Here is a 43,291-nt window from a genome sequence, read left to right on the forward strand (position 1 = left end):
AGCCCACTGTTCGTCAGAAAGATCCCCTCGCCCCACACCCAGATCATCGCGATGCGGGACGAGGCGCCGAGCCGATTTTCAAAACACGGCCTAGCGCGGCCAGACGGGGGTGGAGATCAGCCGCTCCCATTCCCGGTCCGGCATTCCCGGCACCGCCCGGCCCGCCTGCACCCACTGGGCCACCAGGGCCGAATAGACGGGGAATTGCCGGGTCGACCGGATCGGGTCGGCGGTCGGCGGCTCGCTCACGTACCGGCTCTTCGGAATGAAGGCCATCCGTTCCCATTTCCCGGGATTACCGGGATCCGGCGGCGCCATCCTCGCTCCTTCCGCTGCTATTCCCGCATCATTACACAAGCCTCGCAACGGAGTGATTCAGGCACTCGATGTCGCGTCGCGGAAGTCTGTGCGAGCGGCGTCGAAATACCGTGCGGACATGAGATTCCCGCGTCCGCGGTGGCTCCTGCTCGCACCGGCTGCGCTGCTCGCGCTCGCCCCCGGAGCCCTCGCCTCCGCCTTCGGCGGTCCCGTCGAACTCCCCGCCCCCGCCGAGGGGTTCAATCTGCTCGTCGTCGGCACGGACTCGCGGTCCGGGGTCACCGCCGCCGAGAAGGAACGTTTCCGGCTGGGCGGCCAGGGCTGCGACTGCTCCGACGTGATGATGCTCGTGCACGTCTCCGCCCGGCACGACCGGGTCAGCGTCGTGTCGCTGCCGCGCGACTCGCTCGCCGAACTCCCCGGACCCCACACCGTCCTGCGGACCGGCGCCGTCCACGACTCCCACCCGGCGAAGATCAACGCGGCCCACGCCGAGGGCGGGGCGCAGCTGACCGTCGAGACCGTCGAGGCGGCCACCGGGATCGACGTGCACCGCTTCCTGAAGGTCGACTTCCGGCGGTTCATGGACACCGTCGACCGGATCGACGGCGGGGTGGCCATCTGCACGGCGAAGCCGCTGAAGGACCCGTCGACCGGGCTCGACCTCGCGGTCGGCACCCGGCGGGTGGGCGGCGGCGAGGGACTGCAGTACGTGCGCTCGCGGAAGGCCGACGGGGAGATGGACTTCGGCCGCATCCGCAAGCAGCACCGGTTCGTCGCCAACGCGCTGGACCGGATCCGGTCCGACCGGATCTTCGGGGATCCCCGGAAGCTGGCGGCGCTCACCGCGACCCTGCGCGGGACGGAGTCCGCCGAGCGCGGCATCTCGCCGGCCGAACTGCTGCGGCTCGCCGCCCGGCTGAAGCGGATCGACCCCTCCCGCTTCGAGTTCGCGACCGTGCCCGTCCGCGGCTACAACCCGGTCGTCGAGGGCGCCGGGTCCACGGTGGGCTGGGACGAGGAGGGGGCCGCCGAGGTCTTCGCACGGCTCCGCGCCGACCGTCCGCTGCCGCCCGCCGACGCGGTCGCCCCGAGCGCGATCTCCGTCGCCCGCTACGACCCCGCCAGGGGATCTTCGCTCATCTGCCCGTAGGCCGTCCGGTGGACATGCCGGAACCTCCGCCTCCCCGACCAGTTGATCAGCACGGCCCGACAGTCAGCTCGGGCCAGCAATCCGAAAGGCCAGAACCATGAAGAAGCTCCTCGCGACCGCTGCGGTGGCTGCCTCGGTCGTCGGCGTGACGGCCGGCCCGGCTCTCGCGATCGCCGATGACGGCGGCACCACCTCGCTCTCCGGCAACGGCGCGCACCAGGAGTTCGGCAACTCCGCCACGTACGGCAACATGAGCCCGCAGTTCGCGCTCGTCCAGGGTTCCCTGAACAAGCCGTGCATCGGTCTCCCGGCCAAGGTCAACGCCGGTTCGCTGGTCGGTGCCATCCCGATCGCGGTCCAGGACATCAACGTCCTGTCCTCCCCGCAGAACCAGCAGTGCGTCGAGAACTCGACCCAGGCCAAGGGCGACGAGCCGCTGTCGCACATCCTCAGCGACATCCCCGTGCTGTCCGGCAACGGCGCCGGCAACCACTGAGCATCGCCGCTCGGCCACGGCGCGGCCCCGTCGTCCCTCTCCGGAGGGGCGGCGGGGCCGTGTCCGTTCGGGGCCTCAGCGCAGCAGGCGGGCCAGGGCGTCCGGGTCGGTGACGGGTGCGTCGCAGGTGAAGTGACGGCAGACGTACGCGGCGGGTGACCCGGCGACCAGGGGGCGGTCCGCGAGGAGCGGGAACTCGCCGTCGGGGGCTCCGGCGGCGAGGACCGCCCCGGGAGTGGTGGCCCGCAGGGCCGTACGGCGCAGCTCCTGGAACGCGGGGTCGGCGGCGGCGCCGACGAGGGCGATCTCGCGGGGCCCGTCGAGCAGCGCCTCGGCGACGGCCAGGCCCCAGCCGATGAAGCGCGGGGCGCGCGGGCCGAGGGCCTTGACCACGCCGAGGGCTCCCTCGGCGGCGGTCCTGTGGGCCTCGGAGCCGGTGTGGGCCGCGTACGAGAGCAGTGCTCCGGCGGCGGCGGTCCAGCCGGACGGGGTGGCGTTGTCGGTGGGGTCCTGGGGGCGCCGGATGAGGGCCTCGGCGTCGTGGGCCGTGTCGAACAGCGTGCCCCCCTCGCCCGTGAAGCGGTCGAGGACGTGGTCCAGGAGGAGGCCGGCGAAGTCGAGCCAGGCGCCCTCGCCGGTGACGGCGGCGAGGGCGAGGAAGCCCTCGGCGACGTCGGCGTAGTCCTCCAGGACGCCCGCGTTGGCGCCCGCCCGCCCGTCCTTCGAGGTGCGGGTGAGCCGGCCGCCGTCGTCGAGGTGGAGGCGGACCAGCAGGTCGGCGGCCTCGGTGGCGCGCTCGACGAGGTCGGGGCGGTCGAGGAGGACTCCGGTCTCGGCGAGGGCGGCGATCGCGAGACCGTTCCAGGCGGCGACGATCTTGTCGTCGCGGCCGGGGCGCGCGCGCCGCTCGCGGGCCGCGTGCAGCCGGGTGCGGATGGAGGCGATCCGGCCGGCGTCGGCCGGGCCCGCCTCCTGGGGGAGCTGGAGGACCGAGGCGCCGTGCTCGAAGGTGCCGTCCTCGGTGACGCCGTAGTGGGTCGCGGCGAGGGCGGCGTCGTCCGCGCCGAGGGTCTCGGCGAGCTGGGCCGGGGTCCACGCGTAGTAGGCCCCCTCGACGTGCCGGCCCGTGCCGTCGTCGGAGTCGGCGTCGAGGGCGGAGGCGAAACCGCCCTCGGGGGTGCGGAGCTCGCGGACCATGAAGTCGGCGGTCTCCAGGGCGACCCGGCGGGCGAGGTCGCTGCCGGTCGCCTTCCACAGGTGGGTGTAGACGCGGCACAGCAGCGCGTTGTCGTACAGCATCTTCTCGAAGTGGGGGACGACCCAGGCGCGGTCGACGGAGTACCGGGCGAAGCCGCCGCCGAGCTGGTCGTAGATGCCGCCGCGGGCCATCGCCTCGCAGGTGTCCGAGGCCATCTGGAGGGCGCCCTCGGAGCCCGTACGGGCGTGGTGGCGGAGCAGGAACTCCAGGACCATCGACGGCGGGAACTTGGGGGCGCCGCCGAAGCCGCCGTGGGTGGCGTCGTACTCGCGGACGAGGCCGAGGAGGGCGGCGGCCGACTCCTCCTCGCCGGGCAGACCGCCGCCGCCGTGGGCGAGCGAGCGGCCGGCGAGGTCCTTCACGATCCGGTCGGCGACCTCGGCGACCTCGCCGCGGCGGTCGGACCAGGCGGCGCGGACGCCGTCGAGGACCTCGGGGAAGGACGGCATGCCGTGGCGGGGCTCCGGCGGGAAGTAGGTGCCGAAGTAGAAGGGGGCCGCGTCGGGGGTGAGGAAGACGGTCATGGGCCAGCCGCCCTGGCCGGTGGCGGCCTGGACGGCCTCCATGTAGACGGCGTCGACGTCGGGGCGCTCCTCGCGGTCGACCTTGACGGCGACGAAGTGCTCGTTGACCAGCGCGGCGGTGGCCTCGTCCTCGAAGGACTCGTGGGCCATCACGTGGCACCAGTGGCAGGAGCTGTAGCCGACGCTGAGGAGCACGGGGACGTCGCGGCGGCGGGCCTCCTCGAACGCCTCGGCGGACCAGGGCCACCAGTCGACCGGGTTGTCGGCGTGCTGGAGCAGGTAGGGGGAGGTCTCATGGGCCAGTCGGTTCGCCATGGGCCCATCCTCGCGCACCCGCATCCGCGCCGCCCACACGCCACCCGCGTGGGGTGGTGGGAGGGGCGGTGCGGGCGCGGGGGGCGGGGTCAGGTGGGGGGTGGGGTGGTTTCTAGGGCGCGGCGGACGAGGTTGCGGTCGACCTTGCCCGTGGAGGTCTTGGGCAGCGGGTCGGTGGTCAGGTCGAAGGCGGTCGGCACGGCGGCGCGGACGGTGTGGCGCGCGCAGTGGCTGCGCAGGGCGAGGGTGGAGACGGCTCCGGGGGCGGTGACGCGCAGGACGGCGTGCAGGCGCTTGCCGGCCACCGGGTCGGGCAGGGCGATCACCGCGGCCTCGACGACCTCGGGGTGGTCGAGGAGGACCTGCTCGACGGCCTGGGTGCTGATCTGGAAGCCGCGCACCTTCACCATGAAGTCGGTGCGGCCGAGGACGCTGACGGTGCCGTCCTCGTGGCGGGTGACCACGTCGCCGGTGCGGTAGTAGACGCGGCCGGGTACGCCGTCGGGGTGCGGGGCGAAGCGCTCCGCGTTGGGGGCGTTGAGGTAGCCGGCCGTCTGGAAGGGCGTGCTGACGAACAGTTCGCCGCGGCCCTGGCCGGTGACCGGTTTGCCGTCCTCGTCGGTGATCAGCCAGTCCACGCCGGGCAGCGGGCGGCCGATCGGCAGCGGGGCGCGGACCGGTGAGCCGCGGTCGATGAGGTGCAGGAAGCTGTTGTTCGTCTCCGTGCAGCCGTAGTTGTTGTACCAGCGGGCGTCGGGGAAGACCTCGGCGAGGCCTTCGAGGACGCGGCCGGGGGTGCTCTCGCCGGCGAAGACGATGTGCTCGGGCGTGGTCAGGGGGCCGCTGTCGGCGGTGGCCTCGATCAGCAGCTGGAAGAGGAGCGGGACGCCCTGGACCAGGGTGACGGCGTGGTCGGCGACGAGGTCGCGGAGGTACGAGGGGGAGGCGCCGCGGTCCGGATCGGCCAGGACCACGGTGCCGCCGTGGGCGAGGGTGCTCCAGATGTCCAGCAGGCAGAGGTCGAAGTTGAGCGGGGCGTAGTTGAGGACCCGGGCGCCGGGGCCGAGGGGGAAGGACTCGCCGGCCCAGGCGGTGAAGCGGGTGACGGCGCCGGTGGGGACCGGCACGATCTTCGGCAGTCCGGTCGAGCCGGACGTGGTCAGCATGAAGCCGACGGTGTCCTCGGCCACCGGGGCGGGCGGCTCCGCGGGGCCGGCGGGCGCCGCCGGGTCGCCGGTGAGGTCCACGAGGTGGTCGACGAGCGGATGGGGCTCGGTGCCCAGGACCGCGCGGCAGCCGGCCTGCTCGTACAGGGAGCGCAGGGGTTCCTCGGGCAGTTCGCGGGAGGGCAGCAGGAAGGCGCGGCCGGCCATGAGGCAGCCGAGGACCAGGGCGACGGCCCGGGGCGACTTGCGGACGAGGAGCCCCACCGGGTGGGCGGGGTCGGGGACGGCGGTCTCGACGCGGGCGCGGGCGCGGACCGCCATGGCGTACAGCTCGCCGTAGGAGACGGGGCGGTCCTCCCAGACGAGGGCGGGTGCCCCGGGTCGTTCGGCGGCGTGCGCGGCGAACGCCTCGGCCAGGGTGCGGCTCATGACCGGCCGCCCGCCGCGGCGGCCCGGTCCGCGGTCTCGCGGATGGCGCGCACGCTGCGGAAGCGCGGGCCGGTGAGCTCGCGGTCGGGCACGACGACGCCGTGCGTCCGCTCCAGCCAGGAGGCGACCTGGAGGAGGCCGAGGCTGTCGATGACGGCGGTGGCCAGGAGGTCGTACTCGGGGTCGAGTTCGGCGATGTCGACGGAGGGGAGGAAGCGCTCGACGACGAAGCGGGCTATCTCCTCCTCCGTGACGGTGCCGGCCGGGGCCGGGGGCGTCCGGGACTCGGTGGTCATGGTGTCTCCTCTCGCGGGTCCCCGCCGGCCGGGCCCTGGGCCCGGCCGGGTGGGCGGCCTCACACCTCGATGAGTGTGCAGAACCAGTGCATTCCGGGTGCCGAGATACCGGCCAGGGCGACGAGGTCGCCCTTGGCCAGCTCGCCGGCCTCGACGTGGCGCCACAGGCAGACGAGCTGGTCGGCGGCGCCCATGTGGGCCAGCTCGCGGGCGAGCGCGGCGTTGGTGCGCTCGACGGGCAGGCCGACGGCCTCGCCGGCCTCCTGGACGGCCCGCTGGTTGTCGTTGATGAAGACCATCCGGGCGATCTCGTGGCGCTCGCGTCCGGCGCGGACCAGGGCCGTGTCGACGACGCCGGCCAGGCGGGCGCGGATCTCCCGCTCGAACTCCTCGAAGCGGTCCGGGTCGCGGTCGAAGTGGCGGAAGACCGCGATCTTCGGGTCCACGTCCAGGTTGCCCTCGCCCTCGGGCGCGACGGGCGCGGCGGCGCCGCCGTACTCGATGCGGAAGAGGTCGGCGTAGTCCGAGTTGGTGAGGTGGGCCGAGGAGAGCCGGCGCAGCCGGGGGTGGTCGCGCTTCAGGACGGCGGCGACGGCGCCGTCGCTGGCGATGGTGGCGTTGAAGTCCATCCGGTTGGCGTGCGCCTCGCTGAGCACGTTGACCAGGACCAGCAGGACGGTGTCCGTGTCGGGCGACAGGGCCATGGCGCCCGCGGCGTGGTCCAGGGCGGGCGACCAGGCGGCGCAGGACTGGGTGAACTGGACGGTGGGGACGGTGCGGGCGCCCAGTTCGCGGGCGACGGCGGCGGAGGTGTCCCAGCCCAGGTACTCGGGGATGTCGGAGACGCCGACGATCAGGAGGTCCAGGTCGTCCACGTCGAGGTCCGCGTCCTCCAGCGCCTCGCGTGCCGCGCGCGCGGCCAGCGCGGTGGGCGTGTCGCCCTCGCTCAGCCGGTAGTACGTGTCGTAGCCCATCTTCTCGGCGACGCCGGGGTCGGCCAGGTACGCGGCCGCGGTCTCCCGGACGTCGCACTGTTCCCCGAACGCCGTCCCGACGGCGACGATGCCCATCTCCACTGCCGGTCCCTCGATTCTCCGTCTGTCACTGCCGGAACCGCCGGCCCGGTGTCATGCCGTCAGCGCGCCGTGCACGTCCTGCGCCCAGCGGAGCAGCCGTTCGTCCTCGCCGGCGGCGCCGACGCACTGGAGGCCCAGCGGGAGGCCCGCCCCGGAGCGTCCGGCCGGGACCGTGACGACCGGCAGGCCGGCGCCGCTCCAGGGGAGGGACATGACCGAGTCGCCGGGGTTGTCGAGTCCGCGGGGGGCGGGGCCGGTGGCCGCGGGGGTGATCCACAGGTCGACGCCGTGGCGGCGGGTCGTGTCGTCGAGGCGGTCGCGAAAGTCGGCGCGGGCCTTCTGGGCGTCGGCGTAGTCGGAGTCCTGGGCGGTGCGGCCCTGGAGGATCGCCTCGGCGGTCCGGGGGTCGTACCGGTCGGCGTGGCGGTCGAACAGGTCGGCGTGGGCGCGGGCCAGTTCGTAGAGGTTGATGACGAAGAGGGAGAAGGCGTCCTGCTCGAAGTCGTCGAGGACGGGGACCTCGCGGATCTCGTATCCGGCGGCGCGCAGGACGGTCACCTGCCGGTCGAAGGCGGTGCGCGCCTCGGGTTCGGCGAAGCCGAGGTACGGGCCCACCGGGACGGCGAGCACCGGCCGTTCCGCGCCGGCGCGCTCGGGGCGCCAGTCGTCGCAGAGGACGGAGGCGGCGAGGGCGGCGTCGGCCGCGGTGGCGGTGAAGGTGCCCACGGTGTCGTACGACGGGGAGGTCGCGAGGACGCCGTCGGTCGGGATGCGGCCGTGGGTGGGCTTGTATCCGACGACGCCGCAGTAGGCGGCGGGGCGGATCAGCGAGGCGATGGTCTGGGTGCCGAGGGCCAGCGGGACGAGTCCGGCGGCGACGGCGGCGGCCGAGCCGCTGCTGGAGCCGCCCGGGGTGTGGTCGAGGTCGTGCGGGTTGCGGGTGGGGCCGGGGGCGGTGACGGCGAACTCGGCGGTCACCGTCTTGCCGGCGATCAGCGCGCCCGCGGCGAGGAGCCGCGCGACGGCGGTGCCCTGGGGGCCGGCCAGTTCCTCGACGGGCAGGGTGGAGCCGGCCCGGGTGGGCAGCCCGTCGACGTGCAGGATGTCCTTCACGCCGACGGGCACGCCGTACAGCGCCGGAGTGTCCGGTGCCGGGTGGCGGTCCGTGACGTCCCGTGCGGCCGCTCGTAAGCGCTCCGTCCGCTCCGGCTCGTCCACGAAGGCGCGCACCGCCCGGTCCACGTCGGCGATGCGCCGGAGGGTGGCGTCCGTGTGCTCCCGCACGCCGGTGGCACCGGTGCGCAGGCTCTCGGCCACGTGGAGCAGGGACGTGGTCCGCACTGGATCTTCCATGGCTTCCTTCGTGTCTCGCCCCGAGGGGGAGGGGCGGGGGCCGGTACGGCGGGACGGGCGGTCCGTGCGGTCACGGGCCGGCCGGGGCTACTTCTCGACGGAGCGGTTCATCTCCCTGGTCTTGGTGACGACGCCGCCGAACATCGCGAGGCCCTTGATGAGCACCCGGGGGGTGCCGGGCTTGTTGTGCTTCCGGGCGCCGCGCTTGCCGAACACGCCGAAGAGTCCGAAGCCCCTGACCTCGACCTCGATGTCGTCGGGGAGGACGATCTCGGTGCCGCCGAAGAGCGCGACGGCCCGGATGACCGTCTCCTGCTCGGCGTACCGCGCCTCGCTGAGGTCGAGCCGGCCGCCGCCCCACATGGACCAGGCGGTGAAGCGCGGCGGGACCACCCACTCGCCCTGGCGCTCGAACCCGCCGAACATGCCGAGGGCGAAGCGCGAGGTGGGCGCGCGGTCCACCACGAGGGCGTCGCGGGGGCCGATGTCCGGCAGTCCGCGGCCCGCCACGTCGAGCTCTCCGTGGGTCCTGGCCTCGTAGACCTGGGCCAGCCGGGCGTCGAGGTCGGCGATCTCCAGGCGGCCGGCGGCGACGGCCGCCCGCACCTTCTCGGCGACGCGGTTGCGGTCGTCGTCGGAGGCCAGGAGCTCGCTGCCCCGGGCCTTCTCCATCTGCTTGTTCTGGTCGTGATGTCCGGAGTGTTCTGTCATGTCGTCAACCCTTCCACACCCTGCTTCCGCACGGCGCTCGTCCTCTTTCGAACTGTCCTCTTTCGAGCGGTCGTTGGTGTCGGTGTCCACCACCGGTCCGCGGACCGGCACGCCGGGAGGATCGATCTCCCGGACCTCGGCCAGAGGAATGTCGAGGATGCTCAGCCTGCCGCGGGCGACGTGCAGGGCGAGGGCGAGCGCGGCCATGCAGACGGCCAGGAGCAGGACGGCGGTGCGGACGCCGAAGGCGTCGGCGAGGAAGCCGGCGGCCAGCGGGCCCGTCCACTGCACGGCCTGGACGCTGAACCTGACGACGGCGGCCAGCCGGCCCAGATAGGCGTCGGGGACCAGCCGCACCTGATAGGACTCGATGACCACGTTCAGCGGGACCATGCTGGTCATCGCGACGAGCAGGACCAGACCGATCTGCCAGGGGCGGGGCACCCAGACCACGGCGGCGAAGCAGGCCACGAAGAGCCAGGCGGCCACCAGCATCACCCGCCGGGCGCCCATCGTCCGCATCAGGGCGGGTCCGACGGTGGCGCCGAGCAGGCCGCCGACGAGCGCGAGCGAGGTGGCGGTGCCGACGTCGGTGGGGCTGCCGCCGCGGTGCTGCACGAGGACCACGAAGAGCAGGGTGAAGCCCTCGGCGACGACGTTGAGCAGGGCGCCCCAGACGATGGTGAACACGAGGTACCGGCTGCCGCGGACGATCCGCAGGCCGTCGGCCATCTCGGTGAACAGGCCCGGTCGCGGGCCCTGGCCCGTGTACGGGTCGGGGCCCAGCGGGCGGCGGATCAGCGCCGAGGCGAGCGTGACGAAGAGGAAGGAGAGCGCGTCGAAGAGGAACGGCATCCAGCGGGACATCGAGTAGAGCAGGCCGCCGAGCGGGGCGCCCAGCAGATGCGCGACCATGTCGCGGCCCATGCCCTGCGCGGTGGCCGTGGGCACCTGCTCCTTGGGGACGATCCGGCGCAGGGCGGACATGGACACGCCGCTGCGCAGTCCGGCGGCGAGGCCGCCGGCCAGGGCGAGCGCGTCCAGGACGAGGACCACCGGGTCGCCGCGGTACACGAGGAGGGCGACCGCGCCCATGGCGAGGGCCTGGCCGAACGACGCCGAGATCATCAGCGCGCGGCGCGAGACACGGTCGGCGAGGACGCCGCCGACGGGCAGCATGACCAGGGTGCCGATCATGTGGCAGGCGGTGATGAAGCCGGCCTGGGCCACCGAGCCGGTGGCGGAGAGCATCAGGAGGGGGAAGGCGAGCGTGGTGACGCTGGTGCCGAGGGTGGACACGCCGTTGCCGGTCCACCAGTACATGTAGTCGAGATTGCGCCACAGCGACGGGGGGCGGGTGTCGACCTCCCCGGTCCGCTCGTCCTCCTCGGAGCGCGGCTGCGCCGTGGCCATGCGTCCTCTTCCCCCGTGCCGTGCGGTGCCCGGGATGACCTCCCGGCTCCCCGCCGATGCTCGTCCAACCGGGGAGGGCCCGGCCAGGCAGTGCACCGGCAACTTCCGGCCGGAGTTGCCGCCGCGGCGGGGGGCCTCGGGGGGCGCGCTCCGGGCGGCCCCGGGGCGGGTACGGGGACGCCGCCCGTACGCCCCGGGGCGGGTGCCGGGAGGCTTGCTCCGGGGTGGTGCGGGAGGGCACCAGGACGCTGCCTCGGACGGTTCGGGGCGGGTACGGGAACGCCGTGCCGTACGCCCCGGGGCGGGTGCCGGAAGGCCCCTGCGGGCAGTCCGGGCGCGCCGGAAGGCTCGCTCGCGGTGCGGCGGGCGGGACGGACCGGACGGGCGAGACGGACGAGCGGGCGGGCGGGCCGGGCCGGCGGGAGCCGCCGGCCCGGCCTGGGGTCAGAGCCAGCCGCGCTCGGCCGCCCGGTAGCCCATCTCGAAGCGGCTCTCCGCGCCGAGCCGGGCGGAGAGGTCCGCGACGACCCGGCGGACGGTGCGCAGGGAGACGCCGAGGCGTCTGCTCACGGCGCCGTCGGTGAGTCCGCGCGAGAGCAGCCGCACCAGCTCGCGCTCCTGCGGGCTGAGCCCGTGCTCGTCGGTACCGGTCTCGGTGCCGAGCGGCACGCCGCCCTCCCACACGTGCTCGAAGAGCGCCTGGAGGGCGGCGAGCACACCCGGCGAGGTGATCTCCATGACCGCGTACCAGGGGTCGCCGGGGTCCACCGGCAGCAGGACCCGGCTCCGGTCGATGACCAGCATGTGCACCGGGAGCGACGGGACGGTGCGCACCGGGCAGCCCGCTTCGGCGCAGCGGGTGGCGCGGCGGAGCGTGGCGGCGTCGGTGCGGATGCCGTCGGTGTAGACGGAGCGGTTGGCCACCTCTCTGTTGTGGACCTGGGTGGTGAGGGCCGCGGCCAGTTCCAGCCATTCCGTGTTGCGGACGCCGCCGGGGACGAAGGCGAGCCATTCGGCCTCCACGTCGCCGGCGAGCTGCCAGAGCCGGTCGGTCACCGCCTCCCGGCCGGAGACGTGGACGCCGCCCGCCTCCATGCCGCCGGGGTGGCGGTCGGCGAAGTGCGCGAGGAGGTCGAGGACGGTGGCCCGGTCCTCCTCGAACTCCCTGATCCGGTCCTCGATCCCGGTGATCTGCCGGAGCAGCAGGGACTTCAGGCCGACGTTCGGGTCGACGAGGCGGCTGCGGCCCTCCCGCTGCGGCAGGAGCAGGTCCATCTTCTCCAGTCGCTCGATGGCGGAGCGCACCTCGCCCGTGGGCAGGGCGAGCTCCTTGGCGAGGTCGTCGACACTCTTCGAACCGCTGCCGATCAGGCCTCTGTACACGGCCGCGGCGAGGTGGTCGAACCCTAACCGTCCTAGTCTTCCGAGCATGAGCTCGCGTCCCCCTGTTCCCCGTTACCTTCGGAGCGCGCGCGGCTGGTCGATCGGTCGAACGCGTGCGCTCCCGGCTCTTCCACTTTCTACCCGATCACCCGCTTGTGCGATCAAGAGGGCCGAAGGGGGGAATCCGGTTCCGGCGGGCGAGCGGTCCGTGCCGGGCACCGGGGCGGGCGGGCGGTGATCGGCGGTCCGCTGCCGGCGGGGGTGTGCGCGGCGGAGGCGTTCGGGGACGACGGTTCGGCGGGCCGGGTGGCGCTCTTTCCCGCGGAACGGGCCGCGGTGGCGGGGGTGTCGCCGGAGCGGCTGCGCGAGTTCACCACGGTGCGCGGCTGCGCGCGGGCGGCGCTGGCCGGTCTGGGCGCGGCGCCGGCGCCGCTGGTCCCGGGGCCGCTCGGGGCGCCGGGCTGGCCGCCGGGGGTGGTGGGCAGCATGACGCACTGCGCGGGCTACCGGGCGGCGGTGGTGGCGCGCGCGTCGGCGTACGCGTCGGTGGGGATCGACGCGGAGCCGCTGGAGCCGCTGCCCGCGGTGGTGGCCGGCCGGGTGGTGGGCGCCGTGGAGCGGGCGTGGCTGCGGGAGGACTTCGGGCCGGACGGGCCGCCGTGCGACCGGTTGGTGTTCAGCGCCAAGGAGGCGGCGTACAAGGCGTTCTCGCCGTGGCTGGGGGCGCGGTTCGGATTCCAGGACTTCACGGTGCGTCCGTACCCGGACGGCACTTTCCTCGCGATACCTCCGGAATCGGAAATCTTGCTGCCGGCCCTTTCGGAAGGCGGCCTGCTGGGGCGCTGGTCGGCGCGGTCGGGGATTCTGCTGACAAGTTTGCTCGTTCAACAAAGTGAAAACTGATCCGGTGTCAGTTCACCTGCTTCTCACCCCCGCTTCCCCCCAGGGTTTATGAATCAGTGGCACCAAGCTGCCAGCCAGCACTTCCTGCCACAGCCCCGCCCGCACTTCCCGGTTACGCTGATCCCGATCGGCCGCCTCCCGCTTGCAACCGCCGTCTTTCCCCGACCCCACAGATAAACCATCGGAAAAAGGCAAACACCCACGGGAATTCGGGACCAACCACGTCCCGCCCCGCAGATCGGCCCCGGCACCAGGCGGCCACGACATCGTCATGTCGTCGCCGGAACAACACCGCTGATCCCCCTGCGCGTTGCAAGGCATTCCGCACACGATCCGGAGGGTGTTCTTCCCCATGCAGACCCCGAACGAGACCATCCCGTTCAGACCGACGGACATCCACAGCCTGAGAGACTTCCTGCTCCACCAGCGCAGAATGTCGGGCTGGACCCAGGAAGAGCTTTCGGAGAGGTCCGGCGTCAGCGTCCGGACCATCCGCAACCTGGAGACGGGCACCAACATCAACCCGCGCCGCAGCTCGGTCTCCCTGCTGCTCAGCGCCTTCGGTGCCACCGCCTCCGCGCTCGACAAGGGCGCGCCCGCGGAGAGCGGCGGCTGGCCCGCCCCCGTCCCGCACCCCGAGACCGAGCGGCCGGCGGCCGACTCCGGACCGCCGCCGTGGTACGGGCCCCGCCCGCTGCCGGCCCCGCTGGTGGGCCGGCAGGCCGACCTGCGGCACCTCCTCGGCGCCGTCCAGCGCGGCCGGCTCGTCGTCCTGACCGGCCCCGGCGGGGTGGGCAAGACCCGGCTGGCGCTCGCCGCAGCCGCCCGGCTGCTGCCGCTCTTCCAGGACGGGGTGGCCGTGGCCGAACTGCACGACTGCCCGCCCGAGCACCTCGACCCGGTCCGTGCCACCAGCGAGCTCCACCGCATCACCGGCGACCTCGTCCGCACCGACATCTCTACGCGCGAAGACGCCGGAATGCGCAGGCAGTTGCTGGTGCTCGACAGCGCCGAGCACGTCGTGCAGCAGACCGCCCGGGTGGTCCGCGGGCTGCTCGACGCCCACCCCGGACTGCACGTCCTGGTCACCTCGCGCCGCACCATGGCGGTGAGCGCGGCGGAGACCTGGGAGGTCGAGCCGCTGGACACGGGGTTGCCGACGCGGGGCGAGTCCGCCGTGCCCAGCGCGGTGGAACTCTTCCTGCGCCGGGTGCAGGCGAGCCTGCCGACGCTCGACCTGAGCAGCCGGCTGCCGCTCGTGCGCGAGCTGTGTGCCCTGCTCGACGGGCTCCCGCTGGCCATCGAATTAGCGGCCGGCCGGCTGCGCTCGCTGCCGCTCACCTCGCTCCTGGACGACGACACGCTCTTCCACCTGCTGGCGCGGGTCGACGCCGGGGACCTCTCCCGGCACCGCACCCTGTCGAGCAGCGTCCGCTGGAGCTACGAGCTGCTGCCGACCGCCCACCGGGACCTGCTGCACCGGCTGACCGCCCTGCCCAGGACGTTCTCGCTGGACGAGGCGCTGACGATCCCGGGTCCCGACGACCCGGCCGGCGCGCCGCACGTCGCCCATCTGCTGGCCGAGCTGGCCGACGCCTCGCTGGTGCAGATCCACCGTGAGCGCCAGTACAACTACCGGGTCCCCTCCCTGGTCCGGCACTTCGTCACCGAGGTCGCCGAACCGGCACAGGAAAGCGCCTGGTGCGCCGTCGGCTGACGGAACACCAGGCGTGCAGGGCGCATGATCGCGGGGGTCAGGCGCCGACCGCTTCCTTGACGGTCCGGAGCGAGAAGTGCTCCGGGCCGTCGAGCGAGGCCAGGATCCGCTCCTCCAACCACGGGAGGAACGTCTCGTCCAGCCCGGCCGCGGGGTCGATCCGCTGGAGGAGCCGCTGCAGGACCAGGACCAGCCAGCCGGTGCCGCCCTCGGCGGCGCGCTCCGCTCCGAAGGAGTGGAGCCAGGTGTAGAGGCAGGAGGCCGCGGCGTGGTGCACGCAGTGCTCCGCGGCCAGGTCCTGGCCCTCGGTGGACACCGCGTCGAAGGCGTCGCTGTCCACCCGGGCGTAGAGCGCCCGCCGGCGCTCGCCGAGGGCGTCCAGCACCTTCACCAGGGCCGCCGCCTCGGCCGTCGGCAGCTCGCTCCCGGCGATCCGGCGCGTCTCCTCGACCGCCGCGTCCCAGCCGCGCGTGATCTCGTCCTCGGCGGCGTTGGTGAGCCGCAGCGCACGGCCCGAGGGCTCCCAGCGGGGCACCTCCTGCGACCAGTCGAACAGCGCGCTCAGCACCTCCTCGCCCTTGCGGGCGGGCGTCTGGGCCACCCGGGCCACGGCCCGCAGCTGCGCGGCGATGCCGTGCAGGTTGACGTGGGTGGTGCCCTCGAAGATGCTCGCGATCGCGTGGTCCCGCTGGAGCTTCTGGAACGCGCCGTGCGCGACTCCCTCGCGCAGGTAGCTGCGGGCGCCCAGGACGCGGGCCGTCTCCTGGACGACCTCCTCGCCGAGGGTGGGCACCAGGTACTTGACCACCGAGGACCAGAGGCTGAGCCGGGACGGCGCGACGGTGAGCGCCCGGGCCACCGGCAGCGCGGTGCACTCGGCGATCAGCAGGTCGAGGAAGCCGCCCAGCAGGTGCCGCCGGATGACGGGGATCTCGTAGATCGGCGCCCCGTAGAGGATCCGGTCCCGGGAGTGCCGCAGGCCGATCCGGAGCACCGAGTCCATGGTGCCGACCGAGAGCGCGCCGATGGCGGTCCGGGTGATCTGGAGGACCTGGAGCACCTCGGGCAGGCCCGCGCCGGGCCGGCCGATCAGGGCGGAGGACGGCACCCGGGTGCCGCGGAAGGTGAGGCCGCTGAGGTCGTGGCCGCGCAGGCCGACCGTGCGGACGAACGGGTGGTTCTCCCAGGTCACCTCCTCCTGCTGCTCCTTGTCGATCAGCAGGAGGGAGGAACCGGCGCCCTCGACCTTGGCGTAGACGGTGACGAAGCGGCCTCGGGTCGCGTTGCCCACCGGCCACTTCTCGCCGGTCACCACGTAGTCGTCGCCGTCGCGGACGGCGGTCGTCTCGTTGGTGCCCAGATCGCTGCCGTGGTCCGGCTCGGAGACCGCGAAGCAGGCGAGGTCCCCGGAGAGGAAGCCCTCGGCCACGCGCCGGCGCTGCTCGTCGGTGCCCCACAGCCAGACGGGGTTGACCCCCAGCACGGCCGAGCCGAACATCACCGCGACGGTGACGTTGCGGCGCGAGAGCGAACGGGTCAGCAGGAACAGCTGCTCCAGGTCGCGCAGCTTGCCGCCGAAGGTCTCCGGCACCAGGTGCTCGGCGAAGCCCCAGGAGCGGATGGCGTCGACCGCGCCGGGCGGCAGGGCGTCGTTCTCCTCGTGCTCGACGATCTCCGCGAAGCTGAACGGGCCGCTCGGGGCCTCGGGGTCGCCGAGGGCCCTGTCCAGGTCCTCGGCGAGGGCGTAGGCCGGCCGGTCGAAGGCGCGCCCGCTCACGAAAGCGGGCTCTCGGCGCCGTAGCGGGCGAAGACGTCCTCGACGACCTCGGCCTCGGCCAGCTCGGCCTGCCCCGCGGCGACCTCGGCGCGGACGAGCTCGATGACGTCACCGACGTTCTGGAGCTGCATGGCCTCCTCGGGGTTGAGCGACCGGAGGCCGTACAGCTCCTCCAGGTTGTAGCCGAGCTCGGCGAGGACCAGGGAGTGGAAGCCGAGGTCGCCGATCAGCCGCAGGTCGGGGCCGACGGACTCGACCTTGCGGGGGGCGATCAGTTGGACCATCCCGCTCACGATGGCGGAGACGGCGTCGGTGCCGACGGCGGCAGGAGTGTTCGTCATGCGCCTCACGCTAGGCAGGCCGCGCTTCTCCCCCCAGGCATCGCGCCCGGCAGCCACGCGGCAACTTCGGCGGCGCACAGGCGACTCGGGGCGAAGTTGCCGCGGAGCTGCCTGGCCGACACCGGGCGGGGCCGCCCAGTCTTGCGGCCATGACCACTCATGACACCGCGTCCGCGGCGGGCCCGCTCGCCCCGCCCTCCTGGATCAGCGCCCGGTACGCCCGCGGGGTGCCCCGGGTGCGGCTGTTCTGCCTGCCGCACGCCGGCGGCGGCGTCGGCGTCTTCAGCCCGTGGCGGGCCCATCTGCCGAACGGCGTCGAGCTGGCGCCGGTGGAGCTGCCGGGCCGCGGCTCCCGCATCGACGAGCCGATGCCCCCGACCATGGACGCGCTGGTGGAGGCGCTCCTCGACGGGCTGCGCGGTGAGCTCGACCTGCCGTACGCCTTCTTCGGGCACAGCTTCGGCGCGCTCCTCGGATACGAGCTGACGCTGAGGATCGAGCGGGAGGCGGCGGCCGGGGGCGCGGTGCGGACGCCGAGCGCGCTGCTGGTGTCGGGATCGCGGGCGCCGCACGTGCCGCTGGGCCGGGGTTCGGTGGCCTCCGGCGACGACGCCGGGCTGATCGACTGGCTGAGCGGCACCGGCGGACTGCCGCCCGAGCTGCTCGACTTCCCCGACTTCCTGCGCGACCTGCTGCGGGCGGTGCGCAGCGACATGGCGTTCGCCGAGGCGTACCTGGCGGCGGAGCCGGAGCCGGTCGGCTGCCCGCTGGCGGCGTTCGCGGGCGCGGAGGACACGGTCTCGACGGTGGCGCAGGTCGAGCCGTGGGACCGGTACACGACCGCCGCGCACGCGCTGCGGGTGCTGCCCGGCGGGCACTACTTCCCCCAGAGCCACGCCCGGGAGACGGTCGGGGCGGTGCTCGCGGAGCTGACGGCGGTGGCGGCGGTCTGACGCGGGACGGGTGCCCGCGGGGGCGGCTGCCAGGTGGTGCGGGTGCCCGCGGGTGCGGGTGCTCGCGGGGGCGGGTGCGGGCGGCGGCGGGCGGGCGTTCGCGGGTGGGTGCCGACGGATGGGAGCCGACGGGCGGGGCCGGGCCGGGCTGGGCGCTCGCGGGCGTACGGGGCCGTGCGGGTGACGCTCGCGGGCGTACGGGGCCGGGCGGGGTGCCGGGCGGCGTACGTTCCGGGCGGGCGGGGTGCCGTGCGGCGTGTCCCCGCCCGCCCGGAGTGTGTCAGGTCCGGGGGCGCAGGGCGACCGGGAGGGACGACAGGCCGCTGAGGAAGTTGGAGTAGACGTACGACTCCTCCCCCGCCGGCTCGGCGTGCCCGACCAGTTCGATCAGGCTCTCCAGGAGCGCCGTCAGCTCCGCCCTGGCCAGGAAGGCGCCCAGGCAGAAGTGCGGTCCGTAGGCGAAGGACACGTGCTTGTTGGGCGTCCGGGCGAGGTCGAACTCGTCCGGCCGGTCGAAGATCCGCTCGTCGCGGTTGGCCGAGGACATCCAGGTCGTGACGACGTCGCCCTCCTCGACGAACTGGCCGCCGAGGACGACGTCCTGCGCGGCGGTGCGGCCGGCGTGCAGGGCCGGCGTGGTCCAGCGCAGCACCTCCTCCACCGCCGGGGCGAGGGCGGCCCTGCCGGAGACGAGCGCCTCCCACTGCTCCGGCCGCTCCATCAGCGCGCGGAGCCCGCCGATCATGGCGAACCGGGTGGTCTCGTGGCCGCCCATGATGATGCTGTAGCAGTTGAAGACGATCTCCTCGTGCGTCAGCGTCCGCCCGTCGATCTCCCGGGTGACCAGCAGGCTGACGACGTCGTCCAGCGGCTTCTCCTCGCGGGAGCCGGCCAGCTCGGAGAAGTAGAGCAGCAGGCCGTTGCGGGAGGCCCAGGTCGCCTCCTCGGTCGGCACGCCGTCCGGCGAGGAGAGGGCGGAGGAGGTGAGGTCGATGATGTGCTGCCGGTCGGACACCGGGACGCCGAGCAGGTCGCAGATGGCGGCCAGCGGGATGTGCGCGGCGACCTCGGTGGCGAAGTCGACGGTGCCGCGTCCGACGGCCTCGGCCACCAGGGCGCGGGTGCCGCGCCGCACGCTGTCGACGACGACGTCGAGGGCGCGCGGTGAGAAGGGCTTGAGCAGGGCGCTGCGGAGCGCCTTGTGGGGGCGGCCGTCGGTGACGGCGAGCATCTTGCCCGCGGCCGAGTCGCCGCCGGCGAGGAGGGTGTCGAGGACGTTGCCGTGCTCCGAGGTGAAGGCGGCGCTGTCGGCCAGGACGGAGACGACGTCGTCGTAGCGGCTGATCACCCAGAACCCGGGGCGGCCGGCGCGCGGCGGCTGCCAGTGCACCGGCTCCTCCTCGCGCAGCCGCTGCCAGTGCGCGCCCAGGTCGTGGCGGGCGTGCAGCAGCGGGTCGGCGAGGTCGACGTCCTCCAGGGTGCTCGTTCCGAGCGCGGGGCGGCTGGTCATGGCGGTCATCTGGCTCTCCGGCGGTGGTGCGGACGCGGATCGGGGACGGACGGGGTCGGGGACGGGCGGGGATCGGAGACGGGCGGGGGCGGGGGTCGGGGGCGGACGGGGTCGGGGACGGACAGAGCGGTGGGGCCGGGGGCGGTGGGGTGGCTCGGCCGGGCCGCCCCACCGGGGGCGCGGGGTGGTCAGTCGAGGGGTGCGGTGGGGCCGGGGAAGAAGGCGGTGGTGGCTCCGGCGGTCTCGGCGCCGTCGACGACGAACTCCTGGCCGGAGACGAAGGACGCCTGGTCCGACGCGAGGAAGTGGAAGACGTCGGCGATCTCCTCGGGCGCGGCGTGGCGCCGGAGCGGGATGCGGGCGTTGACCTCGTCGAGCATCGCGTCGGTGTACTCGGCGCGCTGCATCGGCGTGAGCACCGCGCCGGGCGCGACGCACGCGGTGCGGATCAGCGGCGCCAGCTCGATCGCGAAGGTCTGGCACAGCGAGGTCACGCCCGCCTTGGAGGCGTTGTAGTCGGCGTAGAGCGGGTATCCGCGGGCGCCGTTGACGGACGCCGTGGCGAGGAGCACGCCGCCGCCCTGGCGCAGCATGTGGCCGGTCGCGTGGCGCCAGAGGGCGAGGACGCCCATCAGGTTGACGTCCAGGGTGCGCCGGGCCTCGGCCTCGGTGAGGTCGAGGATGCCGTGCCGGACGCTGATGCCGGCGTTGGCGATCACGACGTCGAGCCGGCCGTGCTCGGCCTGCGCCTCGTCGACGGCGGCCCGGACGCCGTCCCAGTCGGCGACGTCCGTCTTGACCCAGCGCAGGTGCCCGCCGCCCTCGCGGGGACCCTGCGGGGTGGACGCGGGCGGGGCCTGCGTGTCGAGGTTGACGACGTGGTCGCCGGAGCGGACGAAACGCTCGGCGGTGGCGTGGCCGATGCCGCTCGACGCGCCGGAGACGATGACGGTGCGCATGGGGATGCCTGCCTCTCTGCTCTTCTCGGCTGCTCTGCTGCTCTGCTTCTCGGCTGCTCTGCTCCGGCCGGCGGCCGGGGTCCGCCGCTCGGGTCCGCCCCTCGGGCTCAGACGATGACGCGCGGGTGCTGGAGGGCGTAACCGTTGAGGTTCTGGCGGAGGTTGCGGCTGACGGTGAGCTTCTTCAGCCAGCGGTCGGTGCCGTCGTACCGGGCCGTGAAGGGGCGGCGGCCGTGCACGGCGCGGTAGTTGTCGACGAGGAGCAGCGAGCCGGGGCCGACGGCGATGTCCTGCTGGACGCGCTGGAGTTCGGCCATGAGCCGGTCGAGCGCGGCCTCGGCCTCGGTGTCGCCGGGCAGGACATCCATGAAGGGGCGGTCGATGCGCAGGTACGGGTTGAGGCGGTCGCCGGAGAGGACGGCGGACGGCTCGGGCCGGTCCCGCATGGCGCGCAGGCCCGGGAGGGCGGGGTGGTCGGCGGCGTGGTTCTCCAGCTGCCGGATGTGCTCGGTGTCCGGCCTGATGTGGAAGCGGTTCTCCGCGAGGACCGTGCGGTCGTGCGCGTCGAGCCGGACGTCGCGCACGGAGGCGACGATCGTCGGCACCCGGTCGGGGTTGCGCAGCCCGAACAGCAGCAGGTAGTCGCAGCGGTTGGGGTGGAAGCCGTCCTCGGTGTGGAACTCCAGGAGCGCCTCGCTGCCGTAGCCGCTCTGCCGCTCCTCGTCGCCCCGGATCGGCAGGATGTTCTGGATGATCCGGCCCTCCTGGAGCGTCACCCAGCCGAACGGGTCGCCCAGGACCAGGCCGCAGAGCGCCAGCCACAGCTCCTGCGCGCGGGCGGTCTCGCCGCGGACGGCGTCGCGCCAGTGCCCGGGGGTGGCGCCGAGCGCCTCCTGGTCCACCGGGAAGCCGTGCACGAGGCAGGCGGCGGACCGCTGGGTGCGGCGGAAGTCGGCGAGGAAGGCGCGCAGCCGGGCGGGCAGCAGGTCCTCGGCGGCGTAGGCGCGGTCGTAGAACTCGGGGAGCGAGGGCGCGCCGTGCAGGTCGCCGAGCTTCTCGGCGACGCTCTCCAGCTCGGCGGCCTCGTCGGCGTCGAGCCGGAACTCCAGGGGGGTGTCGAGCCCGCCGGAGCCGGCCCCGTCCAGGGGGAGCGGGGCGGTGGCCTGCGTCGTGGAAGTCATGTCGGTGTCCTCACCTGGTCGGGACCACGGGGGTCGTCGGTCGTTCGGTCCTGTGCGCTCCGCGCGGTTGCCGGAGCACGTGGTGTGGCCCACCGGACCGGCCGAGCAGGGTCCCGGCCGTACAGGTCCAGTGGTGGTGCGGTGCGTGTGCCGCACGTGGGTGCGGGTGGTGCCGGTGGTGCGTGCGGATCGATCGGTCGTGCCGTCGGCGCGGTGCGCGCCGCCGGGCGGTGCGGGTGGTCGTACGGGGGTACGGGGGCGTGCCGGGGGCCCGGCCGGGGCGGGAGCGCGTACGGGCTCCCGCCACCGGCCGGTCCGTCACGCCGGGTCGTCGCTCCAGTCCTCGGCGAACTCGGCCAGCTCGTCCTGGTCGAGGGTGACCAGCGGCTCGTCGTCGGCGGCCGCGGCGGCGGTCCCGCCGGCCGGGTCGATCTCCTTCACCGCGCCGGCCAGCGCGGCCACCGTCTTGTGCGTGAAGACGTCCCTCGGGGTCATGTCCAGGCCCTCCGCGCGGGCCAGCGTGACGAGCTTGATCGAGACGATGGAGTCGCCGCCGAGGTCGAAGAAGCCGTCGTCGATGCCGACCCGGTCCGTGCCGAGCGCCTTGGCGAAGAGCGCGCACAGCTGCTCCTCGCGGGCGTCGCGCGGGGCCCGGCTGTCGACGGCGGCGCCGAAGTCCGGAGCGGGCAGCGCGTCCCGGTCGAGCTTGCCGCCCGGGGTGACCGGCAGCCGGTCGAGGACGACGACGGCGGCGGGCACCATGTACGGCGGCAGGGCGGCGGCGACCCGCTCGCGCAGGGCCGCCGGCTCGGGCCGGACCTCGCCCGCCGGGGCGACGTACCCGACGAGGCGGCGTACGCCGGGCGCGTCCTCGCGGACGACCACGGCCGCGCCGGCCACGGCGGCGTCCTCGGCGAGCACGGCCTCGATCTCGCCGGGCTCGATGCGGAAGCCGCGCACCTTGACCTGGCGGTCCGCCCGGCCGAGGTACTCCAGGGTGCCGTCGGCGCGGCGGCGGGCCAGGTCGCCGGAGCGGTACATGCGCGAGCCGGCGGCGCCGTACGGGTCGGCGACGAAGCGCTCGCCGGTCTGGCCGGGCCGGCGCAGGTAGCCGAGGGCCAGGCCCTCGCCCGCCAGGTACAGCTCGCCGGGCGCGCCCACCGGTACCGGCCGGAGCGCGCTGTCGAGCAGGTACACCCGGGCGCCGGTGACCGCCTCGCCGAGCGGCGGGTGGGTCCGGCCGGCCAGCGGGCCGCTCATGGTGGCCATGACGGTCGCCTCGGTCGGGCCGTAGGCGTTGACCATGCGGCGTCCGGCCGACCAGCGCTCGACGAGGTCGGGCGCGCAGGCCTCGCCGCCGACGACGAGGGTGACGCCGGGCGGCAGGGCGCCGTCGGGCAGCACCGCGAGGGAGGACGGCGGCAGCAGCAGCGTGGTGACGCCGTGGCGGGCGACGGTGGCGGCCAGCGAGGGGCCGGGGAGCAGGTCGTCGGCGGGGGCCGCGACGACGCTCCCGCCGGTGAGCAGCGCGGTGGCGAGCTCCCAGACCGAGGCGTCGAAGCTGGGCGAGGCGAACATGAGGACCCGCTCGTCCGGCCGCAGGTCGAGGCCGGTGCGCTGCTGGGCGGCGAGCGCGGCGATGCCGGTGTGCGGGACGAGGACGCCCTTGGGGCGGCCGGTGGAGCCCGAGGTGTAGATGAGGTACGCGGCCGAGTCCGGGGTCAGCGGGGCGGAGCGCTCGTCGTCGCGGAGCGGGGCGCCGGACAGTCCGGCGGTGAGCTCCAGGGCGAGGCCGAAGGGGTCGTCGGGGCCGAGGACGGCGCCGCCGTCCCCGTCGAGGCTCAGCGTGCGGCCGGCGCCGGCGCCGGCCGCGGCGGTGACGGCGCTGCCGTCGGCGGTGGTGAGCACCAGGTCGGGCCGGGCGTCGTCGAGGATGTAGCGCAGCCGCTCCGGCGGGTAGCCGAGGTCGAGCGGCAGGTAGGCGGCGCCGCTCTTGAGGACGGCGAGGACGGCGAGGACCGAGCGGGCGGACCGGGGCAGGGCGACGGCGACGACGTTGCCGGGGCCGATGCCGCGCGCCGCGAGGACGCGGGCGAGCCGGTTGGCCTCCGCGTCGAGGGTGCCGTAGGTGACCTCGTAGGGGCCGTCGTGGACGGCGACGGCGTCGGGGCGGGCCGCGGCGTGGCCCTCGAAGAGCGCCGGGAAGGTGGTGCGCGGCGGGGTGGTGCCGCCGGTGCGGACCGGTTCGGCGCGCTCCGCGTCGGTCCGCAGGTCGATCCGGCCCACCGGGATCTCCGGGTCGTGGGCGAAGGCGGCGAGGAGGGCGCGGACCCGGTGCAGCACGGTCTCCGCCTCGGAGGCGGTGAACAGGTCGGTGCGGTAGGTGAGTTCGAGGCTGAGGCGGTCGGAGGGGACCACGACGAGGCTGAACGGGTAGTGCGAGGCGCCGGGGGCCGGGGTGTCGTCCACGCTGATCCGCAGGCCGGGCACCTGGGCCTGGACGGCGTCCCCGTCGACGGGGGTGTTCTCGAAGCCGACGACGGTGTCGAAGAGTTCGCCGATGCCGGCGGCGCGCTGCACCTCGGCCAGGCCCAGGTGCTGGAAGGGCCGCAGTCCGGCCTGGGCCTCCTGGAGGCCGGTCAGGGTCGCGGCGAGCGGGCGGCCCGGGTCGAGGCGGACGCGGACGGCGACGGTGTTCATCAGCAGGCCGACCATGGACTCGGCGCCGGGCAGCTCGGGCGGACGGCCCGCGGTGGTGGCGCCGAAGACGACGTCGTCACGGCCCAGGAACTGGCCGAGGGCGACCGCCCAGGCGCCCTGCACCAGCGTGTTGAGGGTCAGGCCGGACCGGCGGGCGGTGTCGGTCAGGCGCTCGGTGGCCTCCTGGTCGAGGGCGGTCGCGACGAGGTCCGGCACGGTGGCCGTGGCGGCGTCGAAGCCGGGGGCGACCAGGGCGGGCTCGTCGAGCCCGGCCAGCTCCTGGCGCCACGCCTCGACGGCGGCCCGCTCGTCCTGGGCGCCGAGCCAGCGCAGGAAGCGGTCGAAGGAGACCGGCGGGGTGCCGGTGGCGGCGCCGCCGCGGGCGTACGAGGCGAAGAGGTCGCCGAAGACGAGCGGCAGGGACCAGCCGTCGAGCAGCAGGTGGTGGTGGGTCACGAGCAGCAGGTGCTCGTCGGCGGCGAGCTTGATCAGGGCGACCCGCAGCAGGGGCGGCCGGTCGGTCGCGAAGCGGCGTACCCGGTCCTCGTCGAGGAGTTCGGCGAGCCGGGTCTCGCGCTCGGCCGGGGCCAGGCCGGACAGGTCCCGCTCCTCCCAGGGCACCCGGACGTCGTCGTGGACGACCTGCACGGAGCGGCCGGAGCCGAGGGTGACGAAGGAGGTGCGCAGGGCCGCGTGGCGGGCGAGGAGCGTGTCGAAGGCGTCGCGGAGGACGCTCGGGGCGAGGGTGCCGGTGAGCCGCAGCGGGCGCTGGGTGACGTAGACGTCGATGGCGTCCGTGGCCAGCAGGGCGTGGAAGTGCATGCCCTGCTGGAGCGGGGTGAGCGTCCACACCTCGGCGTCGGGTCCCGCGAGGGCGTCGAGTTCGGCGCGTTCGGCGTCGTCGAGGGTGACCAGCGGACCGGTGGCCGTACCGCCGGGGTCGCCGCCGTCCTGGGGGACGTCGCGGGCGACCTCGGCGAGGGCGGCGATGGTCTTGTGGACGAAGACGTCCTTGGCGCTCAGCACCAGCCCCGCGCGGTGGGCCCGTGCGGCGAGACGCATCGAGACGATCGAGTCGCCGCCGAGGTCGAAGAAACTGTCGTCGACACCGACCCGCTCCCGCCCCAGCACCTCCGCGAACACCTCGTGCAACACCCGCTCACGCTCCGACGAAGGCGCCCGGTACTCCCGCACCGCACGCAACTCCAACGCCGGCAACGCCCGCCGGTCCACCTTCCCGTTCGGCGTCAGCACAAAGTCGTCCACCACGACCACCCGCACCGGAACCATGTAATCCGGCAGCACACCCGCCACCCGGTCCCGCAACACCTCACCATCCACCACCACACCCGCGACCGGCCGCACATAACCCACCACATGCCGCGTCCCCACCACATCGGCGACCACCGCGACCACCGCCTGCGCCACCCCCGCATCCCCCGCCAGCACCGCCTCGATCTCCCCCAGCTCGACACGGTGACCCCGCACCTTCACCTGGAAATCGACCCGACCGCAGTACTCCACCGAACCATCCGCGCGACGACGCCCCAGATCCCCCGTCCGATACATCCGCGCACCCACCGCACCACCGACGTCCGCCACGAACCGCTCCGCGGTCAACCCCGGACGCCCCACATAACCCCGCGCCACACCCGCACCCGCGATATAGACCTCCCCCACCACACCCACCGGCACCGGACGCAGAAACCCGTCCAGGACATGGATGTCGGTGTTGTCGGCGGGGCCGCCGAGGGAGGGCCGCTCGCTGTCGGCGGCGCGGCAGAACATGGCGTCGATCGTGCACTCGGCGGGGCCGTAGAGGTTGTAGACGGAGAGGCCGGGGATGGCGCGCAGCTCGGTCCACAGGTCGTCGCCGACCTCCTCGCCGCCGAGGGCGAGGGTGCGGACGCGGTGCCGGCCGCCGGCGCCGTCGAGCAGCCCGGCGGCGAGCAGCTGGCGGGCGACGGACGGCGTGGTGTCGAGCACGTCGATCGCCGCGTCGGCCGCGTGGGCGACGAGGGCGAGGGCGTCCTTGCGGACGGTGTCGTCGACGATGTGGAGCTCGTTGCCCGCGACCATCCACAGCAGCTGGCTCCACGAGGCGTCGAAGCCCAGGGAGTTGGTGAGGGCGGCGCGCAGCGGGCGGCCGCCGGCGGCTTCCCGCTCCGGGGTGAAGAAGTTCGCCCGGTGGCTGTGGAACATGTTGACCAGGTTCCGGTGCTCGACGGCGACGCCCTTGGGGCGGCCGGTCGAGCCGGAGGTGTACACGACGTACGCGAGGTCGGCGGGGCCCGCCGCCTTCCGGTCCGGAGCCTCGGCGGCGTCCGGGAGCACGCCGGCGCCGTCGGGCGCGTCGGCGAGCAGCACCGGTACGTCGGAGGGCAGCGCGTCCCGGGTCGCCTCGGCGGCCACGACGAGCGCCGGGCCCGCCTCCGCGCAGAGCGCGGCGATCCGGTCGGCCGGCTGGTCGGCGTCGAGCGGCAGGTAGGCGGCGCCGGACTTGAGGACGGCGAGGATCGCGGAGACGGCGGCCGTGGTGCGGGGCAGGGCGACGGCGACGAGCCGGCCGGGGCCCGCGCCGTGCGCGGTGAGCAGCGCGGCGAGCCGGTCGGCGTCGGCGTCCAGCTCGGCGAAGGTGAGCCGGCCGACCTCGTCGACGGCGGCGATCGCGTCCGGGGTCGCGCGGGCCTGCTCCTCGAAGAGCTCGTGCAGGGTCCGGTCCGGGTGCGTGGTGGTACGGCCGTGGGCGGCGGCCAGGAGCCGGGCGTGCTGGTCCGGGGTCCACACGGGCAGCCGGCCGACGGGCACGTCGGGCCGGCCGGCGAGGGCTTCGAGGAGGGGGGCGAGCCGGTCGAGGAGCGCGGTCGCCTCCTCGGTGTCGTACACGTCCTCGCGGTGGTTGAGTTCGAGGCGGAGCCGGGGGCCGGGGTAGACGGCGAGGCTCAGCGGGTAGTGGGTGCCCTCCGGGGTGTCCTCGGCGGCGTCGCGCAGCACGCCGACGGTGAGTCCGGCGACCTGGGCGCCCTGGACGGCCTCCTCGACGGGGTAGTTCTCGAAGGCCAGCGTGGTGTCGAAGAGTTCGGTGACGCCGACGGCGCGCTGGATGTCCGCGAGGCCGAGGTACTGGTGGCCGAGGAGTTCGGTCTGCTCGGCCTGGACGCGGGCGAGCAGGGCGGCGGCGGTCTCGGCGGGGTCGACGCGGATCCGGGCCGGCACGGTGTTGATCAGCAGGCCGACCATGCGGTCGGCGCCGGCGAGCTCCGGGGGGCGGCCGGCGACGGTGTTGCCGAAGACGACGTCGGGGCGGCCGGTGAGCGAGGTCAGCAGCAGCGCCCAGGCGGCCTGGACGACCGTGTTCACGGTGACCTCGCGGGCGCGGGCGGCCTGGGTGATGCGGGCGGTGGCCGCCTCGGAGAGTTCGGCGACGACGCGGCGCTGGCCGCGGTCGGAGTCCTGGGTGCCGTGGCCGCCGGCCACCAGGGTGGGGCCGTCGACGCCGGCGAGGGCGGTCCGCCAGGTGTCCTCGGCCCGGTCGCGGTCCTGGGCGCCCAGCCAGCCGAGGTAGTCGGCGAAGGGGACGGCGGGCTCCAGCGCGTCGGCGGAGCCGCCGTCGCGGTAGATCCGGAAGAGGTCGCCGAGGACGAGCGGCACGGACCAGCCGTCGAGCAGGATGTGGTGGTGGGTGACGACCAGCACGTGCCGGTCGGCGGCGAGCCGGACGAGCGTGCAGCGCAGCAGCGGCGGGCGGGTCATGTCGAAGCGGCGGGCCCGGTCCTCGGTGAGCAGCCGGGTCAGCCGGACGCGGCGCTCGTCCTCGCCGAAGGCGGAGAGGTCGACCTCCTCCCAGAGCGGCTCCACCGCTCGGGCGACGGCCTGGACGGCCTCGCCCGAGCGGCGCCTGAGGAACCCCGCGCGGAGGCTCCCGTGGCGCGCCAGCAGGGTGGCGCAGGAGTCGCGCAGCACCTCCGGGTCGAGGGCACCGACCAGTTCCAGGGGTGTCTGCACGTTGTAGAAGTCGACGCCTGACGCGTCGGCTTCGCCGCCGTCGAAGAGGGCGTGGAAGAGCATGCCCTGCTGGAGCGGGGTGAGCGGCAGGACCGCTTCGAGTGTCGTCTGCCTCACGGCGTTGCCTCCCACTGGGCTTCGAGCTCGTCGAATTCGTCCGCGTCGATGCTCATCAGGGCGTCGGCGCTCGCTGGCTTGTTGAAGTCGTTGTCGTCGTCCGCGGGTGCGTCGGTGGCGACGAGGGCGAGGGCGGCGATGGTCCTGTGGACGAAGACGTCCTTGGCGCTCAGCACCAGCCCCGCGCGGTGGGCCCGTGCGGCCAGGCGCATCGAGACGATCGAGTCACCGCCGAGGTCGAAGAAACTGTCGTCGACACCGACCCGCTCCCGCCCCAGCACCTCCGCGAACACCTCGTGCAACACCCGCTCACGCTCCGACGAAGGCGCCCGGTACTCCCGCACCGCACGCAACTCCAACGCCGGCAACGCCCGCCGGTCCACCTTCCCGTTCGGCGTCAGCACAAAGTCGTCCACCACGACCACCCGCACCGGAACCATGTAATCCGGCAGCACACCCGCCACCCGGTCCCGCAACACCTCACCATCCACCACCACACCCGCGACCGGCCGCACATAACCCACCACATGCCGCGTCCCCACCACATCGGCGACCACCGCGACCACCGCCTGCGCCACCCCCGCATCCCCCGCCAGCACCGCCTCGATCTCCCCCAGCTCGACACGGTGACCCCGCACCTTCACCTGGAAATCGACCCGACCGCAGTACTCCACCGAACCATCCGCGCGACGACGCCCCAGATCCCCCGTCCGATACATCCGCGCACCCACCGCACCACCGACGTCCGCCACGAACCGCTCCGCGGTCAACCCCGGACGCCCCACATAACCCCGCGCCACACCCGCACCCGCGATATAGACCTCCCCCACCACACCCACCGGCACCGGACGCAGAAACCCGTCCAGGACATGGAGGCGCAGGCCGGCCAGGGGGGTGCCGACGGGGACGGCGGCGCGGTGCCGGCCGGCCTCGGCACGGCCGGTGGTGGTGTAGACGGACACCTCGGTGGGCCCGTACTGGTTGTGGAGTTCCGCCGGTACGGCGGCGTGGAAGCGGTCGGCCAGGGCGCCGGTGAGCTGTTCGCCGCCGACGAAGACCTGGCGCAGGGTGTCGCACCGGTCGCTGCCGGGTTCGCGGAGGAAGACCTCCAGGGTCGAGGGGACGAACTGGGCGACGGTGACGCCCTCCTCGCGGATCAGGCCGGGGAGGTAGCCGGGCGCGTCCTCGCCGTCGGGCCGGGACACGACGACGGCGGCGCCGTGGTGGAGCGGCCAGAAGAGCTCCCACACCGAGGGGTCGAAGCTGAGCGAGGTCCGCTGGAGCACCCGGTCGGAGGCGGTCAGCGCGTGGCGCCGCTGCATGCCGGCCAGGTAGTTGGTGATGCCGGCGTGGGTGACCACGATGCCCTTGGGGCGGCCGGTGGAGCCCGAGGTGTACACGACGTACGCCGGGTGGGTCGGCAGCAGCGCCGGACCGGGCCCGTCGTACGGGTCGGCGGCGTCGGCCGCACCGGCGTGCGCCGCGAGGAAGGCTTCGTCGACGACGAAGGCGGGCCGGGACTGGTCCAGCATGTGCCGGACGCGCTCCTCCGGGTACTCCGGGTCGAGCGGCAGATAGGCGGCGCCCGCCCGGTGGATGGCGTGCAGGACCACGATCAGCTCGGCCGAGCGGCGCATCCGGACGCCGATCACCCGGCCGGGGGCCGCGCCCAGGTCCGCCAGGACGGTGGCCAGCCGGCCGGCCCGGGCGTCGAGCTCGGCGTACCGGAGCCGCTCTCCCTCGCAGACGACGGCGACGGCGTCCGGGGTGCGGCGCGCCTGCGCGGCGAACAGCGCGGGGAGCGTGGCGGCTTCGGGGTCCCGGGACGGGTCGGCGGCGGGCTCCAGGGCCTGCCGCTCGGCGTCGGTGAGGAGCGGCAGCCGGCCGACCGGCAGCTCCGGGTCGGTGGCGAAGGCCTCCAGGACCATGCGCAGCCGGGCGAGCCGGGTCTCGGCGGCCCCGGTGTCGAACAGGTCGGTGCGGTGGGTGAGTTCGAGGCGGAGCCGGTCGCCCGGGACCACGGACAGGCTGAGCGGGTAGTGGGTGCCGCCGGTCGGGTCGGCCTCCTCCACGGTGATGCCCAGGCCGTGGGCGTGCGCCACGATCTGCTCGCGGTCGATCGGCGCGTTGCCGAACACCACGGAGGTGTCGAAGAGTTCGGTGTGGCCGGCGAGCCGGTGCAGGTCGGGCAGGCCGATGTGGTGGTGGTCGGTGAGGGCCAGCTGCTCGCCCTGGATCCGGGCGAGGAGGCCGGCCAGGGGCTCCTCCGGGCGGAGCCGGACGCGGACCGGGACGGTGTTCATCAGCAGGCCGACGATCTCGTCGACGCCGTCCAGCCGGGGCGGGCGTCCGGAGACCGTGCCGCCGAAGACGACGTCGTCGCGGCCGGTGAGGGTGTGCAGGAGGAGCGCCCAGGCGCCCTGCACCACGGTGTTGAGGGTGACGCCGCGGGCGCGCGCGGCCCGCTGGACGTCCGCCGTCAGGTCGGCGGGCAGCTCGGCCACGAGCAGCCCCGGCAGGGCCTCGGCGTCCCCGGCACCGGCGTCCGGCCCGCCGTCGCCGGGGGCGCCGGTGCCGTCCTCGGCCGCGACGGCGGTGGGGGCGACCAGGGTGGGGCCGTCCAGGCCCGCGAGGGCCCGGCCCCACTCCGCCTCCGCCGCGCCGCGGTCCTGGGCGGCGGCCCAGGCCAGGTAGGCGCGGAAGGGCACCGGCGCGGGCAGCGAGGCGCCGTCGCCCCGGTACAGCGCGAGCAGGTCGCGCAGGATCAGCGGCACCGACCAGCCGTCGAAGACGATGTGGTGGCCGGTGAGGACGAAGAGATGCCGCTCGTCCTCCAGCCGGACCAGGCCGAAGCGCAGCAGCGGCGGCCGGGCCATGTCGAAGCGGGTCCGCTTCTCCTCGGCGAGCAGGGCGGCCAGTCGCGCCTCGCGGTCGGCGGCCGGCAGTCCGCGCAGGTCGTGCTCGCGCACCGGGGCCTGCGCGTCGCGGGCGACCAGCTGGAGCGCCTCGCCCGCGGCGGAGCGGGTGTAGCCGGTGCGCAGCGCCGTGTGGCGGCGGACGAGCGCGCGGCAGGCGTCGCGGAAGGCGTCGGCGGAGAGCGGGCCCGCGAGACCGAAGACCTTCTGCACGGTGTACGCGTCGGCGGCGTCGCCGAACTCGGCGTGGAAGAGCATGCCCTCCTGGAGCGGGGTGACCGGCAGCACGTCCGCCAGGCCGCTCCCGCCGTCGCCGTCCGGGTGGTGCCAGGCGGCGGCGAGCCGCTCGCGCTCCCCGGCGGCCAGCGCGACCAGCTCGGCGTCGAGGTCGTACGCGGGGGCGGTCGCGTCCTCACCGGCGAGTCCGGCGTGGGCGGCGAGCGCGGCCACGGTCTTGTGGGCGAAGACGTCCCGCGGGGTGAGCGGGATGCCGGCGCGGGCGGCGCGCGAGGCGAGCCGGACGGCGACGATGGAGTCGCCGCCCAGCTCGAAGAAGCTGTCGTCGACGCCGACGTCCGTGGCGCCGAGGAGATCGGCGAAGAGCCCGCAGAGCACGGCCTCGCGCTCGTCGCGCGGGGCCCGCTCGGAGGCGGTGCCGACGTACTCGGGGGCGGGCAGCGCCCGCTGGTCCAGCTTGCCGCTCGCGGTGAGCGGCAGGTCCGGCAGGAAGACGACGGCGGCGGGGACCATGTACGGCGGCAGGGCGTCGCGCACCCGCTGCCGCAGGGCCGCGGCGTCGGGGACGGCGACGGCGTCGGCCGGGACGGCGTAGGCGACGAGCTGGCGCACGCCGGGCCGGTCCTCGCGGACGACGACGCTGACCCGGGCGACGCCGGGCGCGCCGGCGAGGACGCTCTCGATCTCGCCCGGCTCGATGCGGAAGCCGCGCACCTTGACCTGCCGGTCGGAGCGGCCGAGGTACAGCAGGTCGCCGTCCGGGGTCCAGCGGGCCAGGTCGCCGGTGCGGTACATGCGGCTGCCGGGCGGTCCGTACGGGTCGGCGACGAACCGCTCGGCGGTGAGGTCGGGCCGGCCCAGGTAGCCCCGGGCGAGGCCGTCGCCGGCCAGGTGGATCTCGCCGGCGACGCCGGGCGGCACCGGACGCAGGGCGTCGTCCAGGAGCCGGACCCGGTTGCCGGGCACGGTGCCGCCCATGGGCGGCACGATCCGGCCGGAGAGGGCGCCGGTCTGGGTGGCGATGACGGTGGACTCGGTGGGGCCGTAGGCGTTGACCATGCGGCGGCCGGGCGACCAGCGGGCGACCAGCTCGGGCGAGCACGCCTCGGCGCCGACGACGAGCGTCACGCCCTCGGGCAGCCCGTCCGCCGGCATCGCGGCCAGCGCGGAGGGCGCCATCAGCAGGCAGTCGACGGAGAGTTCGCGGATCAGCGCGGCCAGCTCCGGGCCCGGGGTGAGGCGTTCGGCGGGGGCGACGACGAGGGCCGCGCCGGTCAGCAGCGCGGTGCACAGCTCCCACACGGAGGCGTCGAAGCCCGGCGAGGCGAACTGGAGGACGCGCCGGTCCGGCGTCGCCTCCAGCAGCGTCCGCTGGTGGGCCAGCAGTCCGGCGAGGCCGGTGTGCGTGACGACGACGCCCTTGGGCCGGCCGGTGGAGCCGGAGGTGTAGATGACGTACGCGGGGTGTTCGGGGCGCGGGCCCGCGGGCGCGGGGGGTGCGGAGGCTTCGGCCTCCGCCACCGGCCCGGAGGCCTCGGCGACCAGTCCGCCCTCGTCCAGGAACAGCCGGGGGACGCCCGGTGCCAGCTCCGGGTCGTCGGTCGCGCGCGAGGTCAGCAGCAGGGCGGGCGCCGTGTCGTCGAGCATGGCGCTGACCCGGGACCGCTGGTAGGCGAGGTCGATCGGCAGGTGGACGGCGCCGGAGGTCAGCACGCCGACGGCGGCGACGACCGCGGCGGTCCCGCGCGGCAGCGCGACGGCCACCACCCGCTCGGGACCGGCGCCGCGGGCGGCCAGTTCCCGGGCCAGCCGGCCGGCGCGGGCGGCGAGCCCGGTGTAGTCGAGCTCGCCGTCCGCGGAGACGACGGCGGGGCGGTGCGGGGTCTTCCGGACCTGCGCGGCGAACAGCTCGGGGAAGGTGCGGACGGGCTCCGCGGGCCCGGCCGGCAGGCCGGCGGCGAGGTGGCGGGCGCGCTCGGCGTCCGTGGCGACGTCGACACGGGCGAGCGGCAGGTCGCCGGGGGCCGCCAGGAAACGGTCCAGGAAGGCGGTGAAGCGCGCCTGGTGGGAGGCGAGTTCGGCCTCGGTGTAGCGGTCGGGGTTGGCCTCGAAGGCGATCCGTACGCCCTTGCCGCCCGGCTCGGGGTGGCAGGTGAGGTTGAGGTCGATGACCGGTCCGCCGGAGAGCGCGGTCAGGGTGGCCTCGCGGCCCGCGAAGTTGCTCTCGGACCCCGCGGGCATGATGTTGACCAGCACACCGAACAGCTGCTCGTTGGAGCCGAGCAGGCGCAGGTCGCGGCGGAGGTCGTCGTAGGGGTGCCGCTGGTGGGTGAGGAGCTCCCCGAGGCGCTTGCCGACGTGCCGGATCAGCTCGGTGCGGCTCGCGGCGGGGTCGACGGTGAGGCGCAGCGGCAGCGTGTTGGAGAGCATGCCGGGCACGTTCTGGGAGCGCGGGCCGAGCCGGGCGGTGGCCGGGACGCCGAGGGTGAGGTCGCGCGCGCCGGTCATGCCGTGCAGATAGGCGGCGACGGCCGCGAGCATGGCGACGCTCCACGGGGCGCGGGCCTCGCGTCCGGCGCCGTGCAGCGCGCGGTAGTCGGCCTCGCCCAGCTCGGTGGAGCCGGCGTGGGCGATGCCGGCGGCGCCGGTGGGCACGCCGGGGGCGGGGCTGACCGTCTCGGGCCGGTCCTCGAAGGCCCGGGTCCAGTACTCCTTGTCGGCCGCGTACTGCTCCGAGGCCCGGTACTCCGCCTCGTCCGCGAGGATGTCGGTGAGCGGGCCCAGCGGCCGGCCGGCCGGCTCCTCGCCGGCGACCAGCGCCTCGTACACCTCCTCGATGCGGCGGGAGTGCAGCACGGAGCCGTAGCCGTCCGAGAGGATGTGGTGGCTGCGCTGGTACCAGAGGTAGTGGTCCTCGCCCACGCGCATCAGCACGTGCGCCGAGAGCACCCCGGTGAAGAGGTCGTTGGCGGTGCGGCGGTCCTCGTCCATGAGGGCGCGGGCGGTCGCGAAGGGGTCCGTCTCGCCGGTGAGGTCGAGTTCCCGCCAGGTCGAGCAGCCGGGGGCCACGGGGCGCTGCCGGGGGCCGTCGGCCGGCTCCTCGAACGCGACGTCGAAGCTTCCGCTCTCGCCCTCGGCCACCCGCACGGCCCGCGCGAGCAGCGGCCCGTCGACCGGTCCCCTGACCTCCATCACGACGACGGTGTTGAAGGCCGGGTCCGTGGGGGCGAGCCGCTGGGCGTAGAAGACGCCGCGCTGGGCGGCCGTGAGCGGCAGCGCGCCGCCGGCCTCGGGGAGGACGGACTCGGGGCGGACGGAGGTCTCCGCGTCACGTGAAGTCATTCGGATCGTCAACCGCTCTCTCGTGAGCCGCTCTCGGTGCGCCGTCCCGGTGGACCGTCCCGGGGGGCCGGGCCGGCGGGCCGCCCCTGCCGCTCGGTGGGGGGCGTGCCGCGGCGGGGCCGGGGACGGACGGTGCGCGACGATGCTGCCCCGCCCCCCGCGCCCGTCACCAGGCAACCGACCGGCAATCGGGGTGCCCGGTCAGCTGCCGCCCGGCACCCGCCGAGTTACCGGCCGCTTGCCTGGCCCCCGCGGGACCGCGCGGCGAGGATGCCGACGGTCCGGTGCATCCGAGTCCCCCACTCGGATGCGCCGGGCCTGCCCTGGAATCCCGGAGAGGACGAGGACGTTGGCGATCCCGGACCGAGGTCTGCTCGACTGGCTGGACGAGGCGTCCGCCGAGCGCGGCCTGTACTACGCGGAGAAGAACGACGGCTGGGACTTCCGGTCGTACCGCGAACTCGCCGATCTGGTGCTGCGCACCGCGGCCGCGCTGCGGGCGAACGGCGTGGGGCGCGGGGACGTGGTGGCGCTGGTGCTGCGGTCGAGCCCCGGCTTCGTGGCCGGCTTCTTCGGTGCGCTGGCGGCCGGTGCCACGCCGTGCTCGATCGCGCCGCCGTTCGCGTTCCAGCGGGCGGACGAGTACGAGACGCACGTGGCCCGGCTGTTCGAGACGGCCGACCCGAAGCTGATCATCTGCGACGACGAGTCGGAGGAGCGGATCCGCAAGCTCTCCGCCGGCCTGTCGCTGCCCGAGCCGGTCGTCTTCGAGTCGCTGGTGGACGGCGTCGAGCCGCTGGCCGCCCCGCTGCCGCTGCCGGAGACGGCGCTGATGCAGTTCACGTCCGGGTCGAGCGGCTACTCGCGCGGTGTGCTGATCTCCGCCGAGGCGCTGCGCGACAACCTCACGGGGATGCGGCGGCGCTTCGGCTGGACGCCGGACCTGCCCGGCATCTGCTGGCTCCCGGTCCACCACGACATGGGCCTGGTCGGCTATCTGCTGAACGTGGTCGTCACCGGCGCCAGCGGCTGGATGATGCAGCCCGACGACTTCATCCGCTCGCCGCAGCGCTACCTGAAGTGCATGAGCGACAACCGGACCGCGATCACCGGCATGCCCAACTTCGGCCTCGCCTACATCCTGCGGCGGGTCCGGCCGGAGCGCCTGGAGGGGCTGCGCTTCGACTCGATGCGGGCCATCATCATCGGCGCCGAGCGGGTCGACCCGCAGGTCCTGGAGGACTTCCACGCCCTGATGGGCCCGCACGGCCTGGACCGCGGCGCCCTGCTGCCCGCGTACGGGGGCGCGGAGGCGACCCTCGCGGTGACCGGTCTGGCGCCGGGGGCGGGGTGGACGGTCGCGGCGCCGGACGAGGGGGACGCGTCGGCGCTGGCCGGCACGGCCGTCGTCGGCTGCGGCACGCCGCTGGAGAACCGCACCGTCAGGATCCTGTCGGAGGACGGCGAGGAGCTGCCCGACGGGCAGGTCGGCGAGGTCGTCGTCACCGGCGTCTCGATCGCGAGCGGGTACGTCGGCGACACCAGCTCCGCCTCGGGCACGGCGCTCGGCGAGGCCGGGCTGCATACCGGCGACGCGGGCTTCCTGCGCGACGGGCAGCTGTACGTGATCGGCCGGCTCGGCGACGGGCTCAAGGTGAGCGGCAAGATGGTCTTCGCCGAGAGCCTGGAGACGCTGCTGCACCAGCGGGGGATCCCGGACCGGCAGGTCGCGGTGCTGCTCGGGGTGCGCGACGGCGTCCCGACCGGCGTCGTCGTCCTCGGCAACGTACGGCCCGGCTGGCGCGAGGCGGCCCACGAGGTGCTGGCCGAGTGGCTGGGCGACGCCCGGCTGCTCGCGGTCGAGGTCGGCCGGGGCGGCATCGAGGTCACCTCCAGCGGCAAGCCCCGGCGCCGGGTCATGTGGAAGGCGCTCTGCGCGGGCCGGTACGAGACGTCCACGTCACCGCTGACGGCGGAGTAGGCGGGGCGGACGCGTCCTACGTCGGCGACCGCCCCGCCGAGAGGGCGTCCGGGGGCCGTCCGCACGGACTACGACGCCGCCGCCCGGGGGGCCGTCCGGGCGCGGTACCGCGAGCACCCGCGGAGGGGGCCGGCGCGCGATCCGCGCCGGCCCCCTCCGTGCGTCGCCCGGCCGTCGGGGACGGCGAACCGCGCACCGCGCACGCGAAAGGGGTGCCGCGCACCCCCCGGGAAGGGATCGCGCGGCACCCTCGGTGGGTGACGCCGGCCGGCTCAGCGCAGCTGCATCTCCTCCGAGCGGACCAGGTTCTCCGCGAGCAGCAGCTCCTTGACCCTGTCCGAGAGCATGCCCAGCTGCCGCAGGATGTGGATGATCTGCTGGAAGAGCATCTGGCGGTACGCCGACATCATCGGGTTGTGGCGGGCGAAGCGCAGGCCGTGCTCGACGTCCAGGTCCATGCGCTCCCAGATCTCGCGGAGCATGAAGCGGCGCGACATCAGCCGGATGGCCTCCAGCAGGAAGTCCTCGCGCTCCTTCAGCTCGGCCGAGGTGACGTCCGCGTACATGCCGTTGAGGGCGGAGACGCCGAAGGCGATGTGGCGGGCCTCGTCCTGCGCGACCATCCGCGTGATCTGCCGGATGATCGGGTCGCCGAAGCTGCTGCTGGCGAGCCGCAGCGCGGTGATCGCCAGGCCCTCCACGACGACCTGCATGCCGAGGTAGACGATGTCCCAGCGGGACTCCGACAGGAGGTCCTGGAGCAGCGTCTTCAGGCCGGGGTTGATCGGGTAGACGACGCCGAGCTTCTCGTCGACGTACTTGGCGAAGGCCTCGACGTGCCGCGCCTCGTCGGCCACCTGGGAGGCCGCGTAGGTCTTGGCGTCCAGGTCCGGCACGGTCTCGACGAGGCGCGCGGTGGTGACGAGCGCGCCCTGCTCACCGTGGAGGAACTGGCTGCACATCCACGCCTGGTACTCCCAGCGGAAGTCGGTCAGCATGTGGTGCGGCACGGGGCTGTCCTCGCCGATGACGAAGGAGGCGAGCTTGGCGCCGTTCTCCTCGCTCAGCGGGGCCCCGAACTGGATGTCGTGGCTCCAGTCGATGTCGGTGGCGGCGTTCCACTGCGAGACCTTGTTCTTCTCGTAGAGGCTCCACACACGGCTGTCTCGGGATCCGTAGTTCCAGTTCATGCACGCCTTGAACACCGCGTCGACTTCCATGAGTTCGGCGGCGACGGAGTCCAGGGTGAAGAACGTCGCTGCGGACGCCTCATCGGGAACAGTGGTCATGGCAGGAGTGTGCGGCGCGGCTCCGGTCCCCCTCCAGGAACCGGCGAGGCAACTAGGCGGCAGCCCGGTTGCCGGTGCCTGTGCCTGGTCCCGCGTCCGCCGGCTGCCCACGATGTCGGCAACGGGCCGCCGCCCCCAGCGGGCGCCGGCCGGAGGGTCACGAGACGGAATCGGGGGAGCGGGATGGGCACCTACGCCGCGGAACTCGCCACGGAGCCCGCCCCTGCGGGCGGCCCGGGGCCCGGGGTCGCGGACGCGGCACCGCACCGGCACGGCGGGGACGCCGCCGGCACGGCGGGCCGTCCGTGGGTCGTCGGCCGGGTCGGCGGTCCCGAGGACCGGCTGCGGCTGCTCTGCCTGCCCCAGGCCGGCGGCAGCACGGGCTCGTTCGCGCCCTGGCGGCTGGCCATGGGGCTGCCCGGGTTCGAGCTGGCGACCGTGGAGCTGCCGGGCCGGGGGGTGGGCAGCGGCGAGACGATGCCCGGCACCCTCGAAGAGCTGGCCGACGCCGTGATCGACGGGGTGCGCGACGAGCTGGACATGCCGTACGCGCTGTTCGGCCACAGCTTCGGCGCGCTCCTCGGCCACCGGATCGCGGTCCGGGTGGCGGAGCTCGGGCTGCGCCCGCCGTCCGCGCTGGTGGTGTCCGCCTCGCGGGCACCGCACGCCCCGGTGCGGCGCCGGGTCTCGCACCTGGAGGACGCCGAGCTGCTGGCGTGGCTGGAGGGCTTCGGCGGCTTCCCGCCGGAGCTGTCCCGCTACCCCGCCTATCTGACGTACGCGCTGCGCACGGTCCGCCGCGACCTGGCTCTGGTCGAGGGGTACCGGCCCGCCGCCGTTCCGGTCGACTGCCCGCTGCACGTCTTCGGCGGGGCCGAGGACCCGCTGATCGGCGGGCAGCAGCTGGAGCTCTGGCGGGAGTGCGCCGCGGGCGGGTTCACCTCGCGGCTGCTGCCCGGCGGGCACGACTACCTGTTCACCGGCGCGGCGGCGATGACCGCCGCCCTGGCCGCGACGCTGCTCTGACGGCACCGGCGCCGGTCCCGGCGCCCCGGCCGGCCCCGCGACGGGGGCACCGGCTCCGCCGCTCATTCCCAGGGAGTTGTAAGAGTTGAACGATCTGACCGGCATTGTCGTGTTCGAGGCCGCCGGCGCGGGCCTGGAGTCCTACGCCCGGGACCACGCCGCCGAGATCGGCGCCGCCGTCTCCGAGGCGGGCGCGGTCCTGGTCCGCGGGGCCGTCGCCGACGGGGCGGAGGAGTTCGGGCGGGCGCTGAAGCGGCTCGGTTTCGACCCGCTCCAGTACACGGAGCGCTCCACCCCGCGCAGCGAGGTCGGGGACGGGGTCTTCACGTCGACGGAGTACCCGGCGCGCGAGGTCATCCCGCAGCACTGCGAGTCCTCGTACGCCGGCGCGTGGCCGGGCCGGCTGGCGTTCTTCAGCGCCGTGCCGGCGCTGACCGGCGGCGCGACGCCGATCACGGACGTCACGCGGGTGCTCGACGACATCCCGGCCGAGGTGGTCGAGGAGCTGGAGCGGCGCGGTCTGCGGTACGTGCGGAACTACGGCAGCGGGGCCGGTCTGGACTGGCGGGACGCCTTCCAGACCGACGACCCGGCCGAGGTCGACCGGTTCTGCGCGGACGCCGGCATGGAGTGGGAGTGGCGGGAGGACGACTGCCTGCGGACGGTCCGCCGGGCGCCCGCGCTGGCGGTGCACCCGCGGACCGGGCGCCGGCTGTGGTTCAACCACCTGGTGCTCTTCCACCAGTCGTCGCTGCCGGGCAGCCTGCGGGAGGACCTGCTGGCGGTGCTGGGCGAGGACGGACTGCCGAACGACGTGGTGTTCGGGGACGGCGCGCCGATCCCGGACGCGCTGGTGGCGGCGGTCAGGGAGGCGTTCGGCCGGCGGACGCAGCGCTTCGACTGGGAGCTCCACGACCTGATGGTGATCGACAACATGCGCTGGTCGCACGGGCGCGAGGCGTTCACCGGCGAGCGGCGGGTGCTGGTGTCGATGACGGACCTGATCACCCGCGACTGAGTCGCGGACGGGCCGGGCACGGCCGGAAGTTGCCGGTCGTGTGCCTGGCCCCTGCCTCCGGCCGCACGGAAGCATCGCCGGTGCCGAGCGGCGGCCTTCCCCCCTCCCCCGCCCGCCGACCCCCTGCCACCCGCCCTGCGCGCCTCCGCGCAGCCGAGCCCCGCCCGCGTCCGGGGAGGACCTCCAGTGAACGAAGAGACCCAGTCGCCGATCGAGTCAGCCCTGCCCCTGACACCGCTCCAGCAGGGCATGCTCTTCCACGCGCTGTACGACACCGAAGCGGTGGACGTCTACACCATCCAGGCGGCCTTCGAGCTGCACGGGGAGGTGTCGGCCGAGCGGCTGCGCGCCGCCTGCGCGGGCGTCCTGGCCCGGCACCCCGTGCTGCGGACCGGTTTCCGGGTGCGAGCCAACGGGCAGCCGGTGCAGCTGGTGCGGCGCGTGGTGTCGACTCCGTGGAAGGAGCTCGACCTGGCGGACCGCGCCGGTGCGGCGCGGCAGGAGGCGCTGCTCGCGTTCTTCGAGGAGGACCGGCTGCGCCGCTTCGACATGGCGGCGCCCCCGCTGATGCGGTTCACGCTGATCCGGCTCGCCGACGACCGGCACATCCTGGCACTGACGTACCATCACATCCTGCTCGACGGCTGGTCGTTGCCGCTGGTCATCGGTGATCTGTGCGCGCTGTACGCCGACCCCTCGGGCGCCGCCCTCGCGCCGGCCACGCCGTTCCCGGACTATCTGCGCTGGCTCGGCCGGCAGGACGGCGCCACGGCCCGCAAGGCGTGGCAGGAGGCCCTGCACGGCCTGGAGGAGCCGACCCTGGTGGCGCCCGGCGCGGCGCCCGCGGGGGTCGGGACGATGCCGGCGATGGTGCCGGTGACGCTCTCGGAGGAGGCGACCGAGGCGCTGACGGCGACGGCGCGGGCCCACGGTCTGACGCTCAACACCGTGGTGCAGGGCGCCTGGGCGCTGCTGCTCTCCCTGCTGACCGGCCGCGACGACGTGGTCTTCGGCCAGACCGTGCACGGCCGGCCCGCCGAACTCCCGGGCGCCGAGGCGATGGTGGGCCTGGTGATGAACGCCGTGCCGGTGCGGGTGCGCATCGCGCCCGGCGAGTCGCTCGCCCAGCTCTTCTCCCGGGTGCAGGCCGAGCAGCTGGCGCTCGGGCCGCACCAGCACCTGGGCCTCGACGAGGTGCAGCGGCTGGCCGGGCTCGGCGCCCTGTACGACACCTCCACCGGTTTCGGCAACGCCCCCTCCGACTGGGCGTCGATGGAGGAGATCGCCCCCGGTCTGCGGCTCAGCCCGCTCGCGGAGGACGCGACGCGGGACGGGGACGGCGGCGAGCAGCAGATCAGCGGCTCGACGCACTACCCGCTGAGCGTGGTCGCCGTCCCCGGGGCCCGGCTGCGTCTGGAACTCAACCACCGCGCGGACGTGTTCGACCCCGCGCGGGTGGAGCTGGTCGCCTCCCGGCTGCGACTGCTGCTCGACACCTTCACCCAGGCCCCCGGCACCCCGGTGGCGCGGGTGCCGCTGCTGACCGAGGAGGAGCGGCACCGGGTTCTGGAGACCTGGGGCCGCCGGGCGGACACGGGCCGGCCGGCGCCGGACGCGACGGAGACCGTCCTGGGCCGCTTCGCGGAGCAGGTCCTGCTCCGCCCGGACGCCCCGGCCGTGGCCGACGCGCTCGGCTCGCTCGGCTACCGGGAGCTGGACACGGCCGCGAACCGGCTGGCCCGGCTGCTGCTCCACCACGGGGTGCGGCCCGGCGACCCGGTCGCCGTCGCGCTGCCGCGCGGCACGGAGCTGATCGTCTCGCTGCTCGCGGTGCTCAAGACGGGCGCGTACTACGTGCCGGTCGACCTCTCCCACCCGGCGGAGCGGATCACCTTCGTCCTGGAGGACGTCGAGCCGCGCGTCGTGCTGTGCGCCGACACCTCCCACCCGGCGCTCGGCGGGCACCCGGCGCCGCTCCCGCTGGGCGACCCGGCGGTCCAGGCCGAGCTGCTGCTGATGCCGGACACCGCGCCCTCGGAGGCCGAGCGCGGCCGCCCGGCGCGGCCCGAGGACCTCGTGTACGTCATCTACACCTCGGGCTCGACCGGCCTGCCCAAGGGCGTGGCGGTGGAGCACCGGACGGTGCAGAGCTATCTGGCCTTCGCCCGCGACGCGTACCCCGGTCTGGCGACGGAGGCGCTGGTGCACTCGCCGCCCTCCTTCGACCTGACGGTCACCGGCATCTTCGGTCCGCTCACCGCGGGCGGTCTGGTGCGGGTCGTCGACCTGGAGGACGACCACCAGGCGGACGCCGGACTCGACCACCGGACGCCGCCGGCGTTCGTGAAGGCCACCCCGAGTCACCTCCCGATCCTGGAGGCCTCCGAGGAGACGTTCTCTCCGACCGGTGAACTGGTGCTGGGCGGCGAGCAGTTGACGGGCGAGGCACTGGCCTCGTGGCGGGAGCTGCACCCCGGCGTGACGGTGGTCAACGAGTACGGTCCGACCGAGGCGACCGTGGGCTGCATGGAGTACCGCCTCGCGCCGGGCGACCCGCTGCCCACCGGCCCGGTACCGATCGGCGGACCCGTGCCGGACGCCCGGATCCACGTCCTCGACGGCTTCCTGCGTCCCGTGCCCGCCGGTGTGCCCGGCGAGATCTACATCGGCGGCGAGGTGCTCGCGCGCGGCTATCTCAACCGGCCGGGGCTCTCCTCGACCCGCTTCGTGGCCGACCCGTTCGGCCCGCCCGGCGCCCGGCTGTACCGCACCGGCGACGTCGCCTGGTGGCGGCCCGACGGCGTGCTGGTCTACGGCGGCCGGGTGGACGACCAGGTGAAGGTCCGCGGCTACCGGATCGAACTGGGCGAGGTGGAGTCCGCCCTCGGCGCCGACCCCGCGGTGGCCCGGGCAGCGGTCGCGGTCCGCCCCGACCGGCGCGGCCGGGCCCGCCTGGTGGCGTACGTGGTGCCGGCGGCGGGCCGGGACGCGGAACTCCCCGGTCTCGCGGAGCGCACCGCCCGCCGGCTGCCCGCCTACATGGTCCCGGCGGCCTTCGTCCCGCTGGCCGACCTGCCCGTGACCCGCAACGGCAAGGTGGACCGCGGAGCGCTGCCCGCCCCCGGCCCGGAGCACGAGCAGGAGCCGGTACGGGCCCCGGGCGGCGCGGCGCGCGAGACGCCCCCGGCCCCCTCCCACGAGGTGCCGCGGCAGCGGACGCCCGAGAAGGAGGAGCCGCGCCGGGAGGCGACGGCCCAGGCCGCGCCGCCCGAGGCCGAGGAGGAGCCGGCCCCGTCGGTGCGGGAGACCCTGTCCCGGCTGTTCGGCCAGGTGCTGAACCTGGAGGGGGCGGCCGACGGCGACGACTTCTTCACCCTCGGCGGCGACTCCATCACCGCCATCCAGCTCGTCGCCCGCGCCCGCAAGGCC

Annotated in this window: 25 protein-coding genes; 9 read left to right on the top strand and 16 right to left on the bottom strand. The window is 74.7% G+C overall.

Translation table 11 applies throughout. The features are described from left to right. Positions 1-90: 90 nt before the first annotated feature. A complete protein-coding gene (locus tag ACF1BN_RS28320) occupies positions 91-276 on the bottom strand; it encodes a hypothetical protein (RefSeq protein ID WP_392334425.1) in 186 nt (61 codons plus the stop codon). A 160-nt stretch (positions 277-436) separates the two neighbouring features. Here ACF1BN_RS28320 and ACF1BN_RS28325 point away from each other — a divergent pair, with 160 nt between their 5' ends. Next, a complete protein-coding gene (locus ACF1BN_RS28325) occupies positions 437-1,471 on the top strand; it encodes an LCP family protein (RefSeq protein WP_392334426.1) in 1,035 nt (344 codons plus the stop codon). A 97-nt stretch (positions 1,472-1,568) separates the two neighbouring features. Further along, the gene (locus ACF1BN_RS28330; protein ID WP_388865859.1) at positions 1,569-1,967 is read left to right on the top strand and encodes a rodlin; all 399 of its coding nucleotides are present in this window, start codon (positions 1,569-1,571) and stop codon (positions 1,965-1,967) included. 75 nt (positions 1,968-2,042) lie between these two features. Here the strand turns inward: ACF1BN_RS28330 and ACF1BN_RS28335 are convergent, their stop codons facing one another. The 7 genes from ACF1BN_RS28335 to ACF1BN_RS28365 form a co-directional block, all read right to left on the bottom strand. Further along, on the bottom strand, positions 2,043-4,064 hold the full coding sequence (locus ACF1BN_RS28335) for a thioredoxin domain-containing protein (protein WP_392334427.1): 2,022 nt from the start codon (positions 4,062-4,064) through the stop codon (positions 2,043-2,045). Between the two features lie 89 nt (positions 4,065-4,153). After that, positions 4,154-5,659 (bottom strand): AMP-binding protein, encoded by a 1,506-nt coding sequence (locus ACF1BN_RS28340; protein ID WP_392334428.1) that lies wholly within the window; start codon positions 5,657-5,659, stop codon positions 4,154-4,156. Next, positions 5,656-5,955, bottom strand: a complete 300-nt coding sequence (locus tag ACF1BN_RS28345; protein WP_392334429.1) for an acyl carrier protein — start codon at positions 5,953-5,955, stop codon at positions 5,656-5,658. The genes ACF1BN_RS28340 and ACF1BN_RS28345 overlap by 4 nt, the downstream gene beginning before the upstream one ends. A 59-nt stretch (positions 5,956-6,014) precedes the next feature. Next, positions 6,015-7,025 carry a 3-oxoacyl-[acyl-carrier-protein] synthase III C-terminal domain-containing protein gene (locus tag ACF1BN_RS28350; protein ID WP_392334528.1) on the bottom strand — a complete coding sequence of 337 codons (1,011 nt, stop codon included), beginning with the start codon at positions 7,023-7,025 and terminating at the stop codon, positions 6,015-6,017. Between the two features lie 57 nt (positions 7,026-7,082). Next, positions 7,083-8,384: an amidase gene (locus tag ACF1BN_RS28355; RefSeq protein WP_392334430.1), complete on the bottom strand. Its 1,302-nt coding sequence runs from the start codon at positions 8,382-8,384 to the stop codon at positions 7,083-7,085. An 87-nt stretch (positions 8,385-8,471) separates the two neighbouring features. After that, the gene (locus ACF1BN_RS28360; protein WP_392334431.1) at positions 8,472-10,508 is read right to left on the bottom strand and encodes an MFS transporter; all 2,037 of its coding nucleotides are present in this window, start codon (positions 10,506-10,508) and stop codon (positions 8,472-8,474) included. Between the two features lie 444 nt (positions 10,509-10,952). Beyond that, positions 10,953-11,939, bottom strand: coding sequence for a LuxR C-terminal-related transcriptional regulator (locus ACF1BN_RS28365; RefSeq protein ID WP_392334432.1), 987 nt, complete (start codon positions 11,937-11,939; stop codon positions 10,953-10,955). A gap of 186 nt (positions 11,940-12,125) precedes the next feature. Between ACF1BN_RS28365 and ACF1BN_RS28370 the strand changes: the two genes are divergently transcribed. Both ACF1BN_RS28370 and ACF1BN_RS28375 read left to right on the top strand, forming a co-directional pair. Further along, the gene (locus tag ACF1BN_RS28370; RefSeq protein ID WP_392334433.1) at positions 12,126-12,794 is read left to right on the top strand and encodes a 4'-phosphopantetheinyl transferase; all 669 of its coding nucleotides are present in this window, start codon (positions 12,126-12,128) and stop codon (positions 12,792-12,794) included. Between the two features lie 352 nt (positions 12,795-13,146). After that, entirely contained in the window at positions 13,147-14,511 is a 1,365-nt protein-coding gene (locus tag ACF1BN_RS28375; protein WP_392334434.1) for a helix-turn-helix domain-containing protein, read from the top strand. A 37-nt stretch (positions 14,512-14,548) separates the two neighbouring features. Here ACF1BN_RS28375 and ACF1BN_RS28380 read toward each other — a convergent pair whose 3' ends face one another. Together ACF1BN_RS28380 and ACF1BN_RS28385 are read right to left on the bottom strand one after the other, a co-directional pair. Next, positions 14,549-16,288, bottom strand: coding sequence for an acyl-CoA dehydrogenase family protein (locus tag ACF1BN_RS28380; protein ID WP_392334435.1), 1,740 nt, complete (start codon positions 16,286-16,288; stop codon positions 14,549-14,551). Then, on the bottom strand, positions 16,285-16,629 hold the full coding sequence (locus tag ACF1BN_RS28385) for an acyl carrier protein (protein ID WP_392334436.1): 345 nt from the start codon (positions 16,627-16,629) through the stop codon (positions 16,285-16,287). Before ACF1BN_RS28385 ends, ACF1BN_RS28380 begins: the two co-directional genes overlap by 4 nt. Before the next feature lie 149 nt (positions 16,630-16,778). Here ACF1BN_RS28385 and ACF1BN_RS28390 point away from each other — a divergent pair, with 149 nt between their 5' ends. Then, positions 16,779-17,582 (top strand): thioesterase II family protein, encoded by an 804-nt coding sequence (locus tag ACF1BN_RS28390; protein ID WP_392334437.1) that lies wholly within the window; start codon positions 16,779-16,781, stop codon positions 17,580-17,582. A 280-nt stretch (positions 17,583-17,862) separates the two neighbouring features. Here the strand turns inward: ACF1BN_RS28390 and ACF1BN_RS28395 are convergent, their stop codons facing one another. The 5 genes from ACF1BN_RS28395 to ACF1BN_RS28415 all read right to left on the bottom strand — a co-directional run bounded on the left by ACF1BN_RS28395 (position 17,863) and on the right by ACF1BN_RS28415 (position 34,548). Next, a complete protein-coding gene (locus tag ACF1BN_RS28395) occupies positions 17,863-19,092 on the bottom strand; it encodes a cytochrome P450 (RefSeq protein ID WP_392334529.1) in 1,230 nt (409 codons plus the stop codon). 188 nt (positions 19,093-19,280) lie between these two features. Beyond that, positions 19,281-20,051 carry an SDR family NAD(P)-dependent oxidoreductase gene (locus ACF1BN_RS28400; RefSeq protein ID WP_392334438.1) on the bottom strand — a complete coding sequence of 257 codons (771 nt, stop codon included), beginning with the start codon at positions 20,049-20,051 and terminating at the stop codon, positions 19,281-19,283. Positions 20,052-20,158: 107 nt separating this feature from the next. Next, positions 20,159-21,232 carry a guanitoxin biosynthesis L-enduracididine beta-hydroxylase GntD gene (gene gntD / locus ACF1BN_RS28405; RefSeq protein ID WP_392334439.1) on the bottom strand — a complete coding sequence of 358 codons (1,074 nt, stop codon included), beginning with the start codon at positions 21,230-21,232 and terminating at the stop codon, positions 20,159-20,161. 318 nt (positions 21,233-21,550) lie between these two features. Beyond that, positions 21,551-28,054, bottom strand: a complete 6,504-nt coding sequence (locus ACF1BN_RS28410; protein WP_392334440.1) for an amino acid adenylation domain-containing protein — start codon at positions 28,052-28,054, stop codon at positions 21,551-21,553. Further along, a complete protein-coding gene (locus ACF1BN_RS28415) occupies positions 28,051-34,548 on the bottom strand; it encodes an amino acid adenylation domain-containing protein (protein ID WP_392334441.1) in 6,498 nt (2,165 codons plus the stop codon). The genes ACF1BN_RS28410 and ACF1BN_RS28415 overlap by 4 nt, the downstream gene beginning before the upstream one ends. A 349-nt stretch (positions 34,549-34,897) precedes the next feature. Here ACF1BN_RS28415 and ACF1BN_RS28420 point away from each other — a divergent pair, with 349 nt between their 5' ends. Continuing rightward, positions 34,898-36,529, top strand: a complete 1,632-nt coding sequence (locus ACF1BN_RS28420) for an AMP-binding protein (protein ID WP_392334442.1) — start codon at positions 34,898-34,900, stop codon at positions 36,527-36,529. A 272-nt stretch (positions 36,530-36,801) separates the two neighbouring features. On the opposite strand, the gene ACF1BN_RS28425 is transcribed toward ACF1BN_RS28420, so the two are convergent. Beyond that, entirely contained in the window at positions 36,802-37,818 is a 1,017-nt protein-coding gene (locus tag ACF1BN_RS28425) for a diiron oxygenase (RefSeq protein WP_392334443.1), read from the bottom strand. Positions 37,819-38,001: 183 nt separating this feature from the next. Here ACF1BN_RS28425 and ACF1BN_RS28430 point away from each other — a divergent pair, with 183 nt between their 5' ends. The 3 genes from ACF1BN_RS28430 to ACF1BN_RS28440 all read left to right on the top strand — a co-directional run. Continuing rightward, positions 38,002-38,844: a thioesterase II family protein gene (locus ACF1BN_RS28430; protein ID WP_392334444.1), complete on the top strand. Its 843-nt coding sequence runs from the start codon at positions 38,002-38,004 to the stop codon at positions 38,842-38,844. 85 nt (positions 38,845-38,929) lie between these two features. Beyond that, positions 38,930-39,862, top strand: coding sequence for a TauD/TfdA family dioxygenase (locus tag ACF1BN_RS28435; protein ID WP_392334445.1), 933 nt, complete (start codon positions 38,930-38,932; stop codon positions 39,860-39,862). 186 nt (positions 39,863-40,048) lie between these two features. Further along, a partial coding sequence (locus tag ACF1BN_RS28440; RefSeq protein ID WP_392334446.1) for an amino acid adenylation domain-containing protein occupies positions 40,049-43,291 on the top strand: 3,243 nt, incomplete at its 3' end.

The sequence above is a fragment of the Streptomyces sp. NPDC014861 genome (assembly GCF_043081625.1).
GTDB lineage: Bacteria > Actinomycetota > Actinomycetes > Streptomycetales > Streptomycetaceae > Streptomyces.

Coding starts and splice junctions, on each gene's coding strand:
- gntD (WP_392334439.1), bottom strand. CDS start 21,232: ATGACTTCCACGACGCAGGCCACCGCCCCGCTCCCCCTGGACGGGGCC.
- ACF1BN_RS28320 (WP_392334425.1), bottom strand. CDS start 276: ATGGCCTTCATTCCGAAGAGCCGGTACGTGAGCGAGCCGCCGACCGCC.
- ACF1BN_RS28375 (WP_392334434.1), top strand. CDS start 13,147: ATGCAGACCCCGAACGAGACCATCCCGTTCAGACCGACGGACATCCAC.
- ACF1BN_RS28350 (WP_392334528.1), bottom strand. CDS start 7,025: ATGGGCATCGTCGCCGTCGGGACGGCGTTCGGGGAACAGTGCGACGTC.
- ACF1BN_RS28345 (WP_392334429.1), bottom strand. CDS start 5,955: ATGACCACCGAGTCCCGGACGCCCCCGGCCCCGGCCGGCACCGTCACG.
- ACF1BN_RS28390 (WP_392334437.1), top strand. CDS start 16,779: ATGACCACTCATGACACCGCGTCCGCGGCGGGCCCGCTCGCCCCGCCC.
- ACF1BN_RS28330 (WP_388865859.1), top strand. CDS start 1,569: ATGAAGAAGCTCCTCGCGACCGCTGCGGTGGCTGCCTCGGTCGTCGGC.
- ACF1BN_RS28430 (WP_392334444.1), top strand. CDS start 38,002: ATGGGCACCTACGCCGCGGAACTCGCCACGGAGCCCGCCCCTGCGGGC.
- ACF1BN_RS28335 (WP_392334427.1), bottom strand. CDS start 4,064: ATGGCGAACCGACTGGCCCATGAGACCTCCCCCTACCTGCTCCAGCAC.
- ACF1BN_RS28325 (WP_392334426.1), top strand. CDS start 437: ATGAGATTCCCGCGTCCGCGGTGGCTCCTGCTCGCACCGGCTGCGCTG.
- ACF1BN_RS28360 (WP_392334431.1), bottom strand. CDS start 10,508: ATGGCCACGGCGCAGCCGCGCTCCGAGGAGGACGAGCGGACCGGGGAG.
- ACF1BN_RS28365 (WP_392334432.1), bottom strand. CDS start 11,939: ATGCTCGGAAGACTAGGACGGTTAGGGTTCGACCACCTCGCCGCGGCC.
- ACF1BN_RS28385 (WP_392334436.1), bottom strand. CDS start 16,629: ATGACGAACACTCCTGCCGCCGTCGGCACCGACGCCGTCTCCGCCATC.
- ACF1BN_RS28425 (WP_392334443.1), bottom strand. CDS start 37,818: ATGACCACTGTTCCCGATGAGGCGTCCGCAGCGACGTTCTTCACCCTG.
- ACF1BN_RS28355 (WP_392334430.1), bottom strand. CDS start 8,384: ATGGAAGATCCAGTGCGGACCACGTCCCTGCTCCACGTGGCCGAGAGC.
- ACF1BN_RS28395 (WP_392334529.1), bottom strand. CDS start 19,092: ATGACCAGCCGCCCCGCGCTCGGAACGAGCACCCTGGAGGACGTCGAC.
- ACF1BN_RS28340 (WP_392334428.1), bottom strand. CDS start 5,659: ATGAGCCGCACCCTGGCCGAGGCGTTCGCCGCGCACGCCGCCGAACGA.
- ACF1BN_RS28415 (WP_392334441.1), bottom strand. CDS start 34,548: ATGACTTCACGTGACGCGGAGACCTCCGTCCGCCCCGAGTCCGTCCTC.
- ACF1BN_RS28400 (WP_392334438.1), bottom strand. CDS start 20,051: ATGCGCACCGTCATCGTCTCCGGCGCGTCGAGCGGCATCGGCCACGCC.